Here is a 57319-nt window from a genome sequence, read left to right as displayed (position 1 = left end):
CTTGAGCGCCGCCGGCAGCGGGGTGCTCGGTCTGTTCGAGGGGTTGTCGCAAAGCCAGGGGCGCCAAGACGTCGAGCCGGCCGCCGAAATGCTTGCCTACAACGTGGGTTATCCGTTGTGGATCCTGTGCCTGTTCGGCCTGACGCTGCTCAGCCTGCGCCGCTTCCTTTTGGCGTCCCAGAGCAGTGCGGTGCGTTTCGAGCGCCTGATGAACATCACGAGCGCCGCCGTGGTGATCGTGCGCGACGGCCGGATTGTCGATGCCAACCCGGTGCTCAAGCACCTGTTCGGCTGTCCGCGGGAATTTTTGTACGAGCGTCCGCTGGTAGACCTGTTCGAAACCGACGAAGACTTGCAGAAACAGCTGGGCCGCTGCGACGGTGTGCCGATGGACCGGGTGGCGGTGCGCTGCGACGGCAATCGGTTCGCTGCGGAGCTGACGGTCGCGGCGCTGGACGATGGCACCCAGGTGGCGGAGATCCGCGACGTCAGCGGCCGCAAATCCCTGGAACAGGAACTGCGCCGGACCGCCGCGCGGGACGCCTTGACCGGCGTCCTCAACCGCCGGGCCTTCATCGAGCAAGCTCAGCTTGAACTGGCCAAAACCCGCCAACAAGGCCGTCCGGCGTGCCTGGCGATGTTCGACATCGATCACTTCAAGCGCGTCAACGACACCCATGGCCACCTGGTGGGCGACCAAGCGCTCAAGGCCTTCAGCGCCGTGTGCGAAAGCCATGTCCGGCGCACAGACCTGTTTGCCCGCTATGGCGGCGAGGAGTTCGTGCTGTTGCTGCCGCAGACCGACCGTGAACAGGCCTTGGCCTTGCTGGAACGCCTGCGCGAGACCTGGAGCCAGCACCGGTTGCCGGTGCCCGGCGGCGAGCTGGCGTCGACCGTCAGCATCGGCATGGTGCAGCTCGACGGCGACGCTTCGCTTGAGCATTGGGTCAGCCTGGCCGACCAGGCCCTGTACCGGGCCAAGCATGAGGGGCGCAACCGCACGCGGGTGCATGCGGCCGAGTGAGCCCTCAATGCCTCATCACTGAACGGAGCGCAGCCGTCGCCACAACGTGGTCCGGCTGATGCCGAGCCGGCGCGCCGCTTCATCGAGGTTGCCCTGACAACTGTCCAGCGTTTCCTGCACGTGCCGCAGTTGCGCGGCCTTGCCGATCATCTGCAAGTCCGATTCCCGTGAAGACGTTTTCGGGGCCGGGGTCAGGGCTGGGCCTTCGCACAGTTCGGGCAGCACGCGGGCCAGGTATTGCTCGTCCAGGCCGTGGTCGTGCAGCAGTTCGCGGGCGGAGAGCATCGCCCGTTCGATCACGTTCTCCAGTTCCCGGACATTGCCCGGCCAGGCATAACGGCTCAGGTGCGGGAGCAGGGCGGCCGGGATGTCGGCGGCCCCCAGGGGCTGGCCCTGAACCAGCAGGCGCTGGCTGATGCCCCGGCAGATGAGGGCGATGTCCTCTGGCCGTTCGCGTAGCGGGGTGGTCTGCAGGCGCAGGATGTTGAGGCGGTAGTAGAGATCGCTGCGAAAGTCGCCTTCGTCCATGGCGGTGCGCAGGTTCTGGTGGGTGGCGGCGATGATCCGCACGTCGATGGAGATCGGCTCGGTGCCGCCCAGGCGCAGCACCTCGCGCTCTTGCAGCACGCGCAGAAGGCGGGTCTGCAACGACACCGGCATGTCGCCGATCTCGTCGAGAAACAGCGTGCCGCGGTGCGCCGCTTCGAACAGGCCGGGCTTGCCGCCCTTGCGCGAACCGCTGAAGGCGCCTTCCTCGTAGCCGAACAGTTCGCTTTCCAGCAGCGACTCCGGGAACGCCGCGCAGTTGATGCCGACAAACGGGCCCTGCCGGCGGGGGCTCTCGTTGTGGATGCCTTGGGCCAGCAGTTCCTTGCCGGTGCCGCTTTCGCCGGTGATCAGGATCGTCGAATGGCTGGCCGCGAACCGTTTGGCCAACTGCAGCATGTCGCGGTTCGCCTGGCTGTTGCCGGCCAGTTGTTCAAGCCGGTAGCGGGCCGTGAACGCGCCCGGACGGCGGGTGGAACGGATGCGTTGGTCGGCGCGCTGCACGGCGGTGATGTCCTGGCAGGTCAGGACCAGGCCGGTGCGCTCGCCGTTCTCAAGGATGGGCAGCAGGTTGCTGACCACCGCATGGGAGCCGAGCCGGATCACCCGGTTTTCCTCACCGCTGCCGTCCTCCAATGCCTGCGGCAGGTCCAGTTCGGGGCACAGCTGCTGCAAGGGGCGGCCCAGCGCTTCGCCGGCCGGCAGATCGAGCAAGTGGGCAAGGGCCGGGTTGAGCGATTGCACCACGCCTTGGTTGTCGACCGCCGCCACGCCGGTGGGGATGTGCTGCAGCACGGCGTTCAAGTGGCGACGCTTGGCGATCTCGATGCGTTGGCTGTCGAGGATGCCCAACGCCTCTTCCAGTGCCTTGCGCACGGTGTCCTCGCTCAGCGACAGCACGCCGTGCAGGCCGGCCTGCAGCGCCAGTTCCACCACCGTCGACGAACCGATGATGCTGCGGCAGCCCAGCCGGGCGGCGTGTTCGACCGCTTGGCGGGCTTCTTCCAGCGAGGTGTAGGCGGCCTGGTGCACCTGCACGGTGAACAGCGCGTTCATGGCTTGCAGGTCGTGGTTGATGCTGTTGTAGCTGAGCAGGGCCACTTGCGGGGAGTGCTCGCGGGCCCGCCCCAGCGCCCGCAGCAGGTCATCGCCGCCGACGTGCATCGTCAGCACCGGCCGCGCCAGGTGCTTGCGCAGGTAGGCGGCCGTGGCGCCGGCGCAGACGAACACATCGGCTTCGCCGCGCTGTTCCAGCTCGCGGGCGGTCTGCAGCGCTTCGGACACCGAGGTGTCGAGCACTTCAATGTGCGTGTCGGGGTAATCCCCGGTGAGCCCGGCCACCACTTGGGCGAGGCGGCTGCGTTGCCGGGGGCGTTGCAGGTGGCTGATCAGCACGACGACCTTGGAGGCGGGGGAGTGCATGGCGAGACCTGTTCAGGAGTGAAATGTCCCAATACTGAACCAAATCATTGCAGGTGTGAAACGCCGGTTGCGTTCATACCTACCCGCGAAAGATCTCAGACGCCCGAACCGCGTGGCCTCTAGCCCGTCGCCGCAAAGTTGGCCCAAGCATTGCTCTAGCTGACCCAACAACTTCAAAAAGTGCAGGCGGGGCCCTTGGATCCATGAGCAGTTCCCTAACTAAGCATCAGGCTGATGATTCGTTCTCGACCAAGACCAGCGACGGGAATCTGGTCGACTTCATCCGCCAGCAAGCCGAAGCGACCCGGGTGGTCATTGAGGCCCGCAAACGCCTGAGCGGCGGCGCCATCCAGGAAAACTGGCTGCTTGAACTGCAGATCGAAGGCGGCCCGTGGGCCGGCGCGCGGCGCTGGGTGTTGCGCAGCGACGCGCTCTCGGCGCTGCCGGCCAGCCTTGGCCGCGAGCAGGAGTTCGCCGTGCTGCAAGCGGTGCACCAGGCCGGGGTGAAAGTGCCGCGGCCGCTCTGGCTGTGCCGTGACACGAGCGTCCATGGGCGGGTGTTCTTCCTGATGGAACATGTGCCGGGCATTGCGGCCGGACGCCTGCTCAGCGCCGACGCGGGCCCCCAAGGCCGGACGCGCCTTGCCGCTCAACTCGGTGCCAACCTGGCGCGTCTGCATCAGCTTCGCCCGCCGTGCGCCGCGCTGGCGTTCCTGCCCGTACCGGAGGTGTCGCCGGCCCTGAGCACCGTCAGCGCCTACCGCCGTTACCTCGACACCCTCGACGAGGCCTATCCGGTCCTGGAGTGGGGCCTGCGTTGGTGCGAGCTCAACGCACCGCGCAGCACGCACCTTTGCCTGCTGCACCGCGACTACCGCACCGGCAACTACCTGGCCAGCGAACAAGGGCTGGAGGCGGTGCTGGATTGGGAGTTCACCGGCTGGGGCGACCCTTGCGAGGACCTGGGCTGGTTCACCGCCCGTTGCTGGCGCTTCACCCGGCCGGACCTGGAGGCGGGCGGCATCGGCCGGCTTGAGGATTTCCTGGCCGGCTACCACTCGGTTTCGCCGCTGCGCATCGAACCCGGCCAACTGCATTACTGGCAGGTCATGGCGACGTTGCGCTGGGCCGTGATCGCCCTGCAGCAAGGCCAACGCCACCTGTCCGGCGAAGAGCCTTCCCTTGAGCTGGCACTGACCGCGCGCCTACTGCCGGAGCTCGAACTCGACATCCTGAACCTGACCTGCGGAGACGCGCCATGACCCAGCCGAACGCCCATGAACTGCTGGAGATCGCCCGTCAGACCCTGCTGGAACAGCTGCTGCCTGCGCTGCCCGGGGAACTGCGCTACCCGCTGCTGATGATCGCCAATGCCATGGCCATCGCCGCCCGCGAAAACCGTCTGCAAGCCGATGCCCGCTGCCAGGAACTGGCGTTGCTCAGCGTCCTGACCGGTGACGGCGGGGCGCCGCTGCGCGAGGCCCGCCGGCAACTGGCCCGGGACATCCGCCAGGGCCATCACGATGCCGCGCACAGCCAGCGCTCGCTGACCGAGGCCTTGCGCCAGATGACGCTCACCCGGCTGGCGATCAGCAATCCCAAAGCCGTGCCGTGAGCGCCGCGCCGCCCTCCATTTCCCGAACTGCCAAGAGAAAAAGAAGGATAACCATGAACTTCACCCTCCCGGACGAGCTGCTTGAACTGCAGCGTAAAACCCGCGAATTCATCGCCGAGCAGGTCATCCCGTTCGAGAACGACCCGCGCCAGAGCGCCCATGGCCCCAGCGACGCCCTGCGCGTGGACTTGCAGGCCCGCGCCCGGGCCGCCGGCCTGCTGACGCCCCACGCCAGCCTTGAGATGGGCGGTCTGGGCCTGAGCCATGTGGCCAAGGCAATCGTGTTCGAGGAGGCGGGGTATTCGCCGCTGGGCCCGGTGGCGATGAACATCCATGCCCCGGACGAAGGCAACATCCACCTGATGGACGTGGTGGCCACCGACGCGCAGAAGGACCGCTGGCTGCGGCCTCTGGTGCAGGGGCACGTGCGTTCCTGTTTCGCCATGACCGAACCGGCGCCGGGCTCGGGCTCCGACCCTTCGATGCTGCGCACCACCGCCGTCCGCGACGGCGACGATTACCTGATCAATGGCCGCAAATGGCTGATCACCGGGGCCGAGGGCGCCGGCTTCGCCATCATCATGGCGCGCATGGAGGACGGCACCGCGACCATGTTCCTCACCGACATGCAGCGCGAAGGGATCGTCCATGAACGTCAGTTGGACTCGCTGGACAGCTGCTTCACCGGCGGCCACGGGCAGTTGCGCTTCGACAACCTGCGCGTGCCGGCGAGCGACGTGCTGGGGGAGATCGGCAAAGGCTTCCGTTACGCCCAGGTGCGCCTGGCGCCGGCACGCCTGACCCACTGCATGCGCTGGCTGGGGGCGGCGCGACGCGCCCATGACATCGCCTGCGACTACGCACGCACCCGGGAAACCTTCGGCAAGCCGCTGGGCGAACACCAGGGCGTCGGCTTCATGCTGGCCGACAACCTGATGGACCTGCACGTGGTGCGCCTGGCGATCTGGCACTGCGCCTGGGTGCTGGACGAGGGCGGGCGCGGCAACGTCGATTCGAGCATGACCAAAGTGATCAGCGCCGAAGCGCTGTGGCGGGTGGTGGACCGTTGCGTGCAGGTCCTGGGCGGGCGCGGGGTCACCGGGGAGACCGTGGTGGAACGGATCTTCCGCGACATCCGCCCATTCCGCATCTACGACGGCCCGAGCGAAGTGCACCGCATGAGCCTGGCGAAGAAGCTGCTCGACCAACGTCTGGGGGATCGGTGATGCAACCCTCTATTGCCCGACTGTTCGACCTTGAGGGGCGCCGCGCCTTGGTCACCGGCGCCTCCAGCGGCCTCGGCCGCCATTTCGCGATGACGTTGGCCGCCGCCGGCGCCGAAGTGATCGTGACGGCCAGGCGCCTGGAGCCGTTGCAGACGCTGGTGGCGGCGATCGAGGCGGCCGGCGGCCGTGCCCGGGCCTTCGCCCTCGACGTGACCTGCCGCGATGACGTCTGCCGGGTGCTCGATGCCGCCGGATCGCTGGATGTGCTGGTCAATAACGCCGGAGTCAGCGACAGCCAGCCTTTGCTGGACTGCGACGACCAGGCCTGGGACCGCGTGCTGGACACCAACCTCAAAGGCGCCTGGACGGTGGCCCAGGAAAGCGCCCGGCGGATGATCGCCGCCGGGCACGGCGGCAGCCTGATCAATGTCACTTCGATTCTCGCCAGTCGGGTGGCGGGGGCCATTGCGCCGTACGTGGCGGCCAAGGCCGGCCTGGCCCACCTGACCCGCGCCATGGCCCTGGAACTGGCGCGCCACGGGATCCGCGTGAACGCCTTGGCGCCGGGGTACGTGATGACCGATCTGAACGAGGACTTCCTCACCGGCGAGGCCGGCGAAAAGCTGCGTCTGCGCATTCCCGGCCGCCGCTTCAGTCAGCCGCAGGACCTGGACGGTGCGTTGCTGCTGCTCGCCAGCGATGCCGGCCGGGCCATGAGCGGCGCCGAGATCGTGGTCGACGCCGGGCACCTGTGCAGCAGCCTGTGAGGCGCCCTAACGCAAGAACAACAAGAACCCGCAACGGACAGGAGGTGTGTATGAATGTGCGATGCCTGGGCGATGTCTTGATGGAGGGGCGGTCATGATGACCTCGACCTTCGAGCACGGACTGGCCCCCAACGAAGCCAACCATGTGCCGCTGTCGCCGCTGTCGTTCCTCAAGCGCGCCGCGCAGGTGTACCCGGAACGCGATGCGGTGGTCTACGGCGAGCGGCGCTACAGCTACCGCCAGTTGCACCAGCGCAGCCGCGCCTTGGCCAGCGCCCTGGAGCACGTCGGGGTGCGGCCGGGTGAGCGTGTGGCCATTCTGGCGCCGAACGTCCCGGAAATGCTGGAGGCCCACTACGGCGTGCCCGGTGCCGGGGCCGTGCTGGTCTGCATCAACATCCGCCTGGAGGCACGCAGCATCGCTTTCATCCTGCGCCACTGCGCCGCGAAGGTGCTGATCTGCGACCGCGAGTTCGGCCCGGTGGTCCGCCAAGCCTTGGCCCTGCTCGATTCGCCGCCGCTGCTGGTGGGGATCGACGACAGCCAGGCTGAGGGGCCGGCTCACGATCTGGACTGCAGCCTGGACTACGAAAGCTTCCTGGCCCAAGGCGACCCCGGCCGACCGCTGACCGCGCCGCAGAACGAATGGCAGTCCATCGCCATCAACTACACCTCGGGCACCACCGGCGACCCCAAGGGCGTGGTGCTGCATCACCGGGGCGCCTACCTCAATGCCTGCGCCGGGGCGCTGATCTTTCAGCTCGGCCCGCGCAGCGTCTACCTGTGGACCTTGCCGATGTTCCACTGCAACGGCTGGAGCCACACCTGGGCGGTGACCCTGTCCGGTGGCACCCATGTGTGCCTGCGCAAGGTGCAGGCCGATGCCATCCACGCTGCCATCGCCGAGCACGGGGTGACCCACTTGAGCGCCGCCCCGGTGGTGATGTCGATGCTGATCCACGCCGAGCACGGCAACTCGGCAACGCCGTCGACGAGCGTGTCGGTGATCACCGGCGGGGCGGCGCCGCCCAGTGCGGTGATCGCCGCGATGGAGGCGCGCGGCTTCAACATCACCCACGCCTACGGCATGACCGAAAGCTACGGCCCCAGCACCTTGTGCCTGTGGCAGCCGGGCATCGACGAGCTGCCGCTGGAGGCCCGGGCCCGGTTCATGAGCCGCCAGGGCGTCGCCCACCCGATGCTCGAAGAGGCCACGGTGCTGGACATGGACACCGGCCGGCCGGTGCCTGCCGATGGCGCGACCCTGGGCGAGCTGGTGGTGCGCGGCAACACCGTGATGAAAGGCTACCTGGACAACCCGCAGGCCACCCGCGATGCCCTGGCCGACGGCTGGCTGCACACCGGCGACCTGGCCGTGCTGCACCCGGACGGTTATGTGGAGATCAAGGACCGGGCCAAGGACATCATCATTTCCGGCGGCGAGAACATCAGCTCGCTGGAGATCGAAGAAGTGCTCTACCAGCACCCGTCCGTGATCGAGGCCGCCGTGGTGGCGCGCCCCGATGCGCGCTGGGGCGAAACCCCGCACGCCTTCGTCACCCTGCGCGAGGACGCCTTGGCCGACATCAGCGGCGACGACCTGATCCGCTGGTGCCGCGAGCGCCTGGCGCACTTCAAGGCGCCGCGGCATGTGTCGTTGATGCCGCTGCCGAAGACGGCCACCGGCAAGATCCAGAAATTCGTGCTGCGCGAGTGGGCACGGCAACAGGAGACCGCCGATACCGGATCCTGACGGCTGCACATTGAACAACAACAAGATCAACACAGGACGTGACCCCGGCGTTGCACACGCCGGGATTCGGGCAGGACGTACAGCCCGGAAGATGTAACTGCCGAGAACCCGAACAACGACAAAAACTGAGCCTGACCGGCAAGAGGTACGTATGAAATTCCAATTCCTACTCCCCACCAAAGTCGTCATGGAACCTGGCCTGCGCGAGCGCACGGGCGAGCATCTGCGTGAGCTGGGCCTTGCGCGCGTCCTCATCGTGACGGACGCCGGGGTCAAGGCCGCCGGGCTGTTGACCGGCATCTACGCCAGCCTGGACGCGTCGGGCATTGCGTTCGAGGAGATCTCGGACGTCAAGGCCAACCCCCGCAGCGATGACATCAACCGCACGGCGCAGGCACTCCGGGGCCGAGGCATCGACGGCCTGCTGGCCATCGGCGGCGGCAGCGCGATGGACGCCGCCAAGGCCTTGAGCGTGCTGCTCACCCACGACGGCCGGATCGAAGATTACGAAGGTTCCTTCAAGCTCACCCACGGGGTGCTGCCGATCGTGGCGATCCCCACCACGGCGGGCACCGGCAGCGAGGTGACGTGCTTCTCGGTGATCACCGACACCGCGCGCCACTTCAAGATGAACCTGTTGGACTACCGGATCGGCCCGGTGCTGGCGCTGCTCGACTCGAACATCACCGCGACGCTGCCGTCGGCCATCGCCGCCGCGACCGGCATGGACGCCCTGACGCACGCCATCGAGGCCTACACCTGCCGCGTGTCGAACCCGATCAGCGACGGCCTCGCGCTGCATGCCATCCGCCTGATCAGCCAACACTTGAAGGCCGCCGTGCAGGAGCCGGACAACCTGGAGGCCCGCGAGCAGATGCTCGTGGCCAGCCTGATCGCCGGCATGGCCTTCGGCAACGCCGACGTCGGCAGCGTGCACTGCATTTCCGAGGCCATCGGCGGCATGTACGACACGCCGCACGGCGTGGGCAACGCGATCTTCCTGCCGTTTGTGTTCGGCCACAACATCGATGCGGACCTTCTGCGCCATGCCCAGGTCGCCTACGCGCTGGGCATCGACCCGAGCCTGGCGCCGGCCAGCGCCGCCCAAGCGGCGGTCGAGTACCTGTTCCAGATGAGCAAGGCCCTGGGCATCCCCCGTTTCGCCGACGTGAAAGGGGTACGTGAAGAGGACTTCCTGACCATCGCCGACAAGTCGAAGAAGAACTTCTCCGACCCCAGCAACGCCAAGGCCATGACCGTGGAGACTTATCACGCGATCATCGTCGCCGCTTACCGCTTCGCCGGTTGAGGGGGAGATCATGAGCCAGTCATCTTCCGATGCTTCGTTGAAGCGCGCCCTGGGCCCGTTTTCCGTGCTGCTGTTCGGTCTGGCGTTCCTGGCGCCGCTGATCGTGTTCGGCACCTACGGGGTGATCTCCCAGGCCAGCGAGAACACCACGGCCTTGTCCTACGCGATTGCCGCGCTGGGCGTCATCGTCACCGCGTTGAGCTACGGCCGCCTGGTCCGGGTGTTCCCGGCCGCCGGTTCGGCCTACACCTATACCCGCAAGATGCTGAACCCGAACCTTGGGTTCATGGTGGGCTGGGCGGCGCTGCTCGATTATTTCTTCATCCCGATGCTGATCTGGCTGCTGGGGGCCAGTTACCTCAGCATGGCCTTCCCGGATGTGCCGCAGTGGGTGTGGATCGTCGGCTTCATCGTCTCCAGCACGGTGCTCAACGTGCTGGGCATCCAGGTGGCCAACCGCTTCAACATCATGTTGATGGTTGTCCAGATGGCGATCATCGCGGTCTTCATCGGCCTCTGCTGGCACTACATCGTTGCGGCCAACGGCCCCGGCGGGCTGCTGTCGGCCAGTCCGTTCTTCAACCCGGACGTGCCGTTCGCCACGACCATGGCCGGTGCAGCCATCGCCGCCTATTCGTTCCTGGGCTTCGACGCGCTGTCCACATTGAGCGAGGAGACCAAGGATCCGAGCCGGACGATTCCGCGGGCGATCCTGCTGGTCGCGGTGATCGGCGGGGTGCTGTATGTGGGCTCGTCGTACTTCATGCACCTGACGCATCCCTCCATGGCGTTCGCCAACGTGGACGGCGCGGCGTTCGAGATCGCCCGGATGATCGGCGGCGATGTGTTCTTCGCTGCGGTGCTGGCGGGGATCATCATCGCGCACTTCGCGGCGGGGCTGTCGTTCCAGGCGAGCGTCGGCCGGCTGCTGTACGCCCTCGGCCGGGACAACCAGCTGCCGCGCAAGCTGTTCGGCAGCTTGCACCCTCGCTTCCGCACGCCGGTGTTCAACATCCTGCTGTCCGGGGCGTTCGGCACCGTGGGGTTTGCCCTGACGATCGCCACCGCAACGTCCCTGGTGAACTTCGGCGCCTTCGTCGCGTTCACCGCGGTCAACCTGTGCGCCTTGCGGCTCACCTTCGATGCCGGATACCGGGACGGCGCCGGACTGCTGCGGGGCGTGATCCTGCCGGTCATCGGCGTGATCACCGCCGGCTGGATGCTCATCAGCCTGGACAAGGATGCGCTGATCCTGGGGTGCGCCTGGCTGGGCATCGGCACCGTTTACCTGGCGTGCCGCACCGGTTTCTTCCGCAGCCCCGTGCCGGACGCCTTGGCTTAGGTTTCCCTCCATCCATCGACACAAGGGATTGTGAATCCCCCGGGCCTGTCAATTCCAGACAGGCCCGGATCCATTGCAAGAGGCTACGCATGAACAACATAGAGACCTTCGAAAAGCTTGAATCCAACGTGCGGATGTATTGCCGCGACCTGCCCGTGGTGTTCGATACCGCCCTGGGCAGCAAGATCCGCGGCGAAGACGGCCGCGACTACCTGGACTTCTTCGCCGGGGCCGGCGCCCTCAACTACGGCCACAACGACCCGCGCATGCGGGACGCCTTGATCGAGTACCTGTCGGCCAACGGCATCACCCATGCCCTGGATCTGCACACCGGCATGAAGCGCCGCTTCCTGGAGTCGATCAAGCGCGACCTGTTCGATCCGCGCAGCTGGGACTACAAGGTGCAGTTCACAGGCCCCACCGGCGCGGACGCCGTCGAGGCCGCGCTGAAGCTGGCGCGCAAGGCCACCGGGCGCAGCAAGGTCGTCTCGTTCTATGGCGCCTACCACGGCATGACGGCCGGGGCCCTGGCCGTCACCGGCAACCGTACCCGGCGCGGTGCCGCGTTGTCCTCTGAGGTGATTTTCGTGCCCTACGAGGACAGCCCGTACGGCGAGTTCGACAGCATCGGCTTTCTCGAACGCCTGGCCGACGACCAGGCTAGCGGAACGGAACTGCCTGCGGCGGTCATCGTGGAGTCGGTGCAGATCCAGGCGGGCGTTTATGCGGCCTCGGACCTCTGGCTGCAACGGCTGCGCCAGTGGACCTCGGACCACGGCGTGCTCCTCATTTGTGACGAGGTTCAGGCCGGCTGCGGCCGCACCGGCGACTTCTTCGGCTTCGAGCGCTCAGGGATCCAGCCGGACCTGGTGACCTGCGCGAAATCCATCGGCGGCTTCGGCCTGCCGATGGCCATCGTGCTGATCCGCTCCGCCCTGGACGTGTGGCAGCCGGGCGACCACATCGGCACGTTCCGCGGCAATCAGTTGGCGTTCCTGACCGCGCAGATCGCCCTCGGCTACTGGCACGACGAGGCCTTCCTGAAACTGCTGGCCGAGAACATGGCGCTGATGGAGCGGGGCGTGGCCGACATCGCCGAAATCCCCGGCGTCGTCGGCGCGCGCTGCCGTGGGATGGTGGCCGGCATCGACTTCGGCCGCGGCAACGTCGCGCTGACCAAGGACGCCCAGCAACGCGCCCTGCGGGCAGGCCTGCTGGCCGACCGCTGCGGGCCGAACGGGGAAATCATCAAGCTGATGCCGCCGATCAACACGCCGACCGATCAGTTGGGTGAGGGCCTGAAGATCTTCGCCGAATCGGTCGCCGCCGCACTGAGCCAGTAAACCGGCCAGCCCCTTGCAGCGCGCCGAGGTTGGCGCTGCAAGGGGCCTTATCGCCCCCACTTCGCAGCAGGAAAATCCGCGAATGAACAGCGTGACTTCCCGTCGATCCACCGCGATTTCGATCTGCCGGCGATTCCGGTGCACCACCTGACCTGCCCCAACTATTACCGCCTCGCCAAACCGGGGGAGTCGCAAGAGGCGTTCTCGTTGCGCCTGGCAGAGGAACTGGAGCGGCACATCCTGGTGGAGGGGCCTGAGACCATCGCCGCGTTCATCGGCGAGCCCGTCATCGCCGCAGGCGGCGTGCTGCCGCCGCCCAAGGGCTATTGGGCGGCGATCCAGGCAGTGTGCAAACGCTACGACATCCTGCTGGTGATCGACGAAATCGTCACCGGCTTCGGCCGGCTCGGCACGATGTTCGGTTCCGAGCTGTACGGGATCCAGCCCGACATCCTGGTGCTGTCCAAGCAGCTCACCTCATCCTATCTGCCGCTGGCGGCGCTGCTGGTGTCCGATGCCCTCCATGACGTGCTGGTGAGCCAAAGCGAGCGGCTGGGGGCGTTCGTGCATGGCTTGACCGCCACCGGGCATCCTGTCGCCACGGCCGTGGCGCTGGAGAACATCCGCATCATCGAAGAGCGCGATCTGGTGGGCCATGTCCAGCGCTTGGCGCCTGTGTTCCAGGAGCGGCTGCAGGCCTTCGCCGATCACCCGCTGGTGGGCGATGTGCGGGGCGTCGGCCTGATGGGCGGGATCGAGCTGGTGGCGGACAAGGCGCGCAAGCAGCCGTTCAGCCAACCGGGGATCCTGGGCAGCTACGTCTTCAGGCAGGCCCACAAGCATGGGCTGATCGTTCGTGCCATCTACGACACCATCGCGTTCTGCCCGCCGCTGATCACCACGCAGGACGACGTGGACGCGATCTTCGAAGCGTTCGGCAAGACACTGCATGACGCGACGGAGTGGGCCCATTCCCAAGGCCTGAACTGACGGCAGGCGCTGCCCGGCGTTAATCGTCGGACAGCGCCTCCCAGACCTGGTGGGACGGCATGCTCAGTTCCAGCCAGACCTGGGTCAGCAGCAGCGCGACGAAGCAGGCCAGGCCGATGCCCAGGCTCAGGTCGGCGATGTCGACCAGCTTGACGATGGAGACCAGGATCCCGAACAGGTAGACCTCAAGCATGCCCCATTCGCGCAGGTGGTGATAACTGCGGTACAGCTGCAGGCCAGCCCGGCGCGCCACCTTGAACCGCACGCTCAACAGCACCAGCAACTGGCACAGCAGCTTGAGCAGGGGGATGGCCATGCTGCTCAGCAACACCACCACCGCGACCCCCTGCATGCCGCTTTCGAACAGCCCGAGCACGCCGCCCCAGACTGTTTCGCTGCGGGTCTGCCCGAGCAGGCTCAGGTGCATGATCGGCAGGAAGTTGGCCGGAATGTAGAGGAGCAGGGCGGTCAGCACCAGCGCGAGGGAACGCCTCTGCCAGTGGGGGCGATGCACGGCCAGCTCGTAGCCGCAGCGCGGGCAGCAGCATTTCTCGCCGGGCGCGAGCGGTTCGCGGCGCATGAGCAGGTCGCACTCATGGCAGGCGAGCAGCGCGTCGAGGGGAAGGTCCGGCAAGCGGCCGGTAGGTAAAGGGGACATCGGGTGCCGGGTCTCTGGAAAAAGAACAGCCAAGATAAAAATAAATCATATGAGACAATATTGACTCATTAGGGATTGAAAAGTAGCATTCGCGCCGTTTTCAATCAAGCCTCAGGTGAGTCATGGGCACAGTGCGCGCAATCGGGAGCGGAGGTTCACGGGCCCAGGAGGGGCATCCGGCGTCTGTCGGCAATGGTTCGGCGCAAGCCGCGCGAGGAGGGTAGCCATGCGTGCGATCGATGCCGGCATCCAGGTCTGCGGCGACTGTCATCAGCTCAATCCCATCGACGCTCCGCAGCCTGCGCATTGCAGCCGTTGCGAGGCGCTGCTGCATGTGCGCCGCCCCGACAGCATCCGGCGCACCTGGGCCTTGCTGATCACCGCGACGATTCTCTACATCCCGGCCAACCTGCTGCCGATCATGACGGTCAGCGTCCTGGGCAAGGGCGCGCCGGCCACCATCATGAGCGGCGTCATCAGCCTGCTGCAGTTGGGGATGATCCCCATCGCCCTGGTGGTGTTCGTGGCCAGCATCGTGGTGCCCACCTTCAAGCTGGCCGGGATCGCGCTGCTGCTCTATTCGGTGCAGCGGCACCAGCCGATGTCCGCCCGCCAGCGGATCGTCATGTACCGCTTCATCGAGTGGGTGGGCCGCTGGTCCATGCTCGACATCTTCGTCATCGCCATCCTGGTGGCGCTGGTGAACTTCGGCAACCTGGCGCGCATCGAGGCCAACCTCGGCGCCGCCGCCTTCGCCGGCGTGGTGGTGCTGACCATGCTCGCCGCCCTGACTTTCGACCCCCGGCTCATTTGGGACAACACCGACGTGGACAATGAACATGAGTGACCTCCCCACCCCGACGAAACGCCCCACCTCCAACTGGTCGGCGATCTGGATTCTGCCGCTGCTGGCCTTGGTCATCGGCGCCTGGCTGACCTGGCGCGCCTATGACGAGGCCGGCCCGGTCATCCAGGTGCGCTTCGAGAGCGGCGACGGCATCCAGGCCAAGAAGACCGAGGTGCTGTACAAGGGCATCGCGGTCGGCAAGGTGGTGGAACTGAATGTCAGCGACGACATCAAGGGCGTGCTCGCCACCATCGAAATGAACAAGGAAACCCAGCATTACCTGAACGAAGACACCCACTTCTGGCTGGTCAAGCCGCGGGTGTCGCTGGCGGGCGTCACGGGCCTGGAGACGCTGGTCTCCGGGGTCTACATCGCCGTCGATCCAGCCAAGGGCGACAAGGGCGATCAAGGCGTGCGCGCCTACACGGCCCTGAAGGAGCCGCCGCCCATGTCCGAAAAGGTCCCGGGCCTGCACATCACCCTCAAGGCCGATCGCCTCGGTTCCCTGGAGCAGGGCAGCCCGGTGTTCTACAAGCAGATCCTGGTGGGCCAGGTGAAGAATTTTCAGCTGGGGGCGGATCAGCGCACCATCGAGATCAAGGTGCACATCGAACCGGCCTATGCGGACCTGGTGCGCAAGCACACGCGTTTCTGGAACGCCAGCGGCCTGTCGATCTCCGGCGGCCTGTCGGGGTTCAAGGTACGCAGCGAATCGCTGCTGACCCTGGCCGCCGGCGGCATTGCCTTCGCCACGCCGGACAACCACCGCGACAGCCCGCCCACCGACAGCAGCAAGCCTTTTCGCCTGTACGAGGACTATGACGCGGCCCAGGTCGGCCTGCGGGTGTCGCTGAAGATGAAGGACCTGAGCGACATCCAGCCGGGGCAGACGCAGGTCATGTACAACGGCGTGCAGGTCGGCCTGGTCAAGAACGTCGACATGAACCAGGACTTCAGCGGCGCCACCGCCGAGCTGGCGATGGACCCTCGGGTCGAGGCCATGCTGCTGGAGGGCACCGAATTCTGGACCGTCAAGCCGAACATCTCGCTGGCCGGGATCACCGGCCTGGACGCGCTGGTGAAGGGCAACTACATCGCCGTGCGTTTCCCCAAGAGCGGCGCGCCGCGGCGCGAGTTCAGCGTCCTTTCCAAGGCACCGGCCATGGACATCAACGTGCCGGGCCTGCACCTGGTGCTGACCAGCGACAAGCGCGGCTCGGTGGAGGTCGGCGCGCCGGTGCTCTACCGGCAGATCCGTGTCGGCAGCGTGCAGAGCTACCAACTGTCCGGGGACAACCGGCAGGTGATGATCGGGGTGCATGTCGAGCCGGAGTTTGCGCGCCTGGTGAACAGCTCCACGCGGTTCTGGAACGCCAGCGGCGTGACCCTGAGCGGCGATTTGACGGGCCTGAAGGTCAAGAGCGAGTCGCTGCAGACCCTGATCAACGGCGGCATCGCCTTCGACACCCCGGATGCGAAAGCGCCGGCCTCGGGCAAGGACCGGCGGTTCTCCCTCTACGACAGCGAAGAGGCCGCACTGGCCCAGGGCGTGGAGATCCAGCTGAGCGTCGAGGACGGCGAAGGCCTGCGCGAAGGCACGCCCATCCGCTTCAAGGGGCTGACGATCGGCAAGGTCGAGAGCGTCGACCTTAAGGCCGACCTGTCCGGCGTACAGCTCAAGGCGCGCCTGTTGCCCAATGGCGAATCGTTCGCCCGCAGCGGCACGCGCTTCTGGGTGGTGCGCCCGGCGCTGGGCCTGCTGCGCACGGAACACCTCGGCACGCTGGTCAGCGGGCCTTACATCGAGGCCTTGGCCGGCAGTCGTCCGGGAGAGCGCCAGACGCGTTTCCAGGCCCTGGCCGAAGCACCGAACCTGCTGGGGCAGGGCAGCGGCCTGCGCCTGACCCTGAGCGCCGTGGACAAGGGTTCGATCAAGCTCGGCAGCCCGGTGACCTACCGCAAGATGCCGGTGGGCAAGGTGGTCGACATGAACCTGGGGCCGCAGGCGGACCGGGTGCTGATCAGCGTCCTGATCGAGCCGCGTTACGCGCCGCTGGTGCACACCGGCAGCCGCTTCTGGAACGCCAGCGGAATCGGCATCGAGGCCGGCCTGTTCAAAGGGGTGTCGGTGCGCACCGAATCCCTGGAGGCCATGGTCGCAGGCGGCATCGCCTTCGCCACGCCGGACAACGGGCAAATGGGCGAGCCGGCCCGGCCGGGCCAGACCTTCGCGCTGTTCGAGGCCGTCGATGAGCAATGGCTGGCGTGGGCGCCCAAGATCCCGCTCAAGGAAACCGCGCAGTGATCGCGCCGAATTTTTTTGGTTAACGCAACAGGAGTCAACTGATGTCCAGGCACCTCATTTTTGCCGCTTTATTCGCTGTCGGCTGCGCGTATGCCGCACCGGCCCAGGAACCCTTGCCTTCGGTGGACCAGGTGATGAGCGAAAACAAGGAGAAGATCAACAACCAGATCGAAACCCTGAACTACAAGCGCAAGCGCATGGTGGAGGCCAACATGGCGCTCGACGGCGCGCAGGCCGAAACCTTCTGGCCGATCTACACCCGCTACCGCAACGAAACGGATGGCCTGAACCGCGACACGTTCCAGCTGCTGCTTGAGTATGCGCGGGCCTACGGCTCCGGCGCGGTCACCGATGAGGATGCGGCGAAGATGATCAAGGTCTACAAGACCCTGCACGTCAAACGGCAGATGCTCCTGAACCGCTACATCGATGAGGTGGCCGAGAAGATGTCCCCGGTGACCGCCATGCGCTTCCTGCAGATCGAAGAGCAGCTGGATGCGGCGGACATGCTGGAAACCGGGCAACGCATCCCGTTGGTGGGCAAGGCCAAGATGTGACGGCCGCTGCATGAGGCCACGGGCCGGCGGTTCAGCCTGGCGCGTGGTCTGCTTTTCCTCGCGATACTTCCTCGAAACACCTCCTCAATGTCTCTCTCGATGCTCGCTCGCGGCGTGATGCCGCAGGCGGGCCGTTGTCTGCTGATCGGCTACAGTCCTCAAGACTCTTCATTGCTCCCCCTGAAACACGAAGTTTGACGCGAGCGCACAGAGGGGGAAGTTGCGGGGCTGCTTGTTTGTTGTGCAGATTGCACCAAATCAGTCGGATCGTGGTGCATTTTGTACCTTGTTGCATGGCGACAGCGCGACTTACCATGATCGCATGATCAAATCACATGATCAGGTCTCTATAACACAACAACAGGAGGCGACATGTCTTCTCACGCAGTTCTTCCCACCGAGCCGCTGGATGTCCTGATCATGGGCGCTGGCGTGTCCGGCATCGGCGCCGCGGCTTATCTGCGACGCAACCAGCCGGGCAAGGCCTTTGCGATTCTTGAGTCTCGTGAGCGAGCGGGGGGAACGTGGGATTTGTTTCGCTACCCTGGCATCCGTTCCGACTCGGACCTGTTCACCTTCGGTTTCGATTTCAAGCCCTGGACCAAAGACAAATCCCTGGCGGACGCCAAGGACATCCTCGAGTACCTGAGCGAGACGGTCGACGAGTACGGGCTGGAGCCCTACATCCAGTACCAGCAGAAGGTCGTGTCGGCCAACTGGCAGAGCGAAAAAGGCCTGTGGGCGGTTCAGGTCGAGGACGGTCACCTGGGCGTCACCCGTACGGTTGAGTGCCGCTGGCTGTTCGGCGCCGGCGGCTATTACCGCTACGACCAAGGCTTCAGCCCGCGCTTCGAGGGCGCGGAGCAGTTCAAGGGCCAGATCGTTCACCCGCAGCACTGGCCGGAAGACCTGGACTACACCGGCAAGCACGTGGTCGTGATCGGCAGCGGCGCCACGGCGGTGACGCTGATTCCGGCCATGGCGGACAAGGTGGCCAGCATCACCATGCTGCAGCGCACGCCGTCCTACATCATCAATCAGCCGGCCAAGGATGCCGTGGCCGCGTTCCTGCGCAAAGTGCTGCCGGCGCAGACCGCCTATTCGTTGACCCGCTGGAAGAACGCCAAAATCACATTGGGCTTCTGGGGTTTCTGCCAGCGTTTCCCGAAACTCGCCCGCAAGCTGCTCCTTTGGCTGACCCGTCAGGAACTGCCGAAAGACTATCCGGTGGACGTGCACTTCAACCCGCCGTACGACCCTTGGGACCAGCGGCTGTGTTCGGTGCCGGAAGGGGATCTGTTCAAGGCCATCAGCGCGGGCAAGGCGTCCGTGGAGACCGACCACATTCAGCGGTTCACCGAGTCGGGCGTGCTGCTCAAGTCCGGAAAGGAACTGAAGGCTGACATCATCGTCACGGCCACCGGGCTCAACGTGCAGCTCTTCGGCGGCATCACCCTGCACAAGGACGGCCAGCCGGTGACCCTGAGCCAGACCCTGGCCTACAAAGGCATGATGCTGTCCGGCGTTCCGAACTTCGCCTTCGCGGTGGGCTACACCAACTCGTCCTGGACGTTGAAGGTGTGCCTGTTGTGCGACCACTTCTGCCGTCTGCTGGGTTTCATGGACGAGCAGGGCCACACCGTCTGCGAGCCCCAGGCGCCTGAAGGGATCGAGACCCGTCCGCTGCTGGACTTCGGTGCCGGCTACGTGCAGCGCGCCCTGGACGGCATGCCGCGCCAAGGCCCGTGCGAGCCGTGGGTGATGTCGATGGACTACTTCCGCGACGTCAAACTGCTGCGTCGCGGGACGGTGGCCGAAGACTGCCTCAAGTTCACCTCGGCACCTGCTGTCCGCCGGCAGGAAACCGTCGGCCTGGAGCCTGTGAGTGAAGGTCGATGAGCAAAGACAACTTCTGTGAATTGGCGGGCAAAGGACGTCTCTGTTACCGCAGCTACGGGGCTGAAGCCGACCCTGCCGTGATCCTGGTGGTGGGCCTGGGGCTGCAACTGACCTACTGGCCCCAGGCGATCATCGCCGGCCTGGTCGGCCAGGGCCTGCGCGTCATCACCCTGGACAACCGTGATTCGGGCCGGTCCTTCTTCACCGATGCGACGCCGCCGACGGTCTTGCAGCAGTTTTTCCGCAAGGCCACTGACGGCTACGACCTGGGCCACATGGCGGATGACGTGATCGGGCTGATGGACAGCCTGCAACTGGAGGCGGCGCACGTGGTGGGGATGTCCATGGGCGGCATGATCGCCCAGACCCTGGCGGCGCGTTACCCGCAGCGGGTCATCACCCTGACCTCGATTTTTTCCACCACCGGATCGCTCCGCGTGGGGCAGCCGGCACTCAAGGCGCTGATGAAGCTGCTGCGTCGCCCGCCCAGGAACCAGACGGAAAGCGTACGGGACTATGTGGACATCATGCGCGTCATCGGCTCCACGCTGGAGTGGAGCGAAGACAGCTTGCGCAGTTATGCCGCGCAAGCCTGGGGTCGGGGAGGGGATGAGCTGAACAATGTGGGAACCGCCAGGCAGATCGGCGCCATCATCAACTCGGGTGACCGCACCCATGAACTGAAGCAAATAAGGTGCAGCACACTGGTCATTCACGGGGACAAGGATCTGATGGTCGCCACCAGCGGAGGGTTCGCCACCGCCGACGCCATCCCCGGATCGAAGTTGGTTCTTCTGCCGGGCATGGGGCATGACTTTCCCAACTCGCTGAACGACACGCTACTTTCGCTATTGGCAGGGCATATGCTGTAAGCAGCATTTGTCTCATTTAGGGGAGTGCAGTTTTCTCCCCTCTTTTTACATGTTCAGGTTTGAACTTTTTATTTCTGCTTCGCCTGCCTCATTTCAAATGACGCGTTCGAGTTGTCATTATTTTTGCGCACTCGTTTTATAACTTTCTCACCGACTTGAAGTTGCCTGCTCTCTATTGCGCCGGCGTTATGTTTATTTCTCGACAACGCTGTTGAGCGGGCAGGGGACAGACGCAATCGGAAACTTGAAAAGTTCTGAGCGTCAGGGTCCCGCGCCGGCTTCTTATGACGTTCTGGCTGCTTCGGGAGCCTTTTCGAAAGTCGCCACCAACAGCTTCAATGCCTGACAGGCCGCGTCGGTGTCCGTCTTCAGACGCTCCGCGTCGCTGTGGGCGGACCAAGCGACCAGCAGCCCGTCGAGCAGATTGATCAGCAAACGGCTGACGGTGACCAACGCGGTTTTGTCCAGCCCCGCGCCCACGACCTTTTCGATGGCCTGCTCTGTCGCCCGGCCGGCATCGGCATAGATCTGGGTCGCCATGGCCGGATTGTTGCGCAACGACCAGGTGAAAAGCTCGGACTGCGCAATGGCCAGATCAGGGTGGGTCATGAACCAGTCGACCGCCTGGCGCAGCATTTCCCCCACGGCTTCGGCGGCGGTGGCGCCCGTCGGAATCTGCTCCAAGGCCTGTTGCGGCGTGTTGATCAGCGACTCGTACACCGCATAGAACAGCTCATCCTTGGTGTGGAAAGTGTAGTGCAACGACGCCAGCGGAGACTCGGCCTCTGCGGCGATCCGGCGAGTCGTCGCGTTGGCGGCGCCGTACTTCGCGATCACCTTCACGGTGGCGTCGATGAAATCTTGTCTGCGCACTTCCGCGCCCATTCTGGCCATAGGCTCAGCCTCCTTTTCGGTGTTTCCGTCAGTAACCCGGTTCAGTGTCTGCGGGGATGGATGCTAACGCATGGCTGCGTCTCAATCCATGCGTGCTTGGGCAGGGATCAATGATTTCCTTTCCTGCCATGTGAGTGTTTCGTAAGTACCCGGCCTGAAGTGACACATCAAAGAGAACTCCGGAAAAAAGTGGGTAGGTTGGTATCGCTTATATCCAACTTACAGGGTTCAGGCATTCAACTTTCTCGGTTTTGCGCCTCCTCAAAGAATGGCATGTGTATTGCTTTAATCAAGCGACCTGATCAAATGATCATATCGAGCGATCAAAATTGTCCTTTATATAGCCAAGTCTGTGGAACGGCCTCTTTCTGACGTGAAATCCAATAGGCAGGAATTGATAAATGCAAACACTCCCACTCAAGACTTTAAGCAGCAGCGATTCTGTCGAGGCGGTGGTCGAAACCATTAAGCGTGACGGCGGCGTCATCATCTCCGATTTTGTTTCGCAGCAAACGCTGCAGGCCCTTAAAGAAGAACTCGACCGTTACCTGAACGCCACGCCTTGCGGTGTCGATCCCTACTTCGCGGGCACCCAGACCCGGCGTGTCGCGCGCATTTTCGAACGCAGCGACACCGCCATCGAGGTCGCGCTGAACCCGCTCTTCATCGAGACGGCCAGAAAAATCCTGCAGACCCCGACCCACGTATGGGTGGGCAGCGACCGCATCCCGATCGAACCCAACATCCAACTGAGCATGACCCAGGCGATCCAGATCGGATCGGGGCAAGGCTTGCAGCCTCTGCACCGCGACGATGCCACCTCGCTCTGGCGTCACCCGCAGTTCGGCCGCGAGGCCCGGTTGCAGATTATGGTGGCCATCACCGACTTCACCGAAGAGAACGGCGCAACGCGCGTCATCCCCGGCAGCCACACCTGGGACGACGAGCGCATGCCGACCCAGGAAGAAACCGTGGCGGCCGAGATGAAGGCCGGTTCCGCACTGTTGTGGATGGGCTCGGTGTACCACGGCGGCGGGGCCAACACCACGGCGCAGCCACGCACCGGCCTGACCATGGCCTACGACCTGGCCTTCTTGCGGCTGGAAGAAAACCATTTTCTGTCGATCCCGATCGAACGCGTCCGGCAACTGCCCAGCGAGCTGCAACGCCTGCTGGGCTGGAGCGCCAGCAGCACGCTGCTCGGCTGGGTGGAAATCGACGGGCAGATGCGGGACCCACAAGAACTGCTTGCCCTGGAGTCCTTCTCCGAGGTCGGGAAAGGCATCTAAGCCCCCACAGAAAGGCCCTGCCGGCAACACGGTCAGCCCGCTGACCGAACGGCGACGACACGCTCCCTTTGGGCGGCGCGTGCCGTCGTGCCCGATGGGATGGATGCACAGAGGAGCGAAACAGATGAATGCCTCAAACAACGCGATCGGCAACAGCGGTGCCGGACCGCTGAAATTTCGCAGCCTGGGCGGCTGGGTGGAGCGCCCGACCGACCTGCAACCGGAACTGATCGGCGACGAACAGGCCGATGTGATCGTGGTCGGCGGCGGTTTCGCCGGGATGTCGACAGCGCTCGAACTGAATGCGGCCGGCGCCAAGGTCATTGTCCTGGAACAGGAGTTCGCCGGGTTCGGCGCCAGCGGACGCAACGCCGGCTATCTGCTCGGCAGCATGGGCATCGAGTTTGACCTCTTCGTCAAACGCGTCGGACTGGAAAGGGCCCGGCAGTTCGTCCGGCTCTACGACGACGGGGTGATCTATGTGGAAAGGCGCTTGACGGAGCTGGGCATCGACTGCGACTACAACCCCTCCGGCGTCATCCGCGCAGCGGTCCATCCTTCCCAGGAAAAGCGCCTGCGCGCCAACATGAAGCTGGGGCATGAGTTGGGTTCGGTGACGCGCTTCATCGACCCGGCGGAAATGCGTGCCCGTGAAATCCCGCCGGCCTTCCTGTTCGGGAGCGGGCAATGCGGCGGCACCCTGAACCCCGGCAAGTACATCTCCGGCCTGCGCCGCGCGGCGCTCGCCGCCGGCGTGAAACTGTACGAACGCACGCCGTTGCTGTCCTTCAGCGAAGGACCGTCCATCACCTGCAAGACCCCGTCGGGCAGCGCGACCGCACCGGTCATGGTGCTGACGACCAACGCCTACACCCCCCAGTTGGGGCTGCTGCGCAACAAGGTGGCGCCGATCCGGGTGTCGGCGATCGAAACCCAGCGACTCTCGCCGGAGCAATTGGCGTCCCTGGGCTGGAAGAACCGGGAAGGGCTGATCACCCCGCACTTCACCATGGAGAGCCACCGCCTGACCGCCCACGACACGATGGTGCTGACCACCAAACAGCTGGGCTACGCCTACGGTTCCAAGACCCCCAATGTGCCGGACGACAGCGCTTATGCCGCGTTGGTGCGCGGGCTGCGCGAGCGCTTTCCCACCTTGCAGGGCCTCGGCATCCAGCATTGCTGGAGCGGCTACATCAGCGCGGCCTACGACGCGTTGCCCGTGGTCGGCACGACCGGCGAGAAACACAACATCTTCTATGCGGCGGGCTGCTCCGGCCACGGCCTGGCCTCGCAATCGGTGATGGGCTCGTACCTCGCCGCACGGATCAACGGCACGAATCCCTCGCACCTGACGGCGCTGGAGCACAAGACGCCTTCGATGCTGCCCGAGCCGTTCCAGTGGTGCGCGTTGAAGACGGCGTTTGCGGCGGCCAAATGGATGGATGAACGAACCAACCGCAAAGTCCGCGAGGACAGCGCCCGCAAGCGCTGAAAACCCTGGCGCAGGTAAGGCGCCACAACACTATAAGAGGCTGTCATTGTGGAACTGATCGATGCGTGCGCACTGGTCTCGTGCATTGTCCTGGTGATTTCCGGGCTGTGCTACGGGGTGGGATTCATCAGAAAAGGAAATTACCTGCTAGGGCTGGAGTTCCTGATCGTGGGCATCTCTGCCACGAACTTCACCACTTACATCGCCACGGGCTGGAAAGGCAATTACGAGGTCGCGCTGTTTCTCGACGCCTTTTCGCGGGGCGTCGGCGTGCCGATCATCGCCACGCTGGGGTTGATGGCCGTCACCCATGGTTACAAGCCATCCCGGGCGAAAGACATCCTGCTGTTCGTCGGCGGATTTGCCGCGACCTTTTTCTACTACCTGTCCGACTTCACCAAAGGGGCGCTTCCTTACTTCTACGTGGTGATGTGGTCTCTCTACACCGTGTACCTGTGCTACTTCACGTGGCGGCTGGTGCGCGCAGGCGCCGGCTTCCATGCGCTGGCGACCGCGCTGGGCGGGGTGGCGGGGCTGACCATCGCGCTCAGGTATGACTTCTTCCCCATCGCCGGGGATGACACCAAGTTGGTGTTCATGACCCTCGCTTTCCTGACCTGGTCCTACTCGATCGTGCAGTCGTATTACGCCTACGGCGCCTTGGAGCGAACCCGCAAAGTGGCTTCCCGCTCGCTGCTGGGCGCCAGGTAAGGCTCAAGCCTCGCGATGAGGCGGATGTGTAGGACAGCAATCAAGTTCAAACAATAACAAGGTTGATTCTGGAGGTTTGCCATGCGTCGTTTCGGATTCGCTTGCTTTGGCGTCGCCCTGACCCTGAGCACCATCTACGTACTGAAAACAGAGTTTGTGAGGCTGTCACCCATGCCGCCGACCAAACATCCGATCGTCAGCATGAGCGATCTCTTCAAGCATATGTGAAGCGGGCAGGACAGCCCGACCCGATTCGAATTGCCGACGCGCGCCGACACAGAAGGTTCTACGCCGGTGCAAAAGGGATCGGGGCGCCCCGTGGCGGGGCAGCGCGAGGCGGAACACCGGGTGCGTACGGAGTGGGGCCTGAAATGGCCCTTGGGGCCCGAAGGGTCGAGTGAATCTTCGTAACAGGTGTTTCCATATTTTACAGAGCAGTGCGGGCCGTCGACGCACACAAATTCACAGCCAACCCATAACCCATTGATACGCCGGCGAAAAATCCAAATCCCCGGATTTTGGCATATGGCTTGCTTTTCTGATCTTCGGACTTGATCAAATGATCATGTCAGGTGATCTACCCATGAGGCATCCAGCTTTTCTTGCATTTGGCGGTCGAGCCGCCGGTTAAAGCCCCCTGAGGATCTTGCAATGAATGACGTAGTTGAACATCCAAAAGGCGCAGTCTTTCCCCGTCATGCCATCCGGCAACTGATCGTGGGGATCGCTGCAGCGACGGTGGTGTTTTCGGCCCAGGCCGAGAGCGTGGAGCCCGCCATGCTGGGGACGAAGCTGACCCCCTTGGGCGGTGAGGTCGCCGCCAGCAAAAGCGGAGACATTCCGGCCTGGACGCAGCCGGGGCCCCAGGGCGCGGGATGGAGTTACGGGCAGGTTCGTGGCGACTTCTGGAAGTTCAAGGGCGACAAGCCCCTGTACAGCATCGACTCGAACAACGTCGCCCAATACGCCGCCAAGCTGTCTCCCGGCCAGCTTGAGCTGTTCAAGAAGATTCCCGGCTACCGCATGGATGTCTACCAGACCCGCCGCACCTGCGGCGCGCCGGACTTCGTGGCCGAGAACACCAAGCAGAACATCGGCTTCGCCAAGCTTGACGCCGCGGGGCTCGCCCTCGAAGAAGCCCATGTGCCCGGCATTCCGTTTCCTGCCCCCAAGAACGGCGCCGAGGTGATGTGGAACATGAAGATGCGTTACCGCGGCGTCGGCGTCGAAATCCCGCGCAGCGTTTCCGGGATCTCGCCGCGCAAGGGCGGGGAGTGGTCACGCCAGTCGGTGGACATATTCTTCTTCACGCCGTGGGGCAAGAAGGGCAGTGCGCTGTTCTCGTCGGTCGGGCGCCTGGAGAACGCCACCTTCTTCAACTACCTGGAGCCGGCGGCGCTGGCCGGTCAGGCCGCGGTGCAGACCGCCGTCGCCGGCGAACAGGCCACCACCTTCTACTACTTCCCCGGCCAACGCCGTGTGCGGCGCATGCCGTCGTACTCCTACGACGCGCCGCAGATCGGCCTCGACAACCAGTACACCGTCGATGAAGGGAACGTGTTCTTCGGCACCATGGACCGCTTCGACTGGAAGCTGGTCGGCAAGCAGGAGCTGCTGGTGCCCTACAACATGTTCGGCGCCTACGACACCGCCGCCAAAGTGGAAGCCTTCGCCGGCAACGACTCGGTGGCGCCGCAGGCACGCCGCTATGAGCTGCACCGCGTTTGGGTCGTCGAAGCCAACGTGCGCCAGGGCATGCGCCACCAGGCGCCGAAGCGTCTGTTCTACATCGACGAGGACAGCTGGAACGCGGTGATGGCCGTCGACTACGACAAGCAAGGGCAGATCTGGAAAGTGCGCGAAGGGCTCTCCACGCCCGTGTACGAAACCGGCACCTGCGATGTGGAAGCCCAGATCCAGTACAACCTGGTGGACGGCCGCTACCTCTTCGACATGACCACGGTCGGCGCGGGCAAGAGCGACATCCGCTGGCTCACCGAGGACAACGCCAGCCCGCGCCTGAAAAGGGATTTCTTCACCTCCGATAACCTGCGAGCCATCAGCGAACGCTAACGAACGTCGTCAGATCGAGAGCCAGCATGAAAAAAACAATTACGAAAGCTTCAGGCCTTGTCATCGCGTGCGCCACCCCATTTGCAATGGGCTTCACGTTTGAAACCGAAACGATCCGCGGCTCGTTCGACTCCACGATCACCGCAGGCATGGGCCTGCGCACGGAGTCGCGCGCCTGCAACCTGATCAACCAGGGCGTCACCGGGCACAACGCGCCCTCGGGCTGCCTGGCACAGAGCTCGGGTGTCGCCGACCAGGGCGACCTGAACTACGACCGCGGCGACCTGTTCACCAACTACCTCAAAGGCACGCACGAGCTGCTGCTCAAAATGCCCAACGACGTCAGCTTCTTGGCGCGCGGCAGCTGGATCCGCGACTTCGCCGCCACCGACACCACCGGCACCCAGTCCTTCAACACCCCCGCGAGCGTCGGCAGCGACGGCCTCAGCGACTCTGCCCACGACGACCTCGCGTTCAAGGCCCGACTGCTCGACCTGTGGGTGAGCAAGGGCTTCGACGTGGGCGAACAGCGCGTCCGGGCGCGCCTGGGCAACCAGGTGATCAACTGGGGCGAAAGCCTGTTCGTGGCCGGCGGCATCAACAACACCAACGCCTACGACTACCAGGCCCTGGCGCGCCCCGGCGTCCAGCTCAAGGAGGCCGTGCTGCCGGCGCCGATGCTCAGCGTCGCTTCCGGCCTGGGCTCGGGGCTCAACATCGAGACCTACTACCAGTTCGGCTGGAACAAGAGCGAATTGCCGCCGGTGGGCAGCTACTGGTCCACGAGCAACGGCCCGGGCAAGGGCATGGGCGATTACGGGTTCTCCGACAAGAAGGCCCGCGACAGCGGCCAGTGGGGCCTTTCGCTGCGCTGGCAGCCGGAGGACAGCGACATCAACTACGGCCTGTACGTGATGCGCTACCACGACAAGTTGCCGACTTTGAGCGTGGCGCTCGATCCGAACACCTTCGCCGTGGCACCCACCTGGGAGTACCAGGAAGACCGCATGATGTACGGCGTCAGCGCGAACATGCCGATCGGCGACTGGGCGGTCGGCACTGAGCTGTCGTACCGGCCCAAGGATGCGGTGATGCTCAATCCGGTCGTCGACCTGTGCGCGAACAACGGCGGCAAATGCTGGAAGGACGAAAAGAAATTCCAGTGGCACCTGACCGGCCTGTACAGCTTCACGCCGTCCAACTCGCCGACGCTGCTGGACTTCACCGGGGCCAGCACCGGCACCTTGCTGTCGGAACTGGTGGTCATCAAGTACCCGGGGCTGCATGACGAGGTCAACGGCGAGCCGCTCGCGCCCGGCCTGAACACGTGGCAACTGGATCCGGCGATCCCGCCCAAGGCCCACGGCAACAAGACGTCCTCGGGCATCAACCTGGACATGAGCCTGACCTACGACGGTACGTTGCTGCCGGGCTGGCAAGTCACGCCGGGGATCTTCTACTCGCGCTCGCTGGGGGGACGCACGCCGAACCTCACCGCCACCTTCACGGAAGACGCCAGCAGCATGAACCTGTACCTCAACTTCGTGCGCAACCCGGCCAGTTGGCAGGTGAACCTCAACTACGCGAAGTTCATGGGCGGCGACACGCCTTACGACCAGCTCTACCGTGACCGAGATTATGTCGGCATCGCGATCTCCCGCTCATTGTGAGGCCTGCCGTGAATGGTTCTGTGAAATTGACTGAAGCAAGGACGCGCGGCCTGCTGCCGCGCGTCGAGGGCGTCCTGTTCGGGCATCGCCGGCTGGTGCTGGCGAGCCTGGCCGTCTTCACCCTGATCATGGCGTGGTTCGCCGTGCAGCTGCGCATGGATGCCGGCTTCGAAAAGCAACTGCCCATCGGCCACGAATACATCAAGACCTTCGAGGCCTACCGCAACGACCTGATGGGCGCGAACCGCCTGACCATCGTGGTCAAGGCCCGCCACGGCGCGATCTGGAGCGCGCCGGGCCTCAAGCGGCTCTACGACGTCACCCAGGCGATCACCTTCCTGCCCGGCGTGTCCCGCAGCAGCGTGCGTTCGCTGTGGACGCCCAATGCCTTCGTCAACGAGATCACCGAAGAGGGCTTCCGGGCCGACCCGTTGGTGCCGGGGACGGTGACGCCCGAACGTCTGGACGATGAAATCATCGCGACCATCGCCAACTCCAGCGCCCAGGGTGGCTTCATCGGCACCCTGGTCTCGCGGGATCAGAGCAGTGCGATGATCACCGCAGAGCTCAATGAGTTCGACGCCAACGGCGCCCACCTGGACTACGTCGCGTTCAACCACGCGCTGGAGAAGGAAGTCCGGCAGCGCTTCGAGGACGGCGATTTCGAGATCCAGATGATCGGCTTCGCCAAGCAGATCGGCGACATCGCCGACGGCGCTTCGGCGGTGCTGGAGTTCTGCCTGCTGGCGTTGCTGCTGACGGCGGCTGCGGTCTACTGGTACTGCCACTCGCTGCGCTTCACCTTGCTCGCCTTGGTGTGCTCCCTGGCGTCGCTGGTGTGGCAGTTCGGCAGCCTGCGCCTGTTGGGCTACGGCCTCGATCCGCTGGCGGTGCTGGTGCCGTTCCTGGTCTTCGCCATCGGGGTGTCCCATGGCGTGCAGCAGATCAACTTCATCGTGCGTGAGATCGCCGTCGGCAAGAGCGCCGAGCAGGCGGCGCGCTCAAGCTTCACCGGGCTGCTGGTGCCCGGCACTTTGGCGCTGGTGACGGCGCTGGTGTCCTTCGTGACGTTGCTGCTGATCCCGATTCCCATGGTGCGGGAGCTGGCGATCACCGCGTCGCTCGGTGTGGCCTACAAGATCGTCACCAACCTGGTGATGCTGCCGTTGGTGGCGTCCTTGCTCAAGGTGGACGACAAGTACGCTGCCGCGCAGGAAGTCTCCCGCCAGCGCCGCACCCGCTGGCTGCACGGCCTGAGCCGGCTCGCCGAGCGGCGCAACGCACAGTGGGTGCTGGGCGTGGCCTTGGCGGTCTTCGTGGTGGCGATCTGGCAAAGCCATGACCGGGTCGTCGGCACACTGCAGGCCGGCGCCCCGGAGTTGCGCGAAGACTCGCGCTTCAACCGCGACGCCGTGTCCATCGCCAGCAACTACGACATCGGCCTGGACTGGCTCAGCGTGGTGTTCGAGGCCAACCGCGACAGCACCGGCGAAGACAGCCAGGCCGCCTGCGAGAACGTCGCGGTGGGGCAGTACCAGGACCGTTTCGTCTGGGCCATGCAGGGCGTGCCCGGGGTTTTGTCCGTCGCGTCGTTCTCGTCCACCATGCGCCAGTTCAACGAGGGCTACAACGAAGGCAACCCGAAGATGGGCGCGGTGCCCATCGACCCGATGAACTACGCCGCACTGGCCACCGAGGTCGCGCGCACGCCCGGATTGATGCGCTCCGATTGCAGCATGTCGGCGGTGCACCTGTACTTGGCCGATCACAAGGCCACCACGATCAACCGGGTGGTGGACGCGGCCAAGGCTTTCCGCAGCGAAAACCCGTCGCCCGACGTCACGGTGCGCCTCGCTTCCGGCAACGCCGGCGTGCTGGCCGCCATCAACGAAGAGGTGGAGAAGAGCGAAACCCCGATGCTGCTGTACGTCTACGCCGCCATTGCGTTGCTGGTGTTCGTCGTCTACCGCGACTGGCGGGCGGTGCTGGTCTGCTGCCTGCCGCTGACCATCGGCACCTTCATCGGCTACTGGTTCATGAAGGAACTGCAGATCGGCCTGACCATCGCCACCTTGCCGGTGATGGTGTTGGCGGTGGGCATCGGCGTCGATTACGCGTTCTACATCTACAACCGCCTGCAACTGCACCAGGCTTTTGGCCAGCCCATCACCAAAGCCGTGGAGCATGCGTTGCTGGAAGTCGGCATGGCGACCATCTTCACCGCCATCACCCTGGCGATCGGCGTCGCCACCTGGGCGTTCTCCGACCTCAAGTTCCAGGCCGACATGGGCAAGCTGCTGGCGTTCATGTTCATCGTCAACATGGTCATGGCCATGACCGTGCTGCCGGCCTTTGCGGTCTGGCTGGAACGGGTTTTCCCGCGCAGGCGCCCCGTGCGCATGATCGGCGCGCTGATGCATTGAGGAGAGAGTCATGCGTAACGGTTTTTTGTCCATCGGCGTGTTGATCGCCGCGATGCTGCCGCCGTTTTCCTTGCAGGCTTCGCCGTTGCAGGTGGTGCCGGCGGTGCAGTCGGAACATGCCAGCCAGGCGACCATGCTCGATGCGGTCTGGGCCGGCGAGCGGGTGGTCGCGGTCGGCGACCACGGGATCGTGCTGCTGTCGGACGACCACGGTAAAAGCTTTCGCCAGGCCAGCTCGGTGCCGTTGTCCACGCCGCTGACGGGGGTGTCGTTCGTCGACGCCAAACGGGGCTGGGCCGTGGGCCATTGGGGCGCGATCCTGGTGACTGCGGACGGCGGCGACTCCTGGCAGGTCCAGCGGATGTCCAACGAAGAGGACCGGCCGCTGTTCGCCGTGCATTTCTTCAATGCCCAACAAGGTGTCGCCGTGGGGCTGTGGTCCCTGGTGCTGACCACCGAGGACGGCGGACTGACGTGGACGGAGCAGACCTTGCAAGCGCCGCCGAGCGCGAAGAAAGCGGACCTCAATTTGATGGGGCTGTTTGCCGATGGCCAACACAAGCTCTATGCCACCGCCGAACACGGTCAGATCCTGCTTTCCGAGGATGAAGGCAAAAGCTGGCGGTACATCAGCACCGGTTACGAAGGCACGCTGTGGTCCGGCGCCGTGTTGGCAGACGGCAGCCTGTTGCTGGGCGGCCAGCGCGGCACGCTGATGCACGGCACGGCCGAGGGCAAGGACTTTCGCCGAGTGCCGACCCAGAGCAAAGGCTCCGTCACGTCGGTGGCGGTGTCCGGCGGTCGGGTGCTGGCGGTCGGGCTGGACGGGCTGATGATGAAGAGCAGCGATGGGGGAGAGCGCTTCGAGGAGAGTCAGTCGGTGGATGGACTTTCGCTGACGGCGGCGCTGCTCGATCCGCAAGGGGCGCCGGTGCTGTTTTCCCGCCGTGGCGTGTTGCTCACGTCGTCGACAGGGCAGTGAAAACGGTTCGGGGGAAGGCGGTTGCCTTCCCCCGAACCTTTTGCATCGGTCAGAGCTTGAGGTCAGAGCTTGAGATAATCCGCCAGGTCCGCGTAGTCATGCTGCCACAGACCCGGGCTGGCAAGGGGGTACTGCGAACGGAAGCCGATGATCTTCTGCACGCGAGGGGAAAGGGTTCTGACCACTTCAAGCGGCACGATCAACGGATAGGCTTCCTCGGGCGTCAGGATCGAGGCCTGCAGCGGGATCGTCAGGCCACGACGGAATTGGTCGGCTGTGACGTTGGCGCCGCCGCCATGAACCACTTTGCCCCCGAACAGCACGGCGTCACCGGCCTTCAGCTCGACGGGAATGGTCATCTCGGGCGATCCCACATCCTCGAAGTTGTCCCAATCCTGGCTCCCTGGAATCACCCGTGTGGCGCCGTTTTCTTCGGTGAAGTCGGTCAGGGCCAGCATCAGGTTGGTGATGGCTCGCGGTGCATGCTTGTCCATGGCCACGAACGGATAGTACTGGGCCGAGTCCCGATGCAGCATCTGCGCGGTGTTGCCCGGGCCGATCTCGATGAGTTGCGCGGTGGTCAGCCACCAGTCGCCGCATTCCGACTCGTAAAGTTCACGGCCGATTTCGTGGAAGAGGTCGTCATCGAGGATCTCTTCGCGGAATGTCTTGCTGTAGGTAATGAGGTTGGTGAGCCGCTTGGTTTGATAGCCATGAAAATCCTTGACCAACTGAAGTTCATGTTTCGAACCGGCATTCAACGCCGCAAGCGGTGCGTCCAGTTCGTGGTTGATGCGTGCGACTTGCTCCGGCGTCATGAAGCCCCGGATGATGACCGCACCCGCGCCGTCACTGAGCGAGACGATTTCCTGCGCTGAGTTTGAGCGGGTGACGATAGGCAGGCTGGCGGTTGAATTTCGATCGCTGGACATTGAAGCGACTCCAATTAAAGAGGAACGGATTTCGCGCAGGCGGGCGCTCAGAGACGCATTGAACTGCGTCACTGGACAGGCCGGCCGTTACGGAAGTGACTGCACTGAACTCAAGACAAGTGTGCAGAAGCAGGGTGCTTCTTTAGGGTCATTTGGTTCAGGCAGTGGGTTCATGCTATTTTTGCCGGGCACTTTCGACAAGATACAAAGTGCACCATTCCAATGGCTTTTTTGGGTTGATTTGAACATCACATGAACACCACCGCACAACCCTGGCCACGCCCGTCGGAAGCCGTTCGCGAGCTCATGCGCAAAGGCGCGGAGAGGGCGCAAAGCCTGCCGCCGGAATGGATCGAGCGCCTGAACCAGTCACTGTTTTCGTCGCCCGAGGACGAGAAGCTGCTGGAGGATCCGGTGATCCTCGCGGCGTGCCGACGGGCCAACCGCTCGGAGTTGCTGCATTGGGCGAACGCCAACATGCAGCGCCCTGGCGAGCCGGTGGGGGTTTATGTGTCCGCCGACATGGTGGACACCGCCCGGGAGCTGGCGCGCAGAGGGCTGTCGGAAGTCCTGATGAACTCCGCCAGAACCACGCAAAGCGCGGCCTGGGAAATGTGGATGAAGATGGCCTTCGGCCTGACGCAGGATCCGGTGCTGCTTGAAGAGTTGCTGGAGGTGTCGTCCCGCTCCATCTCGGAGTTCATCGCCGGCAACATGCGGGTGATCACCCAGATCGTCCTGGAAGAAAAGAGCGCACTGACCCACCACGACCACATCGACAAGCGCAGCCTGGTCACGCGGCTGCTCGATGGCCGCGACGTGGACAGCGAACAGTTGAGCCAGCGGCTGGGCTACTCCCTCCAGCAGAAACACTATGCCTACGTCATCTGGAGCGAGATCCAGGATGCCGAGATCCGCCCGCTGGAAGAGATGGCCCGCGCCCTGGCTCGCCTGACCGGCACCGCGGCGCCCCTGATCGTGTTCGCAGGTCCCGCCACCGTTTGGCTCTGGGCCGGCGCGGCAAAGCCTTTGGACCCAAGCTTGCTGCAGGGCGTGGTTCAGCAGTTCCCGAAGATCCGCGCGGCCATCGGCTCTCCTGCGGCGGGCCTGAACGGCTTCCGGCGTTCGCACCTGGAGGCGCTGAACACGCAAAGCCTGGTGGGGCGGCTGGCTGGCGCGCCGGCGGTCACCCGCATCGACCAGGTGCGGATGGTTTCCCTCATGACCCAGGACGCCCGGGCGTCCAAGCAGTTTGTGGTGAGCACCCTCGGTCGGCTGGCGACCGAGTCCACGGTGCTTCAGCACGCACTGCATGCGTTCCTGGCCAACGGTTGCAACATCACCCAGACCGCCGAGGCCCTGGGCACCCACCGCAATACGTTGCTGCGCCGTCTGGAACGGGCCCAGGACCTTTTGCCCATCGAGTTTGCCGACCACCGTATCCAGATTGCCGCAGCCCTTGAACTGTTGATCTGGAACACCCCGCTGAATGAAGACGACAGCCTTGCGTGAGTCGGTTCCGCTCACGGTTCTGCCATTCGGTTCCTATATTGTTGATCATCCCTGTTTGCTGTTTTTGAGGAGCTGTCGATGCACCCCGTAACCCCGGCAGAAGAACGTCGTTTCGCATTCGAAGCCCGCCGCCTGACCATCGAAACGCTGGTCAAAATCTATCTTGAGCAAATTTCCGTCTCGCGCGGATTGGTGACGGTGTACCTGCGCCTGATGTTCACGCTGTCGCTCGGCGCGTTGGCCGGCGTAGTGACGCTGTACGGCGCGATACTGCGCTTCAGCGTGTCCGCCAGCCTCGACATGATCACTGCGCTGGAGGCGGGGTGCGCGGTCATGGCCCTGGGCTCGCTGGTGGCTTCCGCCATGCTCTCGGCCCGCGCCTTGCAGCAAGGCGCGTTCGACGCGGCGCCGTTCCTGCATGATCCGTTTCCCAATGCAGGCTCGGTGATCGACTCGATCTTCGAGTCGAAGGACCTCGACGAGCAGCAGATACTCGAACGGCTGTATTTCGCGGTCGGCAAAGTGGTCGAGCATCAGCCCAAGCTTCGGGTCAGCACGCGGGTGACGACGATGCTGCTGATCTTCGGGCTGCTGATGACCGGGGCTTCATTCCTGATTTGAGGTTTCGGCGCAGGGCCTTTCCCCTTTAGAGCTGCACCCGACGCAACCGGCCGCGCAGCGGCACCACGCCGCCCTCCGGCGTGGGCAGCGGCCGGCCCGTCAGGCCCATGCCTTCGCTGATCAGCACCGCGTCCTGCAGCACGCACAGGTTGGAGGGGGTGTCGAGGTCGCGGGCGAGCACGGTCACTTGGGCGGTTGTCAGGTCGCAGCGCAGCAGCCGTCCGCTGAATCGGGTGAAACCGCCGTGCCGGGGCTCGCCTTGCCAGTCGGCGGTCAAGGGTTGCTGCAGGCGCTCGCAGAGTTCCAGCACCAGTACATCCCCCTCGGGGCTCAGGGCCAGCCCGGTGGGCAGTTGCAGGCCGTCGATCAGGCGCTCGATCTGCCCGCTGTCCGGCCACACCCGGACCACCTGGCCGGCCTTGTCGGCGAAGTCGATGCCCTTGCGATCCGGATCGCCGTGCAGTTCGCCGGAGAACAGGCTGATCAGCACGGCGTCCGTCGCCGGTTCGTGCACCAGGGTGACGGGCACCGCTTCCTGGCCCTGATCCAGGTCGGGCAACCGAACCAGTACGCTTTCCTCTTGGCCGGGCCTGAACGCCACCAGTTCGTTGGTATCGGGCTTGACTGCCAGCCAGCTGCGGCGCCCCGGGTGGTAGCACAGGGCGTTGAGGTTGCCCCGGCTGTGGCACACCGGTTCCGGCGGGCTGTAGTGCAGGTCGAGCAGTTTGGAGCCTTCGACGTAATCGGTCTGGCTGACCAGGCAGCGGTCGTCACCGAACGCGATGTCCGACAGCCCCATGATTTCGTCCCGCAGCATGCGGGCCTGCATGTTCATGGCGCGGAAACCCTGCGCCAGGGTTTCCCTAGGCAGGTAAGCGCCGGGGGTGTGCGGATCTGGCCGCAGCCGGCTGATCCGGCCGCTGAACGGTTCGTCCGGCAGGCCGGAACCGGCCTCGGCCAGCAGCAGGCTGCCGTCGGCGTCGGCGCAGACGCCGCGGGGGTTCAGCAGGCCTTCGGCGATGATCGTCTGGGGGCGCAGAACCTCGTGGGGCTGCGCCGGGATGTGCATAGGCATGGGTCTCTCTCCGTGGACAAGCGCCGGGTGACAGGCCTGTCACCCGGCGTTCCTGCGTGAAGCGCTGCCGCTTCAGGCCTTGCGTGGCGGGTAGTCGCTCAGGCTGAGCGGGACGGGTGGGTAGTTATGCTTGACCAGCGCGTTCGCCCACAGCTCCAGGATCGCCCGCCGGCTCTGCGGCAGGTCCCGGGTGATGGGCATCGCCAGGGTGCTTTCTTCCTGGTACTCCTTGCTGATCAGCACGATGAACTGGTCGATGGCACCTTCGATCCGCGGCAGCGAATTGAGCGGCATGTACTTGTTCATGATCGGGTACAGGTAATAGAAGGGCTCCAGGATGCGCGGGTAGATGAAGGTCGTCCAAATCAGCTCGCCGGCGTCGGCTTGCCGGTAGATGCTGTTCCACGCATCCACGAAGTCCTGCTCCATCTGCGGCTCCCGCGGCAGGACGCGCAGCGGCGAGAGGAAGTCGAGGTAGGCCTGCCCCGTCTCGAAACTGAAGGGGATGGCCGGCGGCTGCCCGCTGTCGTGCAAGAAGAAACGCAGGGTCGGGAAGCCCGCCGCCCGTCCGGTGACGGTCAACCGGGCAACGCCGTTGGCGTCGGTCTGGATCCGGGTGTAGCTGTACTGTACCGAGCCGTTGGGCTCATCCTTCAGTTGCCCTTCTGCCAGGATGGGGTTCTCGTACGACAGGCAGGGGCTCAGGGCCACCGAGCCTGGCGTGGGCAGGTACTGCCGGTAGCTGACCGGCTGCTCGGTGGGGGACGACACGGCTTCGCGGGTCGCGACGAGCTGACGGCCCGTACCTTCGTTGACCTTGCGGGCAACCGCAGGCATGCCTTCGAACTGGGGCAGGTTGGAGGTGTTCTTCGAACGGTCTTGCGGATGATCGATGAACAGAGTGAAGTCGGCCGGGTTGCTGAACGCCAGGTAGTAATCGGACGTGCCGACAAGGTACGGGTTGTTGTACTCCGCCACCGTCAGCACGGTGCCTTGCGGCGCGGGCTGGCCGTCGCGCTGCACCATGATGTGCAGCGTGCGGCTCTCGCCCACGTCGATGAAGCTGCCGCTTTCGACCACCTCGGCGGTCCACATCTGCTGGGTCGCGGCCACCACGGGGGGAGACGTCTGCAATTGCAGCTCAAGGGTGCCGCTTTGCAGTTGCTTCTGCGCCTCGGCGTCGAGCGGCAGATCGAGGATGCCCGAGCGTTTGTCGAACTCGGACTGCCGGTATTCCTTGAAGCCGAAACCCGCCAACGGGGTGAACTGGTCGCCTTGGCGTATCCCGAGCTTGTAGTTGCCGGCCTCGAACTTTTCCGCCACCGGTATGGGGGCCTTCGAGTCGAACGCGTAGCTGGGGAAGGTGTTCAACAGATCCAGCGACAAGGTGTCGCCATGGGCCTGCGCCGAGATGACGCCCAGCGTCACCTTGTTGTCGGCTTGTCCGATGCCGGTGACGGGAACCGGCTTGGCCGGAACCAGACGCCGGCCCGACGGCGCCGTCGGGTACTCGCCGTCCAGCCACAGGCCCAGGGTGCCTGATGTGCGGCTGTAGGCCGGGTTGAAGAAGATGCTGCCGACGTTGTCCAGCCCTTGCTGGTACATGTCCTGCAGCTTCGCCAACGCCAAGGGCGAATCGGAACGGGTATCGACGAAGGGGTAGTTGTTGAACACGCCGTTCCTGTCGTAGCAGGTCAGGTAGGAGGAAAACCGGAACATCAAGCCTTGGGCGTTCTGCTGTTCCATCTGTTCCTTGAGGTTTCGCAGCAGGGCCGAATCGCCGACGGCCCAGTTCAGGTTCTCTCTCGGGAAGCAGGTTTGCCAGGTGACGGTCACGTAGATCAGGCCGCGCAGCGTCGCCGCCCAGTTGAAGTTGAGGAAGCGGTCCAGCATCCGGTACTGCCGGTTGAGCGTCAGGCCGCACTGGTCGTCGCCCAGCACCAGTTTGTCGAAGTACAGCGCCGTGAAGGTGTTCTCCCAGGGGCTGACGTCGACGAAGCGGGCCGCCGTGGGGCTGGTGCTGCCGAACGGGTTGCCGATCAGGTTGTAGGTCTGGTTGATCAGCGGATCCTGATCGACGTAACCGCCGTTGGGCAACTCGCCGCCGATGATGACGGAGCGGGTCTGGTCGTAGTTGACGGTGCCGCAGGCGTTGTCGCCGAACAGATCCCATTCACCGGGCAGCATGGTGGGGGAGCTCATGCCGACGTTGCCCGGCACCTGGGTGACGTAGGCGGGTGCCTCGTGCAGCACCCGTGGGGTGATGATCCAGGGCATCAGGTCGGCGGCGGCGTTTTCCGGCGTGACGTTGTAGTGCTCCAGGAACCGCCAGTTCATCTCCATCTTCACCGCGTCGTAGAGCGGGTAGGTGTCGTTGTTGTTGGCCGTCGGCGGGTTCCAGAACATATGGCCGTTCATGTAGATGCGGGGGAAGTTCAGTACGCTCATGTCATGCTCCTTAGCGTTGCCACTGGGCGCGCTTCAGCGACCAGACAAAATCCAGTTTGTTGTAACCGGCGAAATCCGATGCCGGCACCAAGGCAGTGGGGTAAACGATGCCTCCTTGCTGTTTCAGAGCGAAATTGAAGTAGCCGTCTTTCTTCGAGTACGCGGCGGTGTCGTGGCAAGCGAAACACGAGGACTGGCTCTGGAAGGCCGACTCCAGCTGAGAGTTGGCGAGCAGGGTGGGGGTCGTCCGGATCTGCGTGCCGATCTGTTCGTATTGCGCCAACTGCGGGAACTGGCCCTGGAACTGCGTGTTGACCGGCTGCGCCGCCGGGGTGGGGCCGGTGCTGTTGGTCATTGGGGTGGGCGGGATCGCATTGGTCACGGTGTACTTGCTGTTGTTGCGGTTCTCGAAGGTGGTCCACACCCAGCCGGGGTTCAGCTTGTTGATCACGTGCAGGGCGCTCAGCGCGGCGTAGCCGACCTGATACCCGTCCTTGTCCTGGTAGTAGGCCTGGCCGATGTAGTAACCGTCGTCTTCCAGCCGCTTCTGGTAGGCCGGGTCATTGCCGATCCACAGCCAGCCGGACTTCAGCTCCCAGGCGTCGGAAGGGAAGGCCAGGTTGCTGGTCAGCGCGTACTGACCGTTCATGTTGTAGACCTGCTTATCGACGATGTAGTCGAAGGTGCCTTCGCCCATCAGCAACTGGAACCGCACCGGCTTGCCGCGCTCGGCCTCCGGCACGTCACCGCCCATTTCCAGGATCAGCCCGTCCACCTGCTGAATGGCGTTGAGGTTGTGGAACACCCGGTTCAGGTTCATCTTCTGCTGCGTGGCCTTGTCCAGCACGGCCTGGGGCGTCGGCACGCGCTGGGCGTAGGGCAGGGGCTGGGCTCCGTTGCTCAGGTACACCTGGTCCGACGGTTTCATGGTTTCCCAGACCCGGTCGGGGCTGTTCGCGGACGCCGGCTGGTTCAGACAGGCGAACCAGTTCCAGCTCATGGTTTCCGGGCTTTGCGCGAATTCGGCCCGGGTCTTGTTCAGGTCGCCGCCGAATTGCAGGAAGTTGCTGCAATCGAAGGTGTCGTTCGTTCCCGCCTGGGCTAATCCTGCCAGGGTACTGAGAACGGTTATGGAGATGGCTCGCCGCATGTGAGCTCCTTGGCATTGGCCAGGTGGGTGTAGGTCTGCCCCAGGAAATGCCGCAGGAGCAGTTGTTGCACCGCCGTCGCCGCCAAACGCTGCGGCAACGGCAAGTCGCAATCGGTGATGAGCAAAGGGCCGGTCTGTTCGTCGGCAGGCGGCCGGCCATGGCTGCCGCGGACCAGTGCCGTGTCCAGCGGAATCAGGTCCATGTAGTAGCGAAAGCCGAGCTTCTTCTGCAGCAGGCGGCGCGCCACTCTCAGTTTCGGAAAACGGATGGCCGGGTCGATGAACAGCTCCAGCGGGTCGTAGCCCGGCTTGCGGTGGATGTCCACGGTGCGGGCGAAGTCGGGCGCCTTGCGGTCGTCGAGCCAGTAGCGGTAGTCGAACCAGTGTCCCGCGGCAGCCACGGCCACCAGCTCGCCGCTGCGCGGGTGATCCAGTTGCCGGGCGCGCTGTTCGCCTTTGTCCAGCACCTGTTCGATGCCCGGTTCCCGCTGCAGCAGCGCCTTGACCCGAGGGATGTCGCGGGCGTGCTTCACATAGATGTGCGCGACCTGATGATCGACCACCGCGAAGGCGGCGCTGGCGCCCGGATCCAGCAGCTCCCAGGTCAGCGACTGGCGCACCTGCAGCAGGCCTTCCGAACGCAGTGTGCGGTTGATCGACACCGAACGTTCGACGGCTTCGATCCCGTACTCGGACAGCAGCATCACCGCCGCGCCCTGTTCCCGGGCGAAGTCCAGCAGGCGGCCGACCTCGCTGTCGATGGCCTGCACTTCGGCGCCGACCGAAGGATGATCGGGCCCTACCCGTTGCAGGCTGTAGTCGAGGTGCGGCAGGTAGATCAGTTGCAGGTCGGGCCGGTTGAGCCGGAATTCCAGCAGGGCGCAATCGACGATCCAGCGGCTGGAGGCGATGCCGGCCGCCGGTCCCCAGAAGCCCGGGAACGGGAACTCGCCGATCTGCGCCTCGATGCGCTCGTGCAGCCCCGGCGGCGACGAATACAGGCCGAACAGCTTGCGGCCGTCGGCCGGGTAGTGGGGGCGCGGGGTGATCGAGGCGTCTACGTCCGCGTACATGTTGTACCACCAGAACAACTGGCTGCAGCGAAACCCCGGCAGCTCGCGCTTGAGCACGTCCCAGACCTTCTCGCCCTGGATCAGCGCGTTGGGCTGCAGCCAGAAACGCACTTCGGCCTGGTCTCGGAAGTACCAGCCATTGCCGACGATGCCGTGCCCGGAGGGCGGCAGCCCGGTGAGGATCGACGCCTGCACGGTGGACGTGACGGCCGGAAACGACGGTTGCAGGCTGGCCATCTGTGCTGTCTTCAGCAGCGCATTGATGTGCGGCGTGTTGGGCCCCAGCAGCGCCGGGGTCAGCCCGACCACGTTGATCAGCAGCAACGGTTGACGCGGACGGTCAGAGGACATCGGCGCTGATCTCCTGTGCGTGGGCTTTCAGCAGGCGCCGCTGGCGGAGTTGCGCCTCGACCCAGCGCAGCTCGGCACCGATCCCTTGAAGCAGCGACTGCTCATCGGCGGGCCGCAGCGACGTGGGCAACACGCCCCAACTGTAGGTCTCGACTTCCAGCACCGGACGAAAGTCCCCATGGTCGGCCAGATAGTCGAAGGTCTGCGCCAAGGCGATCTGACTGCCGCTGAGTTCAGGCAGCAGCAAGTGTTCGCTGAACAGCGGCACGTGGAAATGGATCCTCAGCTCGGGGAATCGCCCCGGATGCTTCGCGCAATCGTCGAGCGCAGCGGGCAGGTCCGGCCAGGCCCTCAAGCGGCCTTCGGCATCACGTGCCTTGACCTGATGCAGGTACGTGGCTTCTGAAAACGCGCTCAACACCTCGAGGATGTGCCGGGCCCGGTTTTCGTCCAGAGCGGCCAAGCGGCAGATCAGCGCGTTGGACAGCTGGATCTTGCCGACCGGCACCCCGGCCTGGCGCAACCGGCTCAGCGACTGATAGCAGTCTTCGAACATCACCGCCTGATGGCAGACGTCGAAACAGAGCGCCAGGTGATCATGGTGCGGATCGACGGCTTGCCAATGGCGGAAGAACGCGAGGGCCTGGTCGGTGTTCTCCAGCACGCAGTCGGGCTCCATCTCCAGACAGAACACGATCTTCTTCCCCATTTCCCGGTGCAGCTTGGCCAGCGACGCAGTGAGTTGGCGCAACTGATGCTCGGCCCGTTGCTGCAATGCCGGGCTCCAGCGGGCGGCATACCCCAAGGGGACAGTGGAGATCACGCCCTGAGGGCAGTCCGCCGGCAAGGCCTGCGCCAGCAGGTGCGCCAGGTCTAGGCTGTAGTCCAGGCGTTCCGGCATGGACCAGTCGGGCAGGTAGACGTCGGCCTTCACCGCGCCGTCATGGAACTGCCCGTAGGGAAAGCCGTTCAGCGAGGTCAGCCTCAGCCCTTTTTGTTGCAGCAGACTCAGGAACTGCGAGCGTGCCGGCGCCTGCCGCAGCTCGGCGGCGGCGCGGGCGCAGATCCACAGGCCGCTGTCCTGTTCGCTGAAGCCCCGCAGCCGGCGCACGCCCTGAAAGTGCCGCTCGATGGAGGCCCGCAGCCCGGCCAGGTCCTGAGTCGGGTGCACGTTGCTGCAATAGCCGACCTGGGCGGCCGTCCAACCGGCGGCTGCGCTCATTTGATCACCGGATCCTGACCGCGCAGGGCGGAGTTCTCTTGCCACTGCTTACGTTGGTCGATGGGCAGCGGCGTGCTGACCAGGGCCTTGTCGAGCTGGCCGCTCTGGGCGAAGAAGTCCACCGGGTTGTGGAACAGCACCTTTTCGACCTGGGCCTCGCTGAAGCCGGCGTCCAGCATGGCCTGGCCCGTCTTCGGCACTTTGAGCGGATCGCTGATGCCCCAGTCGGCGGCGCTGTTGACCACCATCTTGTCCGTGCCGTACTGCTGGAGCAGCGCGACCATGCGCGTTTCCGACATCTTGGTGTTGGGGTAGATCGAGTGGCCGCGCCAGCAAGCGGTCTCCATCACCAGCGGCAGGGTCAGTTCGTTGAGGTGATCGATGATCACCTGATGTTCCGGGATCCCGACTTCACGGATCACGGCCAGGGTGCGTTTGGTGCCGCCGATCTTGTCGCGGTGCGGGGTGTGCACCAGCACCGGCAGCTTGTGCCGCTTGGCCAGCTCCAGTTGGATGCACAGGAAACGGTCCTCGGCGGGCGTGATGTCGTCGTAGCCGATTTCGCCGACGGCCACGACGCCGTCCTTCACCAGATAGCGCGGCAGTATCTTCAGCACTTCGTCGGCCACCGACAGGTCATTGGCCTCCTTCGGGTTGAGGCCGATGGTGCAGAAATGATGGATGCCGAACATGCTGGCGCGAAAGCGTTCCCAGCCCAGCAGGGTGTCGAAGTAGTCCACGAAGCTGCCGACGCTGGTTCGGGCCTGGCCCTGCCAGAACGCCGGCTCGATCACCCCGGTGATGCCGGCGGCCGCCATGTTCTGGTAGTCGTCGGTGGTGCGGCTGACCATATGGATATGCGGATCGAAATACTTGGGCATGGTGACTCCTCGTCAAAGGCACAGGCGGGTTGGGCATCAGTTCGATGGGGTGCCGGCCAGGTGGGCGCGCCACTCCGGCGGCAAGCGGTGCTGCTGGTTCAGGTCTTCCAGCCGCTGGCGTTGCGCAGGGCCGAGCAGGCTGAAGGCGATCAGCCGGGGCAGGCCGGGGGACACCGTGCGCTCGGCGGCGAGCTGCTCTTCCAGCAGGTCGAGGGCCAGCTGGTTGAGGGTGACGCTGTGCCGCTGCGCCAGGCCGGTCAGGCGTGCGGCGTCGAGCCCCATGCCCAGTGCCTTCAGCACCAGTTGGTGGAAGGCCCGTTCGGGGTAATGGCGCGACGGGTAAGGGGTGTCGAGGGCGAGGGCGGCGAACACCCGGCTGTTGCTGGTGCGGCCGGCCTGCAACGCCAGCTCAAGGCAGTGGCCACGGCTGTCGAGCCAGTCGAGGGCTTTGAGCAGGGCGACTTTCTCCTGGTCGTCGCCCCACAGGAATAGCTGGTGCAGCAACGGCAGTTGCCCGCCGCGAACGTTGTGTTCGAGCAGTTGCGCCAGCAACAGTGCGCGGGCCAGTTCAAGGGTGCTCCAGTCGCTGTCGGCCACGGCCTGTTCGCGCAGATGGCGCTTGCACTGGCTGCTCAGCAGCGCTGCGGTGTCGGCGTCCGGGGAGCGGGCCAGCCGTTCCTGCGCTTCGCGCCACCATTGCAGCTCGGTCGGATCGAGCTGACGGATCAGGGCCTGCTGCCGCTCGGCCAGGCATTCGCGGCGCATGTCGAGTGCGTCCGTGGGCGGTACGATGACGTCCATGTTCATGTCGGTTTCACCCAGCGCTGAAAGTGGGGAAGCAGGAAAAACACCATCACGCAGAACAGGCTGCCCAGCGGCTGATCGGCCACCGCCATCACCAGCGCGTCGAACAGCGGCAGGGCCGCCAGCCCCGCACCGATGAAGGCGCGCACTTGCCGTCGCCGGGGATCGGCGAGGTGCTGCCGGTAGTGCCATCCCAGCCAGCCGAGCCACAGCAGCAACACCGGCCAGAACCACAGGTTGTCCGCGTACACCGCCAGGGCCAGCGGGCTGAGCATCAGGACCAGGGGCAAGCGGCTGAGCAACTGATTGCGGTGTTCCTGGCGGGCCAGGTAGGTCAGCCCGCTGATGTACACGCCCAGCAAAGCGGCGCAGAGCCAGATGGGCTCCGGCGGCACCGCCAGGCTGGCCGCTGCGGTGAGGTACAGCGCCGAGCGGCAGGCGCCCATCAGCCAGACGCTGTGCGCGTACTTCTTGTGCAGCAGGTTGTAGCCGAGGATGCAGCCCACCAGCAGGACGACGCTGCCCAGCAGCCAGTGCGGCTGCTCGGTCAGTCGGCTCAGGCCCAGCGCCGAGGCCGCCGCCAGTGCCAGCAACAGCCAGGCGGCGAGACGCACGTGTTCCCGGCTGACCAGGCCCAGGGTGATCGGTCGCGGGTTGTGGTGCAGCAGGTCCCAGTCGGCATCCAACAGGTCGTTGAGCAGCATGCCGGCCAAGTACAGCAACGAGAGCGTGACCAGCAGCAGGCTCCACACCAGCGACGACGGTGGCGTCAGGGCGCCGGCACTGCTGGCCAACAGCGCAGCGGCCAGGGTGTTGGTCCACACCGTCGGCAGGTTGGAGATCCGGCCCAGGGTCATCCAGGTCTTGAGGCCCGACATCTGGCTCATTGCGCGCAGCCCTCGTTCAAGGCAAGTGCCGTCGCACCGCGGGTGGACAGCCGGGTGAGCGCCTGTTCCATCAGCCGGTCGTCGATCTCATGCAGGTCGATCGATGCGCCGATGCGGTTCAGCAGCGGGATGGAAAGCTGCCCGCCCAAGTGCTGGCGGAACTCCTCCAGCCCGAGCAGCACCCGCGAACGGCCCTGCGCGTCTTTCAGTGCCAGTTCCGGCGGCGACAGATTGAAGCCGAGCCGGGTCAGCAGGCCCAGCACACGCTCGGTCTCGGCATCGCTCAACAGGCCCAGGGCATTGGCGTAGAGCCCGTCCAGTGCCATGCCCACCGCGACCGCCTCGCCGTGGCGCAGGCGATGGTGGCTGAGGTTCTCCAGCCTGTGCGCGGCCCAGTGGCCGTAGTCCAGCGGTCGCCCGTTGCCGCGTTCGAAGGGGTCGCCGGCGCCGGTGATGTGCCCCAGGTGCAGCTCGGCGCAGCGGCGGATGGCGTAGCGGCTGGCCGGATGGTCGAAGCGGGCGAGGGCGTCGGCCTGTTGCTCCATCCATTGGAAAAACCCGTCGTCCTTGATCAGCGCCACCTTCACCGCCTCGGCCAGGCCGGCGATCTGGTCGCGGCGGCTGAGGCTGGTCAGCAACTGAAAGTCGTTGATCACGGCGCTGGCGGGGTAGAACGCGCCGAGCAGGTTCTTCTGGCCGAACGCATTGATGCCGTTCTTCACACCGATGCCGGCGTCGTTCTGGGCCAGCACCGTGCTGGGGATGCGGATCAGGCGGATGCCCCGGTGGAAGGTCGCGCAGGCGTAGCCCACCGAGTCCAGCACGGCACCGCCGCCCAAGGCCAGGACGTAGCAGTGCCGATCCAGCCCGTGCTCCAGCATGTCGGCGTACAGCTGCTGCAGCACCTCGGCCGTCTTGCTCAGTTCGCCGGCCGGCACGGCGATGGGCGGGGCCTTCAAACGCAGCTCGCCGGCGTGGGCGGCGAACCAGGCTTCGATCTGTCCCGCCAGTTGCGGAGTGGCTTGCAGCAGCTGTTCGTCGGCGAACGCCAGCACGGTCACCGGGCCCCGTTGGCCGGCGGTGAGCTGTTGGTGCAGGCAGGGGTTTGACGGATCGAACAGATGGTCGGTGAACAGCACCGGATAGTCGTAACTCACGTTGAAGCGACCTTGCAGCGGACGCTCCGGCGCCGGCCTGCGCAGGCTCTTGAACAGGCTGTAACCGGCGATGAACAGACCCGGCAACACCATGCTGGCCAGGAGGGTCACCAGCAGCGCGTTCTGTTCGACGAGCAAGGTGCCGATGGCACTGTAGGCCAGCGCCAGGCCGGCATTGGCCAGGGTCGTCACCAGCACGAACGCGCGCAGCGGATAGCGCTGCATGCCGGCGGCCACCACCGAGGTTTCCGCCAGCACCGGCACGCCGCGCAGGCAGATCAACGACAGCGTGCCCAACCGTTGCGCCAGTTGCCCCGGCTTGCGCTGATGCAGCCCGAGACGGCCGGACAGCACCCGGAAATACCCGGCACCCAAGGCATACCCCAACCAGGCCCCCAGGCACAGGCCGATGAAGATCACCAGATACCCGCCGACACCGCCCAGGGCGGCCACGGCCAACAGCGCCACCATGCTCGAAGGCACCGGCAGCACGACGTCCAGGGCCAGCAGTGCGATCAGCACCAGGGCCAGGTTGATTTGCTGGGTAGGCGTGCGGGGAAGGTAGAGGTCGAGCTGGGCGATGAAGTCCTGGATCTGCTGCTCGAACAGCAGGAAGCTAGCGATCACAAGGCCCGAGAAGCAAAACACCGACACCCAGAAATGATCAGCTGGCCCGCGTGCGGAACGCACACGGTGCAAAAGACTGCGCTTCATCAAGCATCCCTCTTGATTCGTTTTGACTGAGATCCGTTTCAGTGACTAAAGGCAGTGTGCTGATGGTTTTCTGGGGAGGCGCCTCCTGGCTGGGTGATGGTGTTTTGATGTTATTTAAATGGAACTAACACAAAGCTAGACGGTCGCCGGGGTTTTGCAAGGGCACATCCTCCCACCGGGCGTTGACCGCGCGATGACGGTATTGGCTCAGCGTGGCGGCCATGTTGCGCTTGAGCGCGGGGCTGAATGAGCTCAGCGATTCGTAGCCCAGAGAAAGGGTGACGGTCGACACGTTGTCGGTGCCAGGCGCTGGGAGTGCGCCGCTGTCACGCTTAAAGATCATGCCCCTTTGATGTCGCAAGGTCGTCGCAGGCACAGGGCAAGCTGATTTCAATGTCCATTCCGCCTTGCGCACCTCGGCGCGCGGCGATCTCGCCGCCGTGGGCGGTGCAGATGGCCAAGGCAATCGAAAGCCCCAGCCCGCTGCCGCCCGCACCGCGGCTGCGCGACGGCTCCTGGCGCCAGAATCGCTGAAACACACGCTGCAGCGCCGCTTCGGACAATCCGGGGCCGCGGTCGCTGAAGATCAACGTGAATCGCTCCGGATCCGGGCGCCCCTGAATGTGCAGATCGCCCCCGGTGGCGGCGTAGCGCAGGTAATTGTCCAGAAGGATGTTGAAGAGCTGGCCGATGCGGTTGCGGTCTGCGCTGATCGGCAGCGGCGAAAGGCCGCTGACCTTGACCCCGCGCCCGGCGTCGGCCAACTGCGGCTTGAACCAGTTGATCCGTTCGTGCAGCAGTTCCTCGACGTTGAAGGTGGTTCTCGTCAGGGGCAACTGACCCGCCTGGGCGAGGGACAACAGAAGCAAGTCATCGACCAGCAGGTTCAGGTGCTCCAATTGATTGAGCACCAGACCGAGCTGCTCTTCATTGGCGGGGAACACGGTGTCCATCATCCCGCGAACCCGGCCCATCGCGGCGTTGAGGGGCGTGCGCAACTCATGGGCCAGCACGGCGCTGGACGCCTGCACTTCTTGTTCGTAGAGCCTGAGCCGGCGGGTCATGCTGTTGAAGTCGCTGGTCAGGCGTTGCATCTCCAGCGGCATTCTTTCGCTGACACGAAGGCTCACGTTGAGGTTGCCGCCGGCGACCTTCTGCGCCGCCACGGCAATCCCGATGAACCGCCTCGACAGCGGGCGCACCAGCAGAAAACCGGTGGCGACGATCAGCGGAAGCGCGGCGGCCAAGAGCAGGGCGATGGTCCACCAGTCGGCGCCGGTGATGCCGGGACGGATGTCATCGAAATGGTAATAGCGGGTGATGTAGGCCCACAGTTCGGCCTCATGGCCGGCGGGTTGCTCCATGAGCGAGGCGAAGCGCTGTTGCGCGTGCAGGGGAATGTTGGCGTTGACCTCTTTCTGCCACCATAGGTAGCGGACCCACATGATCATCGCCATCGAGACGACGGCGCTGCCGGCGATGATTCCCATGCGCCAGCCGACCCATTTCCACAGCGTGACCGGTTTGTTCATCGCTGCGGCCTCAATGGAAGCGGTAGCCGATCGAGCGCACCGTCACCAGCACACCAGTGATGCCCTGAAGCTCGAGTTTGCGCCGGATATTGTGGATATGCGTGTCGACCACCCGGATCAGCGCATCGCTGTCCGGCAGGCAGCGGGCCAACAGATCCTCCCGGCTGAACGCTTTCTGCGGCGAGCCCAGCAGGATCGCCAGCAGATTGAACTCGGTGGGGGTGAGGTCGACTGGCAGATCCGTGCCGTCCTCCTGAACCACACCGACCGAGCGGCTGTCGGTGTCCAGCCACAGTGACTCGAAACGCAGCCGGGACGCGGCCTTGGTGCCGGCCTGAACCCGACGCAGCACCGCATGCACCCGGGCGACGACTTCTTTGGGGTTGCACGGCTTGACCACGTAGTCGTCTGCGCCGTACCGCAGAGCGCCGAGCTTCTCCGGCTCATCGCCCATGGCGCTGACCATGATCACCGGCGTGTCGCCGCGCCGGCGCAGCGTCTTGAGCACCTCGGATCCGTTCATCACCGGCAGCATCATGTCGAGCAGCACCAGGTCGGGCTTGAGCCGCTGGTGCAGTTCGACGCCCATGAGTCCGTCCTTGGCGATCGCCACATCGAAGAAATCCCGTTTCAGGTAGGCCTCGAGAATGCTCGCGCTGTCGGCGTCATCCTCGACGATGAGGATCAGTTTGCTGGTCATAAGGGGCTCGAAGACAAGACTTGCCGCGGCCCGGGCAGGCGACGGCAAGGTACGGGGGAGGCTGGCGTGGCGTCAAAACGCGTAGTTTACACCCAGATAACTCACGGCCGTGGTGTCCTTGGTGATGATCGGGCTGTGGCGGACCTGGTCGGTGTAGTGGGTGAGTTCGACGCCGGCGATGGTCGACCAGTGCTCATCGAACGCGTGCATCCAAGTTAGTTCGGACGAGTAGGCATAGATGCCTTTGTCGGCCTTGTAGCTGGCGAAGCGCGACTTGGCGCTTTGTTGGTCGGTGACGCCGAAGTAGGTCTGGTTGAAACGCGCGTTGCCGGCGTGGGCATCGAAGCCCCAAGTGACCTTGTCGCGGGCGCCGTCGAACAGCTTGCTCTCGAACCCCAAAGCGTACTGATCGCCGCGTTTCTCTCCGCCGGTGCGCAGCTCGGCCTTGGCCCTCAGTGCCAGCCACGAGGTGAGTTGCTGGGCGGCATGCAGGTTGAGCACGGTGGAGCTGCCGACTTCGCCCATGCCTTTGAGCTTGTCCGAGCCGTAGCGGTACTTGCTGTCGCCGTCCGCGCGACCGGCGTCCTGGCCGATCGAGGCACTGGCGCTGAAACCTGAAGGCGACTGCCATTGCAGGCCCAGGCCTTCCTTGAGGTCAAAGAAAAACATCCCGCGTTCGACGCGAAGCATCGGCAGGGCCGTCGATGTGTAGTTCTCCGAGCCCAGGTAGCGAGGGCCGTAGGCAGCGCCGAGGCCAAGGGTGACATCGGTCTTGTCGCCCCAGAGGCCGGTGTCGCCTGCGCGCGGCTCATCGGCCTGCGCGCCGGTGGCGATCAGCGAGGCATTGAATGTCAGGGAGAGGATCAGACCTTTACGAAGTCCATTGATGACGCGCACGCGGGTATTCCTTATCAAGATCAAAAAGAGGGAGAGGGGCTTCGTCGGGGAACCGTCGATGAGGGTTTGCACGGTTCTGCAACGAGCAGACGGAGGGAGCTTACGGAGCCATTCACAAGGCCGGCTCAAGGGTTTTTCAAGATTTGATCAAGATGGGGAAAAGTTCTGGGCGTCGGTCACACCGATGAAAACCGCTTCCGATAATCGCTCGGCCCCACCCCGAGACGACGCATGAAGGCTCTCCTGAAACCATCGGTATTGGCATAGCCGACCGTGTCGGCCAAGCGCTTGAGGGAGACGTCCGAATCTTCGATCAGGCGCCTGGCGGCATCGATGCGGGCCAGCTCCACGAACTCCGCCGGCGTCGAGCCGGCCTCGGCCTTGAAGGTGCGGGCGAAGTTGCGCTCGCTCATGCCGGCGCGAACGGCGAGGGCAGGGACGCTCAAGTCCGCCTTCAGGTGCTGCAGCACATAATCCTGCACCTCCCGGATCACGCTGCGTTCGGCCGTCTGGGCCGCCAACTGCGCGCTGAACTGCGACTGCCCGCCCGGGCGCTTGAAGAACATCACCATCTCCCGCGCCACGCTGAGCGCCAGTTCCCGGCCGTGATCTTCCTCGACCATCGCCAGGGCCAGGTCCATGCCGGCGGTGACGCCCGCCGAGGTGTACACGTTGCCGTCCTTGATGAAGATGCTGTCGGCGTCGACCTGGGTCTGTGGGTTTTCCCTGGCCAATTTCGCGCTGGCGTTCCAGTGCGTCGTGACGCGACGTCCGTCGAGCAGACCGGCGGCCGCCAGGAGGAACGCGCCGCTGCACACCGAGCCGATGCGGCGCACCGATCTGGCCTGCTTGCGCAGCCAATCCTGCAGGGCTGGGTTCAGGGCGATCTCGTCGATGTGCGGGCTGCCGGCCACGAGCAAGGTATCGATCCGGCCTTTATAGGTCTCGAAGGTCTGATCGACGCTGAGCTTCAGGCCGCTTGAGCCTTTGATCATCCCCTTGTCGGTGCCGATCACTTCCACGCGATAGGCCCGTGGATTGCCCAATTGCTTGGCCGCTTCAGCGAAGACATCCGCCGGGCCGACCACGTCCAGCAGTTGTACGCGGGGGAAGGCGAGGAGTGTGATGCGCATGGTGTCTGTCCTGGTCGAATGATTGGCTGAATACGTCGTCATGCGACTGTTTCAGCCAAAGGCTCATTGGCTGAAAATAGCCACAACAGCAAATTCAGTCAAACGGGAGACTGCCATGAACACTGCCTGCACCCCCAGCGTCGCTGCGGCTCAATCGATAGCTGCCCGCACGACCTCCATCAAGAATCTGCCGATCAATCTGTTCGGCGCCGTCATGGGCCTGGCAGGCCTGGGGCTGGCTTGGCGCTTGAACGGTCAGTACTTCGGCATCGGCGGCCTGCTGGGTGAAGCGATCGGTGCGTTTGCAGGACTCGTGTTCGTGCTGCTGACGCTGGGTTACCTGGGCAAATGGGTCAAGCATCCGGAAGCAGTGCGCGGTGAGTTCAATCATCCGGTCGCCAGCAACTTTTTCGGCACGGTCACCATCGCGCTGTTGCTGCTGTCTGCGGTGGCGGCGCCTCATAGTGCGCTGCTCGGCGAGGTACTTTGGATCGTGGGCAGCGGATTGACCGTGCTGCTGGCCGGCCTGGTGGTTTCACGGCTGCTGTCGGGCAGTCAGGATCCGTCCAATGCCGTGCCTGCCTGGCTGATTCCCGGCGTCGCCACCCTGGATATCGCGGTCACCGGAGCGCACATGCCCATGGCCTGGGCTGCCGAGTTCAATCTGTTCGCCATGGCCGTGGGCGCGGTGTTGGCGCTGGTGTTCTACAGCCGAATCTTTTCGCGGCTGGTCCATCAGGCCGCGCTGGCCAAAGGCATGGTGCCGTCGCTGATGGTGTTGATCGCGCCCTTCGAAGTCGGCTTCCTGGCGTACACCAACGTGTTCGGCGAGATCGACCGGTTTGCCAGCGTGTTGTTCTACTTCGGCCTGTTCCTGTTCGGGGTGCTGAGCTTCAAGGTGTTCCGCCGCGATGTGCCTTTCGCGCCTTCGTGGTGGGCCATCAGCTTTCCCATCGCAGCCCTGAGCAACGCCGCGCTGAAGTATGCACATGCCCAGGACAGCATCCTGCTGACGGCCATCGCTGTGTTCATCCTGCTGTTCCTCACAGCGGCACTGACGGTGTTGACCGTGAAGACACTGGCCAGCCTGGTGCGCGGCAAGCTGTTGGCCAACTGATTGACGTCTACCTCCCCTTTGGCGAGCCCTGAGCGGCTCGTCTTTTTTTTACCCTCGAAAAAGGTTTTGTCCCATGACGTACGGCACCTCCTGGCTGCTGCTGATCCTCGCCGGTTTTCTGGAGATCGCTTTTGCGATCGGCCTGAAATCCGCCAATGGCCTGGAGAGGCCTTGGATTCTCGCCGGCACCTTGGTGGTGTTGGTTGGCAGCTTGTCCTTACTGACGATGGCGCTGCGGATCCTGCCGGTCGGAACGGCCTATGCAGTGTGGACCGGTATTGGCGCGGCGGGGACGGCGCTGGTGGGAATGTACTGGTTGGGGGATGGGGTTTCGTTTTGGCGGTTTTTCTGGATCGGGTTGATTCTGGTGAGCGTCGCGGGGCTTCGTTGGGGAGTGTGAGCGGCCAAGTCACTCCTGCCAACCTGGCCTTGAAAGATGCTCGGCAAAGAAATCGGAAAGGGCTTGAACCTTTCTCGGCCTTGCACGCGCTGACGGGGTCACGAAATACAGACCGCCTCGCGTCATGTGCCACTCAGGCAGGATGCGTTCCAGACGTCCATCGGCCAGGTATTCGGCGGCGATGAACTCCGGAAGCTCAGCGATGGCCACCCCGGCCAGCAATGGCGCGACCAGGGCGTCAGCGTTGGTGACGCGCAACGGGCCGTTGGGTGTTACATCCTGTTCGCTGCCGTCATCGTGGGTGAAGCGCCATACTTGGCTTCGTGCCCGATAGGCGTAGCTCATGCACGCATGGGCGGCCAAATCGCGCGGATGGGTCGGATGGCCATGCAGGGCCAGATAGGAGGGGGCTGCCACCAGGTGCTGGCTAACCGAACAGATCCGTCGAGCGACCAGAGAGGAATCGGGGAGGGCAGCGATCCGCAGTGCCGCGTCGAAGCCGTCGGCGACCAGGTCAACGGTTGAGTCCGACAGGTGCAGATCCAGCTCAAGCGCCGGGTAGCGCGCCAGCAGCTCAGGGAGTAACGGTGTGACCCAGCGCAGGCCGAACGACATGGGCACGGCCAGCCGCACCAATCCCCGCGGCTGCACAGAGAGTTCCTGGGCGTCGCTTTCCATTTCTTCGGCCTGGCGATACATCGCACTCGCTTGCTCGACCATGCGTCGGCCGAACTCCGTCATCGAGAGTTGGCGTGACGTGCGGTTGAACAAGCGACCACCGAGCCGTTCCTCCAAGCGCGCGACCGCTCGCGACACCGTAGGCACCGACACACCCATGGCCCGTGCGGCGGCCGCGTAAGAGCCTTCTTCGGCCACTTTGGCGAACATCGCCAGCCCTTCGAAATCCGGAATTCTTGGCATTTCAATTCTGCAATGATGACTTTCAAATGATTCTATTTTGAAAACATCCCGAGGTCGATACGCTTCTCCCACACCAAATCACAACCCCCACGGGAGAAACATCATGAGCAAGAAACTCGAAGGCAAAATCGCACTGGTAACCGGCGGCACCACCGGCATCGGCCTCGCCACCGCCAAACGCTTCGCCGAGGAAGGCGCCCACGTCTACATCACCGGCCGCCGCCAAGCGGAACTGGACAAGGCCGTGGAACTGGTCGGCAACGCCACGGGCATCGCCGTCGACTCCACGCGGCTCGACCAACTCGATGCGCTGTATGCCCGCATCAACCAGACCCACGGACGCCTCGACGTGCTGTTCGCCAACGCCGGCGGCGGCTCCATGCTGCCACTGGGCGAAATCACAGAAGCCCACTACGACGACACCTTCGATCGTAACGTGAAAGGCGTGCTGTTCACCGTACAGAAGGCCTTGCCACTGCTGGCACAGAACGCGTCCATCATCCTCACGGGCTCCACGGCCGGCAGCTCGGGCACCGCGGCGTTCAGCGTCTACTCAGCCTCCAAAGCCGCGGTACGGGCCTTCGCCCGCAGCTGGATCCTGGACCTGAAGGACCGCGCAGTCCGGGTCAACACCCTGAGCCCAGGCGCGACCCGTACGCCCGGCCTGGTCGACCTGGCTGGCCAAGATGCAGCGCAACAGCAAGGATTGCTCGACTACCTGGCTTCGCAAGTGCCGATGGGACGAGTGGGTGAACCCGTCGAGATCGCCAATGCGGCGGTGTTCCTTGCGAGCGATGATTCGAGCTTTGTGAATGGGGCTGAGTTGTTTGTCGATGGGGGGCAGGCGCAGGTTTGAGTCTGACGGTTTGCGAAACACGCTGCGGTGGCCTGCAGATGTTGGATCGCCGGGCTGCCGCGGTGTTTTGTGCGCGGTGCTGCCGCCGGTCAGGTGGTGTTGGCTGTCGTAGCGGTACTCGGTGACGAGCTTCTGGCCAGCACCGCGGCGTTCGCGATCAGGCTGTAGTGGACGGGCGCTGGAACAGGTTATTTTTACGATGAGTAATGGACTGTATGCACGCAATCATTATCGTCCATGTAAGTGATAAAGCTGAGAACCGTATCGGTTATCCAGAAAGGAAAGCCGGTTGTTTCAGATAGAACCATACTTAAGTCAGTAGAGGACTGCAGCTTCCAAGCATGGGTATTCTTGTCAGTAACAATAAGTATCGGATTTTCTAGATAATCTAGTGTGTTGATTTTTTTCCAAAAGTCCGGGTCGTATATTTTTGTAGGGTTATTTAGGTGTGCAAGGTCCAAATTTTTGACCTTCTGGATAAAGAATTTTCTATTAGTTCTATCGTTAGATTGTTCAGCTCTTCCGTATTGAGCTCTTTGCTTCTTATGTTGTTATTTTTAAGGGCGATATTGATTTCTTCTGCTAGGTAATTCACGGTGGATCTCCAGTTCTTGTACGTGAATCAGGTAATGACTCTAGAAGGATATGCCTTCTTACGGCACCGCCCACCTCGTTATTTTGAGGGTCTGCAGGGTCAACGACAGATGGAGCTTTGCCGCCTTTTTTATAGTTATTTTATTCTTCTGAACTCCAGGCTGCATGTTCATCTATAGCGTGTCGAAACCAGGTATTAAAGTTTTTGTAAGTATTATGAAGCTCCCAGCCTTCTGAGGCAAAAGTGTGAATGATGAAAACCTGAGGATTGTGGCAGTTGTCATTGCCGTCGAAGCAGGCAATGTCATCATTTGCGTTGAACTTTGCGAAGGGTATTAAATCTCTTTTGGGGTAAAGTTTTTTCAGGGTGTGGTACCAGCAGTCAACGCTTCCATCTTCGAAAACAATGAGCCACCACGGTTCAATGTCGACTTCCGGGGTTGCACTTATGGCATCTATAAAGCTTTCCGGGAAAGAAAATGAGCTTCTGTTTTTTATATCTAAGTAATGTTTCATTCTTTTCCGCTCAGTTTTGGTAGTTCATGCGACCCGTATGGAGTTTCTTTTCCAAAGCGTTTTGGTGACTGTTTTCCTACTCGCAGTTCGATTGCTTGCCCCCAAGAGTCTGGCTTTTTAACTCATGTCGTAGGCTATAACGGGTAGTCACATTTCCATGGTGGCGTGAAAAGGGCGGGGTTTATGTTTAGGTGCTCTAGGTGTTTATATAGATCGGCTTCTGAGTTTGCTTCTTCTAAATTGACTATCGTAATGTCTTTGTCATCGATTCCGTCGCTAGCTTCAATGGTCTTTTGGGAAATTGTGAAAACCACAATCGCAAAGCGTGAGTCCTTTGTGCTGTGTATGAAGTCGTAGTATTGGTGCGGCGTTGTTAATTCGTACTTGTAAATTGCATATATGGAAGCCCACGTTCTAAATAGTGGGTTTTCAGATTTAAGCTCTTGCGCGATATTGTCATAGCCTTTCCCCTCCAGTCCGAACCAGACGGCGCGTGGGATCGTAAGATCGTTACTCATTTTGACCCTCAAAATGGTTTGGCCAGTAGAATCGAAAGATTTTTCGACCTTTTGGATGTAGTTAAAGGTGTCGCATAGCTGGATCAGGTTGCCGTGGGCGTCGTAGGTGTAGTGGCACTGAAGCAGCTGGTTCTTGTCGCACTAGCTTACGCTACGGGCCAGCAGGCAGCCCTATTCGTCATCTTTATCCTTGAGCTCATGCGGAGCTGCATGCAGGGGGGCGTACTATTAATCTATGGGTACTCGCATGTCCAAGGGGGAGTAAATAGTTCAGAGCACATTTCAGTGTTCTGGAATTTCAGACAGAGCCTAACTTGTGGGTTTCCAGAACTTAATGTTTTCCATGTGGCGTTCGATATCATCCATGTCATCCTCTCCGATCGTCGAGTCAAAACTTGAGCTGATAATTTTTCGAATTTTTGCAAGACGCTGAGTTACTTTTTCATCATCGATAAAGTCAGTCGTCGCTCTTCGGTACTCTTCGATTGGTTTGTCAGCGTAGTAGCTGCCCATTTTGTGAAGCGAGATTAGAATAAACTCAATCTCTGCTAAGGTATCGAGAGCGTCCTCCCCAGAGAGTACTATTTTTTTGTTTTTATCAAGCATTATTTTCTCCGGGTGAAAGTTGGATTTTCAAGTTTTAGATTGCCCTTGATTGTGAGTTCCATAGTGCCATATCTAGGGTTTTTTACCCATTCCAGTTGAGACTCGGGTACGTCTGTTTCAATATAATCTCTACCTCGGCCTCTTCCTATTTGGTATTTTTCTTCGGCCTCAAGTTGACTAAGTGGTTTTTTATTGGCGGGTTCAACATAGACTCGATTGTTATCTTGAGCTTGAATTACACCATCACTTTCGATTCCGGTGGATCCTCTTCTGTTGGTGTAATGTCGGACACGAACTGTTTTTTCACCGCGAGGAGCAGGAACTGCTGGTTCACCTTCATTGGTTTTCGCCTTTCCTGTTGGGTTCTCGGTATCGCCTGAAGAACTTGATTTCCCTTTGGGACATTCTCCGCTCAACCCCAACGGATCCACCCACCCCGTAGGGTTAGGCACGTACTGGTAGTTGTTCAACCCACCCGCCAGCTTGATCGGATCCGGCGTCAGGAACCGTCCAGTCCCCGGATTGTAGTAGCGATGCCGGTTGTAGTGTAGGCCTGTCTCCGCGTCGAAGTACTGGCCCTGGAAGCGCAGCGGGTTGTCGATTTCGGCCACGTCGAGGGCGGCGAGGTTGCCGTAGGCGCGGTACTTGGCCGACCACATGATCTCGCCGCTGTAGTCGGTGAGTTCCTGC

50 protein-coding genes (1 of these 50 cut by a window edge) are annotated in these 57319 nt (G+C 63.6%); 28 read left to right on the top strand and 22 right to left on the bottom strand.

Features of this window, described 5'->3' with window-relative positions:
- A protein-coding gene (locus CAG33_RS25465; protein ID WP_085633775.1) for a sensor domain-containing diguanylate cyclase crosses the window boundary here: on the top strand, positions 1–1024 show its 3' portion. The gene continues 491 nt to the left of window position 1, outside the view; the window shows 1024 of its 1515 coding nt (coding positions 492–1515); its start codon lies off the left edge, out of view; it ends in the stop codon at positions 1022–1024.
- A 15-nt stretch (positions 1025–1039) separates the two neighbouring features.
- On the opposite strand, the gene prpR is transcribed toward CAG33_RS25465, so the two are convergent.
- Positions 1040–2992 carry a propionate catabolism operon regulatory protein PrpR gene (gene prpR / locus CAG33_RS25460; RefSeq protein ID WP_085640998.1) on the bottom strand — a complete coding sequence of 651 codons (1953 nt, stop codon included), beginning with the start codon at positions 2990–2992 and terminating at the stop codon, positions 1040–1042.
- A 203-nt stretch (positions 2993–3195) separates the two neighbouring features.
- Here prpR and CAG33_RS25455 point away from each other — a divergent pair, with 203 nt between their 5' ends.
- The 9 genes from CAG33_RS25455 (at position 3196) to CAG33_RS25415 (ending at position 13337) form a co-directional block, all read left to right on the top strand.
- Positions 3196–4254 (top strand): phosphotransferase family protein, encoded by a 1059-nt coding sequence (locus tag CAG33_RS25455; protein ID WP_085640996.1) that lies wholly within the window; start codon positions 3196–3198, stop codon positions 4252–4254.
- Positions 4251–4607, top strand: coding sequence for a DUF6285 domain-containing protein (locus CAG33_RS25450; protein WP_085586594.1), 357 nt, complete (start codon positions 4251–4253; stop codon positions 4605–4607). Before CAG33_RS25455 ends, CAG33_RS25450 begins: the two co-directional genes overlap by 4 nt.
- Before the next feature lie 53 nt (positions 4608–4660).
- Positions 4661–5833 carry an acyl-CoA dehydrogenase family protein gene (locus tag CAG33_RS25445; protein WP_085640994.1) on the top strand — a complete coding sequence of 391 codons (1173 nt, stop codon included), beginning with the start codon at positions 4661–4663 and terminating at the stop codon, positions 5831–5833.
- Positions 5833–6600: an SDR family NAD(P)-dependent oxidoreductase gene (locus CAG33_RS25440; RefSeq protein WP_085640992.1), complete on the top strand. Its 768-nt coding sequence runs from the start codon at positions 5833–5835 to the stop codon at positions 6598–6600. The genes CAG33_RS25445 and CAG33_RS25440 overlap by 1 nt, the downstream gene beginning before the upstream one ends.
- A 94-nt stretch (positions 6601–6694) precedes the next feature.
- The gene (locus CAG33_RS25435) at positions 6695–8353 is read left to right on the top strand and encodes an acyl-CoA synthetase (RefSeq protein ID WP_256575588.1); all 1659 of its coding nucleotides are present in this window, start codon (positions 6695–6697) and stop codon (positions 8351–8353) included.
- Between the two features lie 151 nt (positions 8354–8504).
- On the top strand, positions 8505–9662 hold the full coding sequence (locus CAG33_RS25430) for an iron-containing alcohol dehydrogenase (protein ID WP_085633769.1): 1158 nt from the start codon (positions 8505–8507) through the stop codon (positions 9660–9662).
- Positions 9663–9672: 10 nt separating this feature from the next.
- Positions 9673–11004 carry an APC family permease gene (locus tag CAG33_RS25425; protein WP_085640990.1) on the top strand — a complete coding sequence of 444 codons (1332 nt, stop codon included), beginning with the start codon at positions 9673–9675 and terminating at the stop codon, positions 11002–11004.
- Positions 11005–11093: 89 nt separating this feature from the next.
- Positions 11094–12347: a diaminobutyrate--2-oxoglutarate transaminase gene (locus tag CAG33_RS25420; RefSeq protein WP_085640987.1), complete on the top strand. Its 1254-nt coding sequence runs from the start codon at positions 11094–11096 to the stop codon at positions 12345–12347.
- Between the two features lie 138 nt (positions 12348–12485).
- Positions 12486–13337, top strand: a complete 852-nt coding sequence (locus CAG33_RS25415; RefSeq protein WP_256576754.1) for an aminotransferase class III-fold pyridoxal phosphate-dependent enzyme — start codon at positions 12486–12488, stop codon at positions 13335–13337.
- Positions 13338–13356: 19 nt separating this feature from the next.
- Here the strand turns inward: CAG33_RS25415 and CAG33_RS25410 are convergent, their stop codons facing one another.
- Entirely contained in the window at positions 13357–13995 is a 639-nt protein-coding gene (locus tag CAG33_RS25410) for a paraquat-inducible protein A (RefSeq protein ID WP_085640985.1), read from the bottom strand.
- A gap of 226 nt (positions 13996–14221) precedes the next feature.
- On the opposite strand from CAG33_RS25410, the gene CAG33_RS25405 reads away from it, so the two are divergent.
- The 5 genes from CAG33_RS25405 to CAG33_RS25385 all read left to right on the top strand — a co-directional run bounded on the left by CAG33_RS25405 (position 14222) and on the right by CAG33_RS25385 (position 20475).
- The gene (locus tag CAG33_RS25405; protein WP_085640983.1) at positions 14222–14842 is read left to right on the top strand and encodes a paraquat-inducible protein A; all 621 of its coding nucleotides are present in this window, start codon (positions 14222–14224) and stop codon (positions 14840–14842) included.
- Complete coding sequence (locus tag CAG33_RS25400) at positions 14835–17147, top strand: PqiB family protein (RefSeq protein WP_085640981.1); 2313 nt, start codon at positions 14835–14837, stop codon at positions 17145–17147. Before CAG33_RS25405 ends, CAG33_RS25400 begins: the two co-directional genes overlap by 8 nt.
- 41 nt (positions 17148–17188) lie before the next feature.
- On the top strand, positions 17189–17704 hold the full coding sequence (locus tag CAG33_RS25395; protein WP_085586576.1) for a transcriptional regulator: 516 nt from the start codon (positions 17189–17191) through the stop codon (positions 17702–17704).
- A gap of 372 nt (positions 17705–18076) precedes the next feature.
- The gene (locus CAG33_RS25390) at positions 18077–19603 is read left to right on the top strand and encodes an NAD(P)/FAD-dependent oxidoreductase (protein WP_085640979.1); all 1527 of its coding nucleotides are present in this window, start codon (positions 18077–18079) and stop codon (positions 19601–19603) included.
- The gene (locus CAG33_RS25385; RefSeq protein ID WP_085586572.1) at positions 19600–20475 is read left to right on the top strand and encodes an alpha/beta fold hydrolase; all 876 of its coding nucleotides are present in this window, start codon (positions 19600–19602) and stop codon (positions 20473–20475) included. The genes CAG33_RS25390 and CAG33_RS25385 overlap by 4 nt, the downstream gene beginning before the upstream one ends.
- Before the next feature lie 282 nt (positions 20476–20757).
- Here the strand turns inward: CAG33_RS25385 and CAG33_RS25380 are convergent, their stop codons facing one another.
- A complete protein-coding gene (locus tag CAG33_RS25380) occupies positions 20758–21369 on the bottom strand; it encodes a TetR/AcrR family transcriptional regulator (protein ID WP_085586570.1) in 612 nt (203 codons plus the stop codon).
- Between the two features lie 401 nt (positions 21370–21770).
- Here CAG33_RS25380 and CAG33_RS25375 point away from each other — a divergent pair, with 401 nt between their 5' ends.
- From CAG33_RS25375 to CAG33_RS25345, 8 genes are all read left to right on the top strand, one after another.
- On the top strand, positions 21771–22658 hold the full coding sequence (locus CAG33_RS25375) for a phytanoyl-CoA dioxygenase family protein (RefSeq protein ID WP_085640977.1): 888 nt from the start codon (positions 21771–21773) through the stop codon (positions 22656–22658).
- Positions 22659–22782: 124 nt separating this feature from the next.
- Positions 22783–24153: an FAD-binding oxidoreductase gene (locus CAG33_RS25370; RefSeq protein WP_085640975.1), complete on the top strand. Its 1371-nt coding sequence runs from the start codon at positions 22783–22785 to the stop codon at positions 24151–24153.
- A 48-nt stretch (positions 24154–24201) separates the two neighbouring features.
- Positions 24202–24864, top strand: a complete 663-nt coding sequence (locus CAG33_RS25365; protein WP_085633753.1) for a hypothetical protein — start codon at positions 24202–24204, stop codon at positions 24862–24864.
- A gap of 81 nt (positions 24865–24945) precedes the next feature.
- Positions 24946–25092 (top strand): hypothetical protein, encoded by a 147-nt coding sequence (locus CAG33_RS28610; protein ID WP_170930071.1) that lies wholly within the window; start codon positions 24946–24948, stop codon positions 25090–25092.
- A 423-nt stretch (positions 25093–25515) separates the two neighbouring features.
- Positions 25516–26937: a DUF1329 domain-containing protein gene (locus tag CAG33_RS25360; protein WP_085633751.1), complete on the top strand. Its 1422-nt coding sequence runs from the start codon at positions 25516–25518 to the stop codon at positions 26935–26937.
- Positions 26938–26963: 26 nt separating this feature from the next.
- Positions 26964–28607 carry a DUF1302 domain-containing protein gene (locus tag CAG33_RS25355; protein WP_368665201.1) on the top strand — a complete coding sequence of 548 codons (1644 nt, stop codon included), beginning with the start codon at positions 26964–26966 and terminating at the stop codon, positions 28605–28607.
- A gap of 8 nt (positions 28608–28615) precedes the next feature.
- Complete coding sequence (locus CAG33_RS25350; RefSeq protein ID WP_085640973.1) at positions 28616–31030, top strand: RND family transporter; 2415 nt, start codon at positions 28616–28618, stop codon at positions 31028–31030.
- A gap of 10 nt (positions 31031–31040) precedes the next feature.
- A complete protein-coding gene (locus CAG33_RS25345; protein WP_085640971.1) occupies positions 31041–32012 on the top strand; it encodes a YCF48-related protein in 972 nt (323 codons plus the stop codon).
- A gap of 62 nt (positions 32013–32074) precedes the next feature.
- On the opposite strand, the gene CAG33_RS25340 is transcribed toward CAG33_RS25345, so the two are convergent.
- Entirely contained in the window at positions 32075–32944 is an 870-nt protein-coding gene (locus CAG33_RS25340; protein WP_085633745.1) for a phytanoyl-CoA dioxygenase family protein, read from the bottom strand.
- A gap of 252 nt (positions 32945–33196) precedes the next feature.
- Here CAG33_RS25340 and CAG33_RS25335 point away from each other — a divergent pair, with 252 nt between their 5' ends.
- Positions 33197–34456: a CdaR family transcriptional regulator gene (locus tag CAG33_RS25335; RefSeq protein ID WP_218189707.1), complete on the top strand. Its 1260-nt coding sequence runs from the start codon at positions 33197–33199 to the stop codon at positions 34454–34456.
- A gap of 78 nt (positions 34457–34534) precedes the next feature.
- The gene (locus CAG33_RS25330; protein ID WP_085586551.1) at positions 34535–35077 is read left to right on the top strand and encodes a hypothetical protein; all 543 of its coding nucleotides are present in this window, start codon (positions 34535–34537) and stop codon (positions 35075–35077) included.
- 25 nt (positions 35078–35102) lie between these two features.
- Here CAG33_RS25330 and CAG33_RS25325 read toward each other — a convergent pair whose 3' ends face one another.
- From CAG33_RS25325 to CAG33_RS25265, 13 genes are all read right to left on the bottom strand, one after another.
- Positions 35103–36152, bottom strand: a complete 1050-nt coding sequence (locus CAG33_RS25325) for a hypothetical protein (protein ID WP_085640969.1) — start codon at positions 36150–36152, stop codon at positions 35103–35105.
- Positions 36153–36224: 72 nt separating this feature from the next.
- Positions 36225–38600, bottom strand: a complete 2376-nt coding sequence (locus tag CAG33_RS25320) for a hypothetical protein (RefSeq protein WP_085586546.1) — start codon at positions 38598–38600, stop codon at positions 36225–36227.
- A 10-nt stretch (positions 38601–38610) separates the two neighbouring features.
- The gene (locus tag CAG33_RS25315) at positions 38611–39750 is read right to left on the bottom strand and encodes a hypothetical protein (RefSeq protein ID WP_085640967.1); all 1140 of its coding nucleotides are present in this window, start codon (positions 39748–39750) and stop codon (positions 38611–38613) included.
- The gene (locus tag CAG33_RS25310; protein WP_085640965.1) at positions 39729–41174 is read right to left on the bottom strand and encodes an alkaline phosphatase family protein; all 1446 of its coding nucleotides are present in this window, start codon (positions 41172–41174) and stop codon (positions 39729–39731) included. The genes CAG33_RS25315 and CAG33_RS25310 overlap by 22 nt, the downstream gene beginning before the upstream one ends.
- The gene (eboE, locus tag CAG33_RS25305) at positions 41164–42396 is read right to left on the bottom strand and encodes a metabolite traffic protein EboE (RefSeq protein WP_085640963.1); all 1233 of its coding nucleotides are present in this window, start codon (positions 42394–42396) and stop codon (positions 41164–41166) included. The genes CAG33_RS25310 and eboE overlap by 11 nt, the downstream gene beginning before the upstream one ends.
- Positions 42393–43277: a TatD family hydrolase gene (locus tag CAG33_RS25300; RefSeq protein WP_085586538.1), complete on the bottom strand. Its 885-nt coding sequence runs from the start codon at positions 43275–43277 to the stop codon at positions 42393–42395. The genes eboE and CAG33_RS25300 overlap by 4 nt, the downstream gene beginning before the upstream one ends.
- 36 nt (positions 43278–43313) lie before the next feature.
- Positions 43314–44084 (bottom strand): EboA domain-containing protein, encoded by a 771-nt coding sequence (locus CAG33_RS25295; protein ID WP_085640961.1) that lies wholly within the window; start codon positions 44082–44084, stop codon positions 43314–43316.
- On the bottom strand, positions 44081–44968 hold the full coding sequence (locus tag CAG33_RS25290; protein ID WP_085640959.1) for a UbiA family prenyltransferase: 888 nt from the start codon (positions 44966–44968) through the stop codon (positions 44081–44083). Before CAG33_RS25290 ends, CAG33_RS25295 begins: the two co-directional genes overlap by 4 nt.
- Positions 44965–46839, bottom strand: coding sequence for a 3-dehydroquinate synthase (locus CAG33_RS25285; protein WP_085640957.1), 1875 nt, complete (start codon positions 46837–46839; stop codon positions 44965–44967). The genes CAG33_RS25290 and CAG33_RS25285 overlap by 4 nt, the downstream gene beginning before the upstream one ends.
- A gap of 332 nt (positions 46840–47171) precedes the next feature.
- Entirely contained in the window at positions 47172–48371 is a 1200-nt protein-coding gene (locus CAG33_RS25280; RefSeq protein WP_085640955.1) for an ATP-binding protein, read from the bottom strand.
- Positions 48372–48381: 10 nt separating this feature from the next.
- Entirely contained in the window at positions 48382–49071 is a 690-nt protein-coding gene (locus CAG33_RS25275) for a response regulator (RefSeq protein WP_085640953.1), read from the bottom strand.
- A 72-nt stretch (positions 49072–49143) separates the two neighbouring features.
- On the bottom strand, positions 49144–49968 hold the full coding sequence (locus CAG33_RS25270) for a MipA/OmpV family protein (RefSeq protein ID WP_085586526.1): 825 nt from the start codon (positions 49966–49968) through the stop codon (positions 49144–49146).
- 176 nt (positions 49969–50144) lie between these two features.
- Positions 50145–51101, bottom strand: a complete 957-nt coding sequence (locus tag CAG33_RS25265) for a GlxA family transcriptional regulator (protein WP_085633726.1) — start codon at positions 51099–51101, stop codon at positions 50145–50147.
- Between the two features lie 22 nt (positions 51102–51123).
- On the opposite strand from CAG33_RS25265, the gene CAG33_RS25260 reads away from it, so the two are divergent.
- Entirely contained in the window at positions 51124–52218 is a 1095-nt protein-coding gene (locus CAG33_RS25260; protein ID WP_256575586.1) for an SLAC1 anion channel family protein, read from the top strand.
- A 73-nt stretch (positions 52219–52291) separates the two neighbouring features.
- Positions 52292–52618 carry a multidrug efflux SMR transporter gene (locus tag CAG33_RS25255; protein WP_085586520.1) on the top strand — a complete coding sequence of 109 codons (327 nt, stop codon included), beginning with the start codon at positions 52292–52294 and terminating at the stop codon, positions 52616–52618.
- A 9-nt stretch (positions 52619–52627) separates the two neighbouring features.
- Here the strand turns inward: CAG33_RS25255 and CAG33_RS25250 are convergent, their stop codons facing one another.
- On the bottom strand, positions 52628–53539 hold the full coding sequence (locus CAG33_RS25250) for a LysR family transcriptional regulator (protein WP_085586518.1): 912 nt from the start codon (positions 53537–53539) through the stop codon (positions 52628–52630).
- A gap of 103 nt (positions 53540–53642) precedes the next feature.
- On the opposite strand from CAG33_RS25250, the gene CAG33_RS25245 reads away from it, so the two are divergent.
- Positions 53643–54395, top strand: a complete 753-nt coding sequence (locus tag CAG33_RS25245; RefSeq protein ID WP_085586516.1) for an SDR family NAD(P)-dependent oxidoreductase — start codon at positions 53643–53645, stop codon at positions 54393–54395.
- Positions 54396–55130: 735 nt separating this feature from the next.
- Here CAG33_RS25245 and CAG33_RS25240 read toward each other — a convergent pair.
- From CAG33_RS25240 to CAG33_RS25225, 4 genes are all read right to left on the bottom strand, one after another.
- Positions 55131–55505 carry an SMI1/KNR4 family protein gene (locus CAG33_RS25240; RefSeq protein ID WP_085640951.1) on the bottom strand — a complete coding sequence of 125 codons (375 nt, stop codon included), beginning with the start codon at positions 55503–55505 and terminating at the stop codon, positions 55131–55133.
- Positions 55506–55639: 134 nt separating this feature from the next.
- Positions 55640–56023 carry a hypothetical protein gene (locus CAG33_RS25235; RefSeq protein ID WP_085640949.1) on the bottom strand — a complete coding sequence of 128 codons (384 nt, stop codon included), beginning with the start codon at positions 56021–56023 and terminating at the stop codon, positions 55640–55642.
- A gap of 309 nt (positions 56024–56332) precedes the next feature.
- Positions 56333–56629, bottom strand: coding sequence for a hypothetical protein (locus CAG33_RS25230; protein WP_085640947.1), 297 nt, complete (start codon positions 56627–56629; stop codon positions 56333–56335).
- Positions 56629–57319, bottom strand: a 691-nt coding sequence (locus CAG33_RS25225; protein ID WP_176247785.1) for an RHS repeat-associated core domain-containing protein, incomplete at its 5' end; no start/stop codon positions are given. The genes CAG33_RS25230 and CAG33_RS25225, both read right to left, overlap by 1 nt.

The organism is Pseudomonas sp. B3(2017), assembly GCF_002113595.1.
Lineage (GTDB): Bacteria > Pseudomonadota > Gammaproteobacteria > Pseudomonadales > Pseudomonadaceae > Aquipseudomonas > Aquipseudomonas ekonensis.
This window is presented reverse-complemented; position numbering and strand designations above follow the sequence as displayed.

What these genes read in the sequence shown, in the direction of transcription:
- CAG33_RS25390 (WP_085640979.1), top strand. Translation starts at nt 18,077, where the DNA reads ATGTCTTCTCACGCAGTTCTTCCCACCGAGCCGCTGGATGTCCTGATC.
- CAG33_RS25295 (WP_085640961.1), bottom strand. Translation starts at nt 44,084, where the DNA reads ATGAACATGGACGTCATCGTACCGCCCACGGACGCACTCGACATGCGC.
- CAG33_RS25310 (WP_085640965.1), bottom strand. Translation starts at nt 41,174, where the DNA reads ATGTCCTCTGACCGTCCGCGTCAACCGTTGCTGCTGATCAACGTGGTC.
- CAG33_RS25325 (WP_085640969.1), bottom strand. Translation starts at nt 36,152, where the DNA reads ATGCCTATGCACATCCCGGCGCAGCCCCACGAGGTTCTGCGCCCCCAG.
- prpR (WP_085640998.1), bottom strand. Translation starts at nt 2,992, where the DNA reads ATGCACTCCCCCGCCTCCAAGGTCGTCGTGCTGATCAGCCACCTGCAA.
- CAG33_RS25300 (WP_085586538.1), bottom strand. Translation starts at nt 43,277, where the DNA reads ATGCCCAAGTATTTCGATCCGCATATCCATATGGTCAGCCGCACCACC.
- CAG33_RS25420 (WP_085640987.1), top strand. Translation starts at nt 11,094, where the DNA reads ATGAACAACATAGAGACCTTCGAAAAGCTTGAATCCAACGTGCGGATG.
- CAG33_RS25440 (WP_085640992.1), top strand. Translation starts at nt 5,833, where the DNA reads ATGCAACCCTCTATTGCCCGACTGTTCGACCTTGAGGGGCGCCGCGCC.
- CAG33_RS25355 (WP_368665201.1), top strand. Translation starts at nt 26,964, where the DNA reads ATGAAAAAAACAATTACGAAAGCTTCAGGCCTTGTCATCGCGTGCGCC.
- CAG33_RS25245 (WP_085586516.1), top strand. Translation starts at nt 53,643, where the DNA reads ATGAGCAAGAAACTCGAAGGCAAAATCGCACTGGTAACCGGCGGCACC.
- CAG33_RS25450 (WP_085586594.1), top strand. Translation starts at nt 4,251, where the DNA reads ATGACCCAGCCGAACGCCCATGAACTGCTGGAGATCGCCCGTCAGACC.
- CAG33_RS25405 (WP_085640983.1), top strand. Translation starts at nt 14,222, where the DNA reads ATGCGTGCGATCGATGCCGGCATCCAGGTCTGCGGCGACTGTCATCAG.
- CAG33_RS28610 (WP_170930071.1), top strand. Translation starts at nt 24,946, where the DNA reads ATGCGTCGTTTCGGATTCGCTTGCTTTGGCGTCGCCCTGACCCTGAGC.
- CAG33_RS25445 (WP_085640994.1), top strand. Translation starts at nt 4,661, where the DNA reads ATGAACTTCACCCTCCCGGACGAGCTGCTTGAACTGCAGCGTAAAACC.
- CAG33_RS25425 (WP_085640990.1), top strand. Translation starts at nt 9,673, where the DNA reads ATGAGCCAGTCATCTTCCGATGCTTCGTTGAAGCGCGCCCTGGGCCCG.
- CAG33_RS25255 (WP_085586520.1), top strand. Translation starts at nt 52,292, where the DNA reads ATGACGTACGGCACCTCCTGGCTGCTGCTGATCCTCGCCGGTTTTCTG.
- CAG33_RS25360 (WP_085633751.1), top strand. Translation starts at nt 25,516, where the DNA reads ATGAATGACGTAGTTGAACATCCAAAAGGCGCAGTCTTTCCCCGTCAT.
- CAG33_RS25345 (WP_085640971.1), top strand. Translation starts at nt 31,041, where the DNA reads ATGCGTAACGGTTTTTTGTCCATCGGCGTGTTGATCGCCGCGATGCTG.
- CAG33_RS25240 (WP_085640951.1), bottom strand. Translation starts at nt 55,505, where the DNA reads ATGAAACATTACTTAGATATAAAAAACAGAAGCTCATTTTCTTTCCCG.
- CAG33_RS25275 (WP_085640953.1), bottom strand. Translation starts at nt 49,071, where the DNA reads ATGACCAGCAAACTGATCCTCATCGTCGAGGATGACGCCGACAGCGCG.
- CAG33_RS25400 (WP_085640981.1), top strand. Translation starts at nt 14,835, where the DNA reads ATGAGTGACCTCCCCACCCCGACGAAACGCCCCACCTCCAACTGGTCG.
- CAG33_RS25280 (WP_085640955.1), bottom strand. Translation starts at nt 48,371, where the DNA reads ATGAACAAACCGGTCACGCTGTGGAAATGGGTCGGCTGGCGCATGGGA.
- eboE (WP_085640963.1), bottom strand. Translation starts at nt 42,396, where the DNA reads ATGAGCGCAGCCGCCGGTTGGACGGCCGCCCAGGTCGGCTATTGCAGC.
- CAG33_RS25375 (WP_085640977.1), top strand. Translation starts at nt 21,771, where the DNA reads ATGCAAACACTCCCACTCAAGACTTTAAGCAGCAGCGATTCTGTCGAG.
- CAG33_RS25455 (WP_085640996.1), top strand. Translation starts at nt 3,196, where the DNA reads ATGAGCAGTTCCCTAACTAAGCATCAGGCTGATGATTCGTTCTCGACC.
- CAG33_RS25430 (WP_085633769.1), top strand. Translation starts at nt 8,505, where the DNA reads ATGAAATTCCAATTCCTACTCCCCACCAAAGTCGTCATGGAACCTGGC.
- CAG33_RS25320 (WP_085586546.1), bottom strand. Translation starts at nt 38,600, where the DNA reads ATGAGCGTACTGAACTTCCCCCGCATCTACATGAACGGCCATATGTTC.
- CAG33_RS25435 (WP_256575588.1), top strand. Translation starts at nt 6,695, where the DNA reads ATGATGACCTCGACCTTCGAGCACGGACTGGCCCCCAACGAAGCCAAC.
- CAG33_RS25385 (WP_085586572.1), top strand. Translation starts at nt 19,600, where the DNA reads ATGAGCAAAGACAACTTCTGTGAATTGGCGGGCAAAGGACGTCTCTGT.
- CAG33_RS25370 (WP_085640975.1), top strand. Translation starts at nt 22,783, where the DNA reads ATGAATGCCTCAAACAACGCGATCGGCAACAGCGGTGCCGGACCGCTG.
- CAG33_RS25290 (WP_085640959.1), bottom strand. Translation starts at nt 44,968, where the DNA reads ATGAGCCAGATGTCGGGCCTCAAGACCTGGATGACCCTGGGCCGGATC.
- CAG33_RS25250 (WP_085586518.1), bottom strand. Translation starts at nt 53,539, where the DNA reads ATGCCAAGAATTCCGGATTTCGAAGGGCTGGCGATGTTCGCCAAAGTG.
- CAG33_RS25230 (WP_085640947.1), bottom strand. Translation starts at nt 56,629, where the DNA reads ATGCTTGATAAAAACAAAAAAATAGTACTCTCTGGGGAGGACGCTCTC.
- CAG33_RS25340 (WP_085633745.1), bottom strand. Translation starts at nt 32,944, where the DNA reads ATGTCCAGCGATCGAAATTCAACCGCCAGCCTGCCTATCGTCACCCGC.
- CAG33_RS25395 (WP_085586576.1), top strand. Translation starts at nt 17,189, where the DNA reads ATGTCCAGGCACCTCATTTTTGCCGCTTTATTCGCTGTCGGCTGCGCG.
- CAG33_RS25265 (WP_085633726.1), bottom strand. Translation starts at nt 51,101, where the DNA reads ATGCGCATCACACTCCTCGCCTTCCCCCGCGTACAACTGCTGGACGTG.
- CAG33_RS25285 (WP_085640957.1), bottom strand. Translation starts at nt 46,839, where the DNA reads ATGAAGCGCAGTCTTTTGCACCGTGTGCGTTCCGCACGCGGGCCAGCT.
- CAG33_RS25315 (WP_085640967.1), bottom strand. Translation starts at nt 39,750, where the DNA reads ATGCGGCGAGCCATCTCCATAACCGTTCTCAGTACCCTGGCAGGATTA.
- CAG33_RS25330 (WP_085586551.1), top strand. Translation starts at nt 34,535, where the DNA reads ATGCACCCCGTAACCCCGGCAGAAGAACGTCGTTTCGCATTCGAAGCC.
- CAG33_RS25335 (WP_218189707.1), top strand. Translation starts at nt 33,197, where the DNA reads ATGAACACCACCGCACAACCCTGGCCACGCCCGTCGGAAGCCGTTCGC.
- CAG33_RS25380 (WP_085586570.1), bottom strand. Translation starts at nt 21,369, where the DNA reads ATGGCCAGAATGGGCGCGGAAGTGCGCAGACAAGATTTCATCGACGCC.
- CAG33_RS25410 (WP_085640985.1), bottom strand. Translation starts at nt 13,995, where the DNA reads ATGTCCCCTTTACCTACCGGCCGCTTGCCGGACCTTCCCCTCGACGCG.
- CAG33_RS25235 (WP_085640949.1), bottom strand. Translation starts at nt 56,023, where the DNA reads ATGAGTAACGATCTTACGATCCCACGCGCCGTCTGGTTCGGACTGGAG.